This window comes from Sphingobacterium sp. UBA2610, assembly GCF_002339225.1.
In the GTDB taxonomy this organism is placed as follows: Bacteria; Bacteroidota; Bacteroidia; order Sphingobacteriales; family Sphingobacteriaceae; genus Sphingobacterium; species Sphingobacterium multivorum.
Map to the genome: position 1 here is coordinate 160,771 of NZ_DDKA01000034.1, position 57,671 is coordinate 218,441.

Here is a 57,671-nt window from a genome sequence, read left to right on the forward strand (position 1 = left end):
ACAGGTGAAAAGATGGATGCATTGGATGTATTCCACCCTGATCGTATGGCCTCTCGTATTTTGGGTATGGGTGACGTGGTATCCTTAGTGGAACGTGCACAGCAACAGTTTGACGAGAAGCAAGCCGCAGAGCTCCAAAAGAAAATCCGTAAGAATAAATTCGATTTCAACGATTTTAAATCCCAGATTCAACAAATCAAGAAAATGGGTAATATGAAAGACCTCATGGGAATGATCCCTGGCGTTGGGAAAGCAATGAAAGATATTGAAGTCGATGACAATGCTTTCAAACCCATTGAAGCGATTATCGATTCCATGACACCTTTTGAACGCGAAAACCCAGATGTCATTGATCAAAAACGTCGTTTACGTATTGCGAAGGGATCAGGTACTGATATTAATGAAGTGAATAAGTTATTGAAACAATTTGGTGATATGCGTAAAGTCATGAAGCAGATGTCTAATCCGGCGATGGCGGCTAAATTGATGCGTAATATGCCCAAAATGCCAGGAAAAATGTAATTTTTGGAGAATAGTTACATCATAAGAAGGGCATCGTTTTATACGATGCCCTCTTTTTTTTCTGAAAATGTCTGATCTTATTGGCCAGAAAGAACCTTCAGTCCGCTTTCATTGCTGTTGGTGTCTGCAAAGTCATGAAGGTTTTGAACATGGCATTGCTCTTTCGATTAATTTTCGGTTGCTGCTAAGTGCTGCACCAGATGAATTAGGGACTGCTTGCAGACCGGATACGGGGCATTAATGCCTTAAAATTCGAACTGTTTTTAAAGAAATAATTCGTAATTTCAAGTTCCTCACCCGAGTAAACGAAATATTTGTTAAATTTGTAATTATTATGGATGACCCCGCGCAATTATCGGAATACGGCAAAATCCTTATCATTCTGCTGATAGGGGCGCTGTTAGTCTGTGCGACCATTTTTCTAGCACGTTTAATCTCTCCGAAAAAGAATAATCCCATCAAATCTGGTACTTACGAATGTGGAGAGGATCCCATTGGTTCTTCTTGGGTTCAGTTTAATCCACGGTTCTATGTTATTGCCCTTGTATTTTTACTTTTTGATGTAGAACTTATTTTTATTTTTCCATGGGCCACTGTATTTGGACAGTCCGAATATATTGCGGCAGATGGAAGATGGGGGTGGTTTACCATGATTGAAATGGCTATGTTCATTGGCATTTTAATTTTAGGATTGGTTTTTGTTTGGAAAAAGGGCGATTTGGAATGGGTTAAACCGAATGTGTCCTTACCTAAAGTTCCTGTAGCTATCCCGGATAGTGCCTATGCAAGCCTGAATAGTAGGACGTATCAGGTGCGTGATTATGCAGGTCTTGGAGATGAAACTGTCGCGCACAAAACGACGACAGATGAACAGGTGTCGACGCCGAAACCAGCCTTTAAACCTCGATTTAAAAAACCTGAGTAAGCATGAGTTTAGATAGTCAATTGCAGAATAATGGTGTTATTGTTGCCAAATTAGATGATTTGCTGAATTGGGCAAGGTTGTCTTCAATGTGGCCCATGAGCTTTGGTATTGCTTGCTGTGCCATTGAAATGATGGGGGCAATGGCTTCAACGTATGATTTAGACCGGATGGGCGTATTCCCAAGGCCTTCTCCACGGCAATCCGACGTGATCATTATTGCTGGAACGGTTACTTTTAAGATGGCCGATCGTATCAAGAAACTATATGAACAGATGCCCGATCCTAAATATGTTATCTCGATGGGCTCTTGCTCCAACTGTGGCGGTCCATATTGGCAGCATGGTTATCATGTGGTCAAAGGGGTAGATCGAGTGATCCCTGTGGATGTTTATGTCCAGGGCTGTCCGCCACGTCCCGAGGCATTAATTGGTGCTTTTATTGAGTTGCAAAAAAAGATAGACAAAGAAAGCTTGTTGGGTGAGCAATTGTTCAGCGGAAAAGCTTAAAAGATAAATTTTATAAGATTTTAAATCAATTATGGCAAAAGATTTTTATGGTGAATTGCAATTGGGTATTCTTGGCGGTGGTCAACTGGGAAGAATGCTCATCCAGGAAGCCATTAATTACAATGTAAATGTTCATGTATTGGACCCGGATAAGAATGCTCCTTGTCGCAAGTTGTGCAATAAATTTGAATGTGGTTCATTGGGCGATTTTGAAACGGTCTATAATTTCGGTAAGGATTTGGACATGATCACGATCGAGATTGAGAAGGTGAATGTAGATGCTTTAGAGAAACTGGAAGGCGAGGGCGTTATCGTGTACCCACAATCACGTATCATTCGTCTGATTCAAGATAAAGGTCTGCAAAAGCAATTTTTTAAACAAAATGATATCCCCACTTCGGCATTTCAATTGATATCCAATAAAGATAATTTAGTGAATGCCTCGTTAAACTTACCCTATATCCAGAAATTGCGTAAGGATGGATACGATGGGAAAGGGGTAAAGAAGATTGTTAACCAACAAGATATACAAGATGCTTTCGAAGAACCCAGCTTAATTGAAGAATGGGTAGATTTTGAAAAAGAAATTGCGGTCATTGTTGCCCGGAATGATAAAGGTGAGGTGTCTACATTTCCAATGGTAGAGATGGAATTTAATCCTCAGGCTAACTTGGTGGAATTTTTGATTGCGCCGTCTTTGTATGGTGTAGAGATCCAACAACGCGCAGAGGCTATAGCAAAAAAGATTGCCGATGATCTACAGATCGTGGGTATATTGGCTGTAGAGATGTTCCTAACGAAAAATGGTGATATTCTGGTCAATGAATTGGCTCCGCGTCCGCATAATAGTGGTCACCAGACCATAGAGGGTAATTATGTGTCGCAATTTGCACAGCATTTAAGAGCTATCTTCAATCTACCGTTAGGTGATACCAGATGCAGAACGAACGCCGTTATGATTAACCTGTTAGGTGAACCTGGCTATGAAGGATTGGCCAAATACGAGGGTGTAGAAGAGGTGTTGGCAATGGAAGGCGTATATATCCATTTATATGGAAAGAAATATACGAAGCCATTCCGTAAGATGGGCCATGTTTGTATTATCAATGATGACCGGGAGAAAGCGATCTTCAATGCAAGAAAAGTACAAGAAATATTAAAAATTAAAGCTTAAACAATACTATGTCAGTCAATAATAAGGCCCAGGTAGGCATTATCATGGGAAGCAAATCAGATCTTCCTGTTATGCAGGATGCGATAGATGTGCTCAAAACCCTTGGGGTGGAATTTGAGGTAACGATCGTCTCAGCACATCGTACACCACAACGTATGTTTGATTATGCCAAAAATGCAGCATTTCGTGGTTTGAAAGTTATTATTGCTGGAGCGGGTGGTGCGGCGCATTTGCCCGGAATGGTCGCTTCAATTACACATTTACCTGTAATAGGCGTACCTGTAAAATCATCAAATTCCATTGATGGATGGGACTCGGTACTTTCTATCCTTCAGATGCCCAATGGTATTCCTGTAGCAACTGTCGCTTTAAATGCGGCGAAGAATGCAGGTATATTGGCAGCTCAGATTCTGGGTACACATGATGAAACAATCAGCAAGAATATCATCGAATTTAAAGAAGAGTTGGCGAGAAAAGTAATCGAGACCGCAGTAGAAGTCGAAGATACCGAATTCTAAGCTGACAATCTTACAAAATAAAAAAGGGGAGCATTGCTCCCTTTTTTTATTTTGTAAGATTTGCCTGAACATAATCGTAACTTTTTTTGAGACTTTCGATCTTATCTGGCATATAGATATTGTCTTGCTCGACAAATGCATATTTAAGTCCGGCTTTATTCTTTTCTTTGACGATTTCAGGGAAGTTGATGCTTCCGGTCCCCACTTCGGTATACTTGATGTCATTGAAGATTTGCTCAATCGGCAATTTTCCATCTTTGGGCCATTCAATGGGATTGGATTTTGTTTTATCCATATCTTTGACATGCCATAGTTTAAAACGGTTGGGGAATTTTTCAAACAAGGCTATCGGGTTTTTACCCGCTTTTTCTGCCCAGAAAAGGTCTAATTCAAAATCGACCAAATCAGGTTCAGTGAATGCTAACATCACCTCTTCACCGGTCGTATTATTGCCCAGATCCCTAAATTCCCAGAAATGGTTGTGGTAGGCAACTTTTAGACCCAATTTTTTAGCCTGTTCACCAGCTTTATTCAATTGCTCGGCAGCATAGAGATAATCATCTTTTTTCAATGCATTCAGATCAAACATCGGTGTCACAGGAGCAATTACATATTCTTGGCCAAGTTCTTTTGCTGCATCAAAATAAGCCGCAAGATCTTCTTTGTCGGTATGCGCTTTACTGAGGTATTTGGACATATCGTAATGGCCTGAATGTGTTTTTAGACCGTTATCATCCAATATTTTCTTCAACTCTTTGTAAGGCAATTTCCAGAACTGCTTGGCTGTGGCGTCTATCCCATAGAGCTCAACATGTTTATACCCAATTTTGGCAATTTGTTCCAAAGATCCTTTCGGATCTTTATCCATTAAATCGCGAATGGAATACAGCTGTACGCCTATATTCTGTAATGGATTGTCGCTGATTGCACCGGCTTTATTTTGACAAGATATAAAGTTGGGCACCAGATAAGCTGCCGAAAGACCTATTCCAGCTTGCTTTAAAAATTGACGACGAGAATTGTTCATCATATAATTGATTACTTGTTAGTGTACAATGTACAATTATTTGTTCAGAAATCAATGGTACAACAGGGAATATTTTTGAAGTGTATGCTGAATCTTAACCCATAAAATTTTTGGAAGGTCAATGTCTTGTAGGTTGGGAAGAGTTCTTTTTAGGGGAGGAGTGCGGAGTTCTTCACACCAATAAAAAAGGTCTGAATATTTTTCAGACCTTTTTTCTATTCAAGTAGGAAAACTTAAACAGTCATGATATCTTTTTCTTTCAGTTCAGCCAATTTATCAACTTTTACAATGAATGCATCTGTTAATTTTTGAACTTCACCTTCAGCAGTTTTGATTTCATCTTCAGAAGCGCCGTCATTTTTTAATTTTTTGATGGATTCGTTGACATCTTTACGGATATTACGTACACCAATACGGCCTCTTTCAGTTTCTTCTTTTACTTTCTTAACCAAATCACGTCTTCTTTCTTCTGTTAAAGGAGGAATATTCAGACGAATAACGATACCGTCATTCTGTGGGTTGATTCCTAGGTTAGCGTCAGTGATAGCTTTTTCAATTGCGTTGATGAGCGATTTTTCCCAAGGTTGGATAACAATAGTCCGTGCATCAGTTGTATTGATGTTGGCCACTTGTGAAAGTGGAGTGGCGCTACCATAATAGTCTACTGAAATTCCATCTAACATCGATGGAGAAGCTTTACCCGCACGAATTTTAGTTAATTCGGATTCGGTGTGAGCAACTGCTTTGGACATCTTGTCTTTACAATCGTCCAATTCAATTGAAATTAGTTCGTTCATATAAGATTACGTTTTTTACAGATTTAAATTATTTAACCACAGTTCCGACATGTTCACCATTAGCAAGTTTCAATAAGTTGCCTGGTTTGTTCATATCAAATACGATGATCGGTAATTTGTTTTCTTGACAAAGGGTAAAGGCTGTCATATCCATAACATTTAATCCTTTCTCATAAACCTCTGTGAATGATATTTCTTCAAATTTTGTTGCAGTAGGATCTTTTTCAGGATCTGCGGTGTAAATACCATCCACACGGGTTCCTTTCAATACGGCATCCGCATTGATTTCGATTGCACGCAAAGATGCAGCGGTATCCGTTGTGAAATAAGGGTTTCCTGTACCAGCTCCGAAAATAACAATACGGCCTTTTTCCAAATGGCGTACAGCTCTTCTGCGAATAAATGGTTCGCAGATTTGCTCCATTTTGATCGCAGTAAGCAAACGTGTCTTTTTCCCAACTTTCTCAAGCGCATCTTGAAGTGCCATGCTGTTGATGACTGTGGCAAGCATGCCCATATAGTCTGCTTGAACACGGTCCATGCCTGATTTTTCGGCGCTTAGACCACGATATATATTACCGCCACCGATAACAATTGCAATTTCTAAACCTTGATCGTGAAGTTCTTTGATATCATTAGCGTATTGTGATACACGGTTAATATCGATACCGTAGCTTTGGTCACCCATTAAGGATTCACCGCTAAGTTTTAATAAGATACGTTTGTATTTCATAATTGTTTTTTTGGAAATTTTCCAAAGGTCAAAGATAAAATATTTTTTTTATCCCTTAAGCCTAAAATAATATTTATTGTGCTTTTATTGTTTGATTAATGACTTCTCCGTAATACTGTTCATATAAAGGCATAATATTGGACAATTGGAATTTTTTCGCATGATTTAATGCCGCTTCCTTAAATTTTTCTAAGCGCTCTCCATCTTCCAAGATATAAATCGCATTCTTTGCCATATCTTCAACATCACCAACAGCACTGAGAAATCCAGTGACGCCGTTTTCATTCAGCTCAGGTAACCCTCCAGTATTGGAAGAGATAACTGGAACTTGACAAGCCATGGCTTCTAAGGCCGCAAGACCGAAACTTTCCGAACTTGAAGGCATCAGAAATAGATCTGATACAGACAATATTTCTTCCACTGCATCCTGTTTCCCCAAGAAACGGACGTCCTTGCATACATCAAGTTCTCTGGATAGCTCTTCTGCATTTCGACGCTCAGGGCCGTCACCTACCATCAATAATTTGGAAGGGATAACATCATGTACTTTCTTAAAAATACGGATGACATCTTCTGTATTTTTGACTTTTCTAAAGTTGGACGTATGGACCAATATACGCTCATTGCCGGGGGCAATGGCTTTTTTGAAATGTGACCGATCTTTATTGCTAAATCTGTCGAGGTCAATAAAGTTGGGAATCACTTTGATATCGCGCGTAATATCAAAATATTGAAGCGTCTGATCTTTCAGATTCTGTGATACAGCGGTTACGCCATCGGACTGATTGATGGAGAATGTTACGACCGGACTAAAACTCTTGTCTTTGCCAACCAATGTAATATCCGTCCCGTGTAAAGTCGTCACGACAGGAATATTAATGCCGTAGGTAGTGAGTAAGATCTGTTTGGCCATAAATGCCGCTGATGCATGTGGAATGGCATAGTGGACGTGGATCAAATCCAACTTTTCGAAGCGAACAACATCAACCAGTTTACTGGCTAACGCAGATTCATAGGGTAGAAAATCAAAAAGAGGATACTGCGAAACAGCTACCTCATGATAGTATAGGTTTTCAGAAAAGAAATCCAGACGTGCAGGTTGTCGATAGGTTATAAAATGAATCTCATGTCCATTTGCGGCCAAGGCCTTTCCTAGTTCGGTTGCAACTACACCACTTCCACCAAAGGTGGGATAACAAACAATTCCTATTTTCATCTGCGTAATTATGTCTGAGCGCATATTTTAACGGCATCCCGTTATAAACGCTGTTTATTTTTTGTTAAAAGGCTCCCGGGAACCTCGTGTTAGTACTTTGATTGTCGTTGTTCAAGACTCGCAATGTCCATTACATACAAACGCTATTCATTCATGTGGCACCGACGAAGTTCTTTAGCTTGACAATTGCCCTCTTATTTTACTTTATGATAATAAGGTAAATTGAAGATGCTTATTCCTGAATTTTGTGTTGCAAATTTCGTCTATTTATGCGTAAAATAACAAAAACCAATTGCCATAGTTTTGTGAATTTTTTGATTGGTTAAAAAGCACTATCTTTAAATAGATATTAAATCGGTATATGGATAACTTTATAAGTGATATTTCAGGACAGCAATTTCCTTCGGAACAACGTATTTTGGGGGCTTCAATCCGACAACCCATTTTTAAGCTGATAAAAAAGGAATATCCAGGTTTTAGTAAGGACAAGTATATCGCCGCAAGTGAGTTGACACGATTTAAAGAAACTTATATCGCCGAATTTCTGAAAGATGAGTCTGGACAGTTAAGTCAATTGGATCAGCAGGTCATCAACAGTTTTAAGGAAAATAAAGTGATCAGCGCAAGTTTGGATGGAGATAATATGGAGCCAGTCAGCGTAGGAGACCGGGTTGCCGATAAAGTGGCTGAGTTTGGCGGAAGCTGGACCTTTATTATTTCCTTTGTCTTATTTTTGATTGTCTGGATTGCGGCCAATATCTTTTGGTTAAATAATAAAGGCTTTGATCCTTATCCCTTTATTTTACTGAACCTGATTTTGTCCTGCGTAGCTGCTTTGCAAACTCCAGTTATTATGATGAGTCAAAACAGACAGGAAGATAAGGATCGTGAACGTGCAAGAAATGACTATATGGTCAACTTAAAGGCTGAACTCGAAATCAGGGAATTGCATGAGAAAATAGATCATCTCATTATCCGCAAAGAACAAGAACTTGTCGAAGTACAACGGGATCAAGTGGAAAAATTGAGCTTTCTATTAAAAAAGATGGAAAAAATAGAAGAAGCATTTAAAAATAAATGAATTTAGAAGGAGTAATAGGAGAACTTACGTTTAAGTTTTCCAGATCGGGTGGAGCAGGTGGACAACATGTAAACAAGGTGTCATCGAAAGTATTGTTGCAGTGGGATGTTGCGCTATCCACAGCTGCTTCTGTTGAAGAAAAAGCAATGATTTTCAACGCGTTGGCAAACCGTATCAATAAAGAAGGAATACTGCAATTGGAGTGCGATATCGATCGGTCGCAGATCCGTAATAAAGAAATCGCAATCGATCGCTTTAAGCGTATAGTGGAAGGCGCACTTGTGCCAGCAAAACCCCGTAAAAAAACCAAAACTCCGTATTCGAGTGTGCTGAAAAGACTGGATCGAAAGAAACAGCAGTCTCAATTGAAAGCCTCAAGGAAAAAGAATTTCGACGAATAAAGATGACAATATCACGTATTGTTGTAAATTAATTGTTTAATTATCAGTATTTTGTATTTTAAACTAATTTATTAGTTGTAAAACTATGATTTTAGTTATAACTTGTGTATTGATTTATTATTTTGGTATTTATTTTATTCCTGAGGAGTTATGGAGGATTTTAAAGAGTTAACGAAAGCTGAGGAGCAGATTATGCAAGAGCTCTGGGAGATGGGCCGTGGCTTTGTCAAAGAAATTATTGATCGACTTCCGGAGCCGAAACCGGCCTATAACACGGTCTCGACCATCGTTCGTATTCTCGAAACAAAGGGCTTTGTAAGGCATGAATCTTTTGGTAAAAGTCATCAATATTTACCAAAGATTTCAAAACAGGAATATAAGAAAGGTATCACAGGAAAGTTATTAACGAATTATTTTGATAATTCGCCCAAGCGTATGCTCTCTTATTTTTTGGAAGAGAATAGGCTGGACATCAAAGAACTTGATGACATCTTATCGATCATCGAACGTAATAAATAACAACCAATACCCTTTTATAAACTTTTTGATTATGATTTACTTATTGATTGTCAATATTTCATTGATTATCAGTTTTGTGCTCTACAAACTGATTTTTAGAAAACTTACTTTTTTTCAATGGAACCGGATCTATCTGATTGGAATGGTTGTATTTTCCTTATTAGCTCCTGTGGGTATTTTTATTGAATTACCCAAGACGGAAATGATTTCCAATCATATTCCACAGGTCGACTTAGGAACATATATGGATGTCGAAATCGGGAGCCCGATCGAAAAAAAACCTCTTTTTTTGTTGGATATTCTTGCCAAGATCTATTGGATAGGAGCGGGAATCGCCTTTTTTTTCTTGGCGATACGGATCAAGCAACTTGTTCGGGTATTGCGTTCTTCTCCTGAGTACCTGAGTTTTTCTTTTTTTAATCGGGTTGTGATTGGAAAATCGATTAAAAACAAGAAGAATATTGCATGGCATGAGCAGGTTCATGCTGAGCAGGGACATTCCTATGATTTACTGTTGATTGAGCTACTTAAAATTTTCAATTGGTTCAATCCTGTTGTGTATTTCTTTCAAAAGGAAATAAGGTTTCAACACGAGTATATTGTAGATGAAATTTGCTCGACCGATAAAGTGGCTTATGCAGAAATGCTGGTTGCTCATGCATTACGTACAGATCAATTGGCTTTTTCACATGAGTTTTCCAATCATTCTTTTTTAAAGCAGCGCATCACGATGTTATTTAAAGATAAATCTGTACAAAGACAACGCTTGTTATATGTGATTGTGCTGCCCATGTTATTGGTGGTAGCGGGGTCTACGTTGGTCTTTAATACGAGTAGGGCCAAGGCTATGGTAGCGGATGTAGAAGAAAGCGTTAATGGCTTAACTGTGACTGATGAGCAGACATTGCCGAGCCAGTCTGAGGAGCTGAAAAATGGACAGGTAAATGAAGACAGTAAGGTCTACAAAGATCCTGAGATCATGGCTATTCCAGTTGGAGGAATGAAAAAGTATGTCATGGGATTGAGCAGTAGAATCCACGTGAGTGATGAAGCAATCAAAAATAATATGATCGGGGTAATTGTCATCTCAGCCATCGTGGAGAAAAATGGTGAGTTGAGCCATATAAAGGCTAAGAATGATTTGGGCTATGGCTTGGCATCCGCTGTGGAAAATGCTGTAAAAGCAAGTGGGAAATGGAAACCTGCAATCGTCAATGGGAAAGTCGTTCGATCGCTGCTTTCCTTACCCGTTACCGTTGGCGGAAAAACGACGTACTATTGGGAGGAAACTGACACATTGGGCAGAAAGGTCCGGATGTCATCTCATTCATTCCCGGGCGCTGAATCTGGTGAAGAGACGGAAAAACAACTCAAGGAAGTAAAATCGATAAGGACGGAAGATGAGAGCGACCGCTGGAATCTTTCATTGGATTTTCAGTCCGATTTAGTAACTTTTGATAAAGTTGAGGTGCAACCAACACCTATTGGGGGAATGCGATCTTTTATGATCTGGGTAGGCGATAATTTTGTTTTTCCGGAAGCAGCAATTAAACGGGAGGTTAATGGCATTGTTGAAGTGGCTTTTATTGTCGAAAAGGATGGCAGTTTATCCCATGTTGATGTAAAAAAAGATCTTGGTTATGGAACCAAAGAGGCGGCATTGGAGCTCCTAAAAGGTGCGAAAAAATGGAAACCGGGATTAGTTAACGGTAAACCGGTACGCGTGGCTTACACATTGCCGATTCGTTTAAATTTAAAGAAGTAAAGATTAGATCATAAATATGCAGAGCAGATTCATTCAAATTTTCTATTTTATTGTGGTTTTGGCCATGCTTTCTTCCTGTAAGTCCTATAAAGTGGTTCCCAACGGTTTTGCTGTACAAGGTGATGAGTATTTTGTTAATATTAACAAAGAGCTTACGGTATTCCTCGGGGATGATATTATGGAGGATAAAAATTGGCAAGGTAAGACTAATCCGATTAATGCAAAGCAGGTTGACAATCGATTTCGTCGTGTATTACGCCATTTACGCTATTCAGATACCGCGTATCAGGTTTTGTTTTCTGGACATCTGGAAGGAAAATATCAGTATGACATGCTTGCTGTAGTCAACAACTCGCCAAATGTAAAAGGGAAAAAAAATCACCTACTTGATTTAAGTTCTTTTCAACGGGAGCAAAATAAGGAGGGACGATATTTTTATACAACTACAACTTTTAAGGGGCAAAAGCTGCTTCATTTTGTAATTCCGTTTAATGGGCGCCTTTGGCAAGAGAAAATGGTGTCGCTGATCTTTCTTTTCCCGGAGGATTTTACCGATATCGCGTGGGCGAAGGATGTAGTGATGTCTAATGTTGCTATGTATCGCGATCGTTATAAATTTACCCCGAGCCGCACAGAGATTTTATGTCCTGATGATGGTAGTAGCCGTTCGCATTTAGATTATAAAATTCCGGAAGAAAAGGTGAATAAAACAGGTTACATGTTAATGAAAGCTTATGGTGAAGTTGACGGAGAACGAAAACTGGTTGTTTACCGCGTGATGAAGCCTGGTGATTTTTATGGTTCCTTTGTGACTTGTAAAGGGGATTATGAAATTCTATATACCACATTGCAAGACAAGATTGTTTGGCAGACCAAGGTGAATACAGAGCGGGATGTCAAATTCTAACGAAATAAATTGAAAGCCTTGGATCAATAATCCAGGGCTTTCAATTTATTCTTTAAATGTGAAATTTCATTTTGGAGCTGTTCAACTTTCTCCAATAGGTGACTGGCAACCTGAATTCCGGCAGGATTTACTTCAAGATCATAGTAGAGATTTGAAAAGCGTTCCAATTTTTGGAGCTCTTCTTCATCAATATATGGTTCTTCTTGTTGAATGACAATATGTATGAGTCCGTATTCCTCCATGGTTTGCAGGAATGTTGTTTCAACCTTTCTGGACTGGCAGAAGTCGATGACTTTAATGAGTGTCGTTTCCATAAGATTAGTGTTTTAAATCCTTCAATTGTTGGAACAAGGCCTTTTCTTCGGCAGACAGATTATTGGGCATTTGAATATTCAATGTGACATACAGATCGCCAAATTCACCTTCTTTGCGATACAAGGGGAATCCTTTTCCTTTAAGTCGCATTTTTGCACCATTTTGACTTTCGGCTTTAATCTTCAGTTTAACTTTGCCGCCGAATGTATCTAAAGTTGCTTCACCGCCTAAAATAGCTGTATAGAGGTCTATATCAAGTGTTGTGTATAAGTCATTCCCCTGACGTTTAAAACGGGCATCAGGCGTGATGTTGATAGTGATATAGAGATCTCCTTTTGGGCCACCGTTGATGCCCTCTCCGCCATAACCTTTCAGTTTGATCTTTTGACCATCCTCCACGCCAGCATGAATCGTGATGCGGATACTTTTTCCATTGATATTGAAGGTCTGTTGATGTGTCGTGTAAGCTTCTTGTAAGGTTAAGCTGAGCTCCGCATTAAGGTCCTGGCCGCGGAATGTACTTTGGCGGCCTCCTCCGCGTCTGCTACCAAACATCTGTTCGAAGAAATCAGAGAATTGCCCATCATCAAAGTTTCCAGTGTACTCATGGGAACCGCCACCACCAAATGGATTTCCTCCAGCGCCGAATGGATTTCCTCCGTTAGATTGTGACTGACGGTATTGTTGTTGCGCTTTTTCATACTCCTCTCCATGTTGCCAATGTTCACCGTATTGGTCATATTTTTTGCGCTTTTCGGGATCGGATAATACTTCATTTGCCTCATTAATCTCCTGAAATCGTTGTTTGGCCTCATTGTCATTGGGGTTGACATCAGGGTGGTATTTACGGGCTAGTTTTCGATATGCTTTTTTGATGTCATCAGCTGAAGCTGTTTTATCAATGCCAAGCACTTTATAGTAATCTACAAAAGCCATAAATTATACTTGTTTTGTATTAAAGATAACAATAATTGTGAATAAAAGGTTTATGCTAAAGGTCATTTTAGTACATAAAAAAGCAAGTAAACAATCATTTACTTGCTTTTTGTATTGTACAAAATAATCCTTGATAAAGCCGATAATTTGACCTTACTCTTTATTACTGTCGATGACCAGGCGATTTTCCCTATTGGCTATTTGCCATGCCGTGTAAAATGCGAGCTTTTCGCGTTTTACCATTAATGGAAAGTCGATCTTGTCATAGGTATCTGCAGGCGTGTGGTAGTCCGGATGCAGGCCCGAAAAATAAAAGACAGAAGGAATACCTTTCTTGGCAAAGTTATAATGATCGGATCTATAGTACAAACGCATAGGATCCTTTGGATTGTCATACATATAGTCAATCTCCAGTTTCGTATGTTTTTCATTCTCATTTTTATTGATCTCATATAACTCGGAGCTCAATTTATCTGAACCGATAGCGTGGATATAATCATGATTGCCTTTGAGATGCTTGTCGTCGACACGGCCGATCATATCGATATTGATGCAAGCAACGGTGTTTTTCAATGGAAATATGGGGTTTTCTGTATAGAACTTGGAACCTAGTAAACCTTTTTCTTCTGCAGCATAGGTGATGAACAAAATACTGCGACGTGGGCCATTTCCTGTTGATTTAGCTTTCGAAAAAGCGCGTGCCAATTCAAGGACGGCTGTTGTGCCCGAGGCATTGTCATCGGCCCCAAAGAAGATATTGCCTTTGGAATCCATTCCATCATGGTCGTAGTGGCCTCCGATCACAACGATTTCGTCTTTTTTATCTGTTCCTCCCAGATAGCCAAGAATGTTTGGATCAGCTAAAGCAGCCGCATTGGTGCCAAACTCAGCTTTAAAATTTGTTGAAATAACAAAGGAATTAGGTTTTCCCGTACGATTAATCTTTGCAACAACAGTAGCAAGGTTAGTTCTCGCCAGGTTTAGTATATAATTTGCGGCATGGTCTGTAATGTTGACTACAGGGATCATTGGCGACTTTTCCGGCGCAGGTTGGTCCACCGCCAAATTGTAACGACCCTCAATAGCACGGTCTCCCGCATCCTCCAAAAGTTGGGACAGCTGACTATTGATCGCTAATACCATTTTGGGATTGTGTTTAAGGATCTCTTTGACTTTTTTATTTCGGGTTGTTGCCCAGTCCGAAGCAGTCTTTTTGCTGCTAATCCATGAATTTCCTTTCTCATCTGTTGGCTCATTCTCATTGATCAACATAACGATCTTATTGTGGAGATCCAAGCCCGAGATATCCGAATACTTGGGGTCATCTATGCCATAACCAATAAACACGATTTCATTGCTTTCGAAGAATTTGTTCTCGTTGTTGCCAATGACGAAAATGTCCTTACCATGCTGGAAGGGCCTGTCGTTAATACTAAATTGCTTTACTTTAAAGCTGTTGCGAATTAGTTGCAGGGGTTGGAAATAGGATCCGTTGACAGGTGCACTAAGTCCATATTTTTTAAATTCATTGGCAATATATTCTGCTGCCAGACGTCCGCCTTTTTGGCCGGTTCCTCGGCCTTCAAAATCGACAGAAGCTAAAGTGCGCAGATGCTTCTGTGTAGATTCTACCGTGATTTCATCGGCATATTTACTGTTTACGTCCTGTGCATTTGCACAGCTCATCAGAGCGCATGCTATCCAAAGCAGGTTGTATATTTTCTTCATTGTTTATTTTTTACTAGTGTGACTTTCAGTACCTTATTTTGTAATTTAATTAACCAGATCAGCTGCGTATCATCTCCTTAATTGATATAACAGGTGTCGTTATCTGCACAATATATAAAAAAAAGCGGATGAAAAGTGTAATTTGCTTTTCATCCGCTTCTTAAAATATGTTAATTTACCTAACAGCTACAAGCTATTTTGTTTACGCGGTTAGCGTGACGCCCACCTTCGAATTCCGTGTTTATAAATGTGTTGACGATCTTTTTAGCGAGGTCAAGGTCGATAAAACGTGCTGGGATACATACCACGTTCGCATCATTATGCTGACGGGCTAAAGCCGAAATTTCCTCCAACCAACAGATAGCAGCACGAATATTTTGGTGTTTATTAGCTGTGATAGCAACACCATTTGCACTTCCACAAATCAAGACTCCGGCATCAGCTTCTTTATTTTCTACTGCTGATGCAACTGGGTGTGCGAAATCTGGATAATCAACTGAATCTGGAGAGTTTGTTCCAAAGTCTGTTACCTCATAACCCAGTTCATTTAGAAAACTTACCAAAGCTGTTTTGTATTCAAAGCCGGCATGGTCACTTCCAATCGCAATTTTCTTTACGCTGCTCATTTTATTGTTATTTTATTTTTCTTGTGCTAATTTTTTTCTTTTGACATCGGCCGAAACCATGATACTTATCTCATATAATAAGAACATTGGTGCTGCAACGGTCAGCATGGTGATGATATCTGCGGAAGGTGTAATGATAGCTGCTATCACTAAAATAATTACAGTTGCATAACGACGGCTGGCCCGCATAAATTCAGGGGTCATAATGCCTATTTTCGAGAGAATAAATACCAGTATCGGGAGTAGGAAAACAATTCCACAGCCCAATGTTAACGTTGCTATCGTAGAAAGGTAGTTATCAATGGTAATCTGGTTGACGATCTCATCACTTAGGGATACGTTGGCTAGAAAGTTGATGGATAAGGGTACAACAATGTAGTATCCGAAGAGTGCTCCTAAAATAAACAATAAAGAAGAGTAAAAAACAAACCCGCGTGCAGACCGTCTTTCCACATCGGTCAGTGCTGGTTTTACAAATAACCAGATTTCAAAAAGAAGGTAAGGAAAGCCCATCATCAAAGCCATCAATAAACAGGAGTTTATCTGAAGCATAAATTGACCTGCTAGTTCGGTATTGATGATATTAAAAGGAATTTTCTTGACACAGAAGTCCGCTAAATTGAAAGCATCTGCGGCTTTACACATCATGCGATAGGTCCAAAAATTTAGATTCTTTGGCCCCATGATGATATCGTTGAATACGAAATCGTAGAATGTAAAGGCAATACCTGCAAAGATACAGATCGCAATTGCTGAACGGACCAAATGCCATCTCAAAACCTCAAGGTGGTCAAAAAAAGACATTTCTGCTTCTATATTCTTCCCTTTATCTTTAATAGCTTGTATTAGATCTTTCGAATTAGGTGTACTCATAAAAATTGTTTGGAAACAAAAATACCATTCTTATTGTAAAGAATGGTATTTTTTATGTATGTAAAGATAATTTTATTTAATCTTCTGCTGGATATTCCGTTAGGTCGAAAGTTTCCATAAACTTTGTCGTGAAATTGCCGGCTCTAAAGTTAGGGTCGCGCATCAATCTCAAATGTAAAGGAATGGTTGTTTTGATCCCTTCAATCACGAATTCGCTTAACGCACGTTCCATGGTACAAATTGCTTCCTCGCGTGTTTGTGCAACAGTGATCAATTTAGCAATCATAGAATCATAGTTCGGCGGAATTGAATAACCAGAGTAAACGTGTGTATCTACACGTACACCATGTCCACCTGGCGAGTGGAAGTTGGTGATTTTACCTGGTGAAGGGCGGAAATTGTTAAAAGGGTCCTCCGCATTGATACGACATTCAATTGCATGCATTCCTGGTTCATAGTTTTTACCAGAGATCGGAATTCCTGCGGCCACTTTTATCTGTTCTTTGATCAAGTCAAAGTTGATTACCTCTTCCGTTACAGGGTGTTCTACTTGGATACGAGTGTTCATTTCCATAAAGTAGAAGTTGCGGTGTTTGTCAACCAAGAATTCGATTGTACCAGCACCTTCATAGTTTACAGCTTTAGCACCTTTAACAGCAGCCTCTCCCATTTCAGCTCTCAATTCGGGAGTCATAAATGGTGATGGAGATTCTTCGATCAATTTTTGGTGACGACGTTGTATCGAACAGTCACGTTCAGATAGGTGACATACTGTACCGAACTGATCGCCCACAATTTGGAATTCGATGTGACGCGGTTCTTCTACATATTTTTCAAGGTAGATGCCATCGTTACCGAAAGCCGCAGCAGATTCAACACGTGCAGAATCCCAAGCTGGTTCGAACTCTTCATCTTTCCAAATGATACGCATACCACGACCACCACCACCGGCAGTTGCTTTGATGATTACTGGGTAGCCGATTTCATTCGCTAATGTAATACCTTCTTTTACGTTTGAGATCAAACCATCCGATCCTGGAACTGTAGGAACACCAGCTTTTTTCATGGTATCCTTAGCACGGGATTTATCACCCATTTTTTCGATCTGTTCTGCAGTAGCACCAATGAATTTGATACCATATTCTGCACAGATTGCTGAAAAGCGTGCGTTTTCCGATAAGAAACCGTATCCTGGATGAATCGCATCTGCATTTGTCAATTCAGCTGCAGAAATAATATTTGGAATGTTTAAGTAAGAGTCTCTACTCGGTGGAGGACCAATACAAACTGCTTCATCCGCAAATCTTACGTGTAAGCTGTCTCTATCAGCGGTCGAATATACTGCAACACTTTTAATACCCATTTCACGACAGGTACGGATAATGCGCAGGGCAATCTCGCCTCTATTTGCAATTAATATTTTTTTGAACATTGTCTTGAATTATGAAGTTTGCAAAAAATGTAGCCCTTTGGAGGCTACATGTATTCATTTACGTAATTGTAAATTACTTAGGCTCAACTAAGAATAATGGTTGGTCGAACTCAACAGGTTGAGCGTCTTCTACCAAAATCTTAACGATTTTACCTGAAACTTCAGATTCAATTTCGTTGAATAATTTCATTGCTTCAATGATGCATAATACAGAACCGGTATTGATATCATCACCAATATTAACGAAAGATGGTTTACCAGGTCCAGCCGAACGGTAAAATGTACCGATCATAGGTGATTTGACTGTAATCAAGTTTGCTTCAGCACTTGCAGCAGGTGCTGCAGGGTTAGCTACCGGAGCTGGCGCCGCTGCTTGTGCAACTTGAGGAGCAGCAATTGGAGCAACAGCAGGAACAGTAGCTGTTACGTACGTAGGCTCTTGATTTGTCTTTATTGTAATTTTAAAATCTTGCTCTTCAATTGAGACTTCATTCACACCTGATTTTGAAACGAATTTAATCAAGTCCTGAATTTGTTTGATATCCATACCCATAGTATTCTAGGTTTTGTTTGTTTCTAAAAAATTCTAACTGTCAAAAGTAATAAATTATACCATAAAATGGACAATTAATACGCCCATTTTAAATAGATGGATCCCCAAGTGAAACCACCGCCAAAAGCTGCAAGGATAAGATTATCTCCTTTTTTCAATTGAGATTCCCATTCCCATAGGCATAAAGGAATAGTACCACTGGTGGTATTTCCATATTTTTGAATGTTCACCATCACTTTTTCTTCCGGAAGACCCACACGTTCTGCAGTTGCATCAATAATACGTTTGTTGGCCTGATGAGGTACCAACCAAGCAATATCTTCTGACTTTAAGTTATTTTTGATCATAACTTCATGTGCTACATCAGCCATATTGGTTACTGCAAATTTAAATACCGTACGACCTTCTTGGTAAGCATAATGTAATCCTGCATCTACAGTTGCATGCGACGCCGGATTCAGTGAACCTCCACCTTTGATATTCAAAAACTGTCCTCCGGAACCATCGGTTTTTAAAATAGCATCCTGTATACCCATGCCTTCTTCATTTGGCTCCAACAATACACAACCACAGCCATCACCAAATAGGATACAGGTATTACGGTCTTGATAATTTATTACCGAAGACATTTTATCTGCACCGATAACAAGGACTTTTTTATGTGTACCAGCAGTGATAAATTGTGTTCCTGTATTCAGACCGAACAAGAAACCTGAACAAGCAGCCTGAAGATCAAACCCCCATGCATTTGTAGCTCCGATTTTATCGGCCAGAATATTTGCAGTCGCAGGGAACAGCATATCTGGTGTGCTTGTACAAAAGATAATAAGGTCAATATCTGTAGCAGCTATACCTCTTTTTTTCAATAAACCTTGCACTGCAGGTACAGCAAGATCTGAAGTAGCAAGACCTTCACCTTTTAAGATGCGACGCTCTTTGATTCCCGTTCTGGAAACAATCCATTCGTCGTTGGTGTCGACCATTGTTTCCAATTCTTTGTTAGTAAGGATATAATCCGGAACGTAACCATTTACAGCCGTGATTGCGGCGTGAATCTTTGACATAAATACTCTAATTGAAAATAGATCTGATGCTGTCAATGAACTTAGACTCGATCATATCTCTTGAAAATAAAACCATATTTTTAATGGCCTCAGGTGTCGAAATACCATGGCCAATAATGACAGGAGCATTAACTCCCAAGATCGGGCTACCGCCGTACTGCTCGTAGTTGAATCGGTCGAAGAAATCATCTTTAAAACCTTTTTTCAACGTCACTACATAAAATGATTCTGCGAGTTTCAAGACGACGTTGCCTGTAAATCCATCACAGACGTAAACGTCGGCATGGTCACTGAACAGATCACGGCCTTCTGCATTTCCGATAAAGTTAATCTTGTCGTTGGCTTTAAGTAGGGGGTAGGTAGAGGTTGTTAGGATGTTTCCTTTTTCTTCTTCTTCTCCGATATTCAATAATCCCACTTTAGGGGTGGATACATTAAACACATGTTCGGCAAAGACACTTCCCAAGATTGCAAATTGGTTCAACATCTCTGGTTTACAGTCCGCATTAGCGCCGACGTCCAATAAGATTCCGAAGCCTGATTTTAATTTGGGAACAATGGATGCTATTGCAGGGCGTAATACGCCTGGGATAGCTTTAACGCTAAACATTGAGCCCACAAGCATGGCGCCAGTATTACCAGCAGAAGCGAATGAGTCAATTTCTTTGTTTTTTAAATATTCAAATCCCTTCGCAATACTTGAGTTGGGTTTTTGAGTTATTGCTTTGGTTGGATGTTCACCCATTGCAATGACTTCTGGAGCCTCCACATATTCAAAGTCAGATGAATTTCCTCCGGCTTGATTGATTAATTGTTTAGTCTCTTCAGTTTTACCAAAAAGGACTATTTTTTGGTCTCCAGTAAGCTGTTTTTGTGCTTCAATAGCACCTGTTATCGTTGCTTTAGGAGCATAATCTCCTCCTAAAATATCTAAACCAATCTTCATCCGTTATTATTTAGTAAATCAATAATACGCAAAAAACATCCCAAAGTAAAGCAAATTTCTAAAATAGTGCTTGTCTGGGATGTTTTGGTGTTATGAAAGGTTTACCTTAGACAACAGCTGTATTTTCAATGATCAATTTACCGTTGTAGTACAAGTTTCCGTCTACAGTATATGCACGGTGAGGTAAATGAACTGCGCCAGTTTCTTTACATACTGTCAAGCTTGGAGCTTCAGCTTTATAATGTGTTCTTCTTTTGTCTCTTCTTGATTTAGAAGTTTTACGTTTTGGATGTGCCATCTCGTATTCTTGTTTTAGTTATTTTTAATATTTCTCAATGCTTCCCAACGTGGGTCGATAATTTCTTCTTCTTTTTGTTCCTCTGAATCAGGCTCGCTTGTAAATAACGCGAGCATCTCAGGATCACATTGTATGCCTTGTCCCTGCTCTTCACATTTGACGATATAGGGAACAGCTAAATTAATGTATTCGTATAATAACTCAGCTATATCCAACTCATGGTCGCTTTTGGATAAGATCAACACCTCTTCGGTATTATCTGTCCAATCTTCATCCGTGAATTTGACTAATATTCGTTCTTGAATTGAAATCGGTGACATAAACTCTTTTAAGCAGGTATCACAAGTCAATTGAATTTCGCCTTGGATATCAAAATGCAAAATCAAAAGATTTTCTTGTTTTTGCAATTCAACTTCTGCTTTCAGATTGCCATCTTTTACAATCGAATGTTCGTAGCAGTCAAAGAACTTTTTATTAATGTCAAACTCAAAATTGTGCTTTCCAGCGTTGAGCCCCGAAAAGGGAATTCTATATTGTTTTAGATGTTTCACAATCTTGCATTTGAGCCTGCAAAGGTATGTATAAAATCATTAGGATAGAAATATTTTTTCAAATATTCCGAAGCAAAGCTTCATATACACCAGTAACAGGACTTATTCATAATAATTTTTGCCTAACTCTATCTTTTCGCGCCCATTTGCCATACGCCATTTGTTAGTATCGCGTAGCGAATAAGCACAGCCGCAATATTCCTGCATATAGAATTTCTCCTTTTTGGAGACTTCAAGCATACGGGCAGAACCACCTTTCTTACGCCAGTTGAAAGTCCAATACTCCATCCCTTCATGGCGGGAGGCAGCACGTAAACCACAATCATTGATCTGCTCCATGTTTTTCCAACGGGAGATACCCAGCGAACTTGAAATCACATCAAAGCCATTGGCAGCCGCATACTCAGCCGTTTTTTCAAAACGCATATCAAAACACATCGTGCAACGGATGCCTCTTTCAGGCTCTTGCTCCATCCCTTTGGCCAAATCAAACCAATGATCAACATCGTAGTCCGCATCAATAAAAGGGATATTATGTTTTTCCGCAAATCGGATGTTCTCGTCTTTGCGTAAATCATATTCTTTGCGGGGATGAATGTTGGGATTGTAAAAATAGATTGTAAAATCGATATCCGAAGCAATGAGTGCTTCCATCACTTCTCCAGAACACGGAGCACAGCAGGAGTGTAAAAGTAATTTTTTGCCCTCTCCCGGTAATGTCAACGTCTCCCTTACAAATTCCTTATTTTCCATAATCGTATGTGCTAACAAAAACAAAGGCAATTTTAATCAAAAAGTAGCGGATTGACAAATATTTCCGTTTTACTTATACGGGTTTGCCCCTAAAAGAATCATATAAATTCATTGATATTCTGCATATATTAGTAGATTTGTATGTTTAACGCAATACGCTATTTTTAATAAAAAATATATGAAATTTTCGTTTCAATCCTGTATTATCCTATTCGTTGCCAGTGTAATAGGTTTTACTTCTTGCAAGAAACTGGATGATGAGCCTGTACGAACGGGGGCTACTTTGATCTCTAGATTATATGTTTCTTTCTCGGATTACGACCAGAACAATTCTGCGCTTAAAAACATGATGATTATCGATCCGGCTGATACGACCAATTTAGATAATATCTATCAATATCTTTCTCCGGCAAAAGGGGGCGGACCAATTCTTTTTGATGCTGCTGCCCGGGCTATCTTTCAGGCGAGTGTTACGGCACAGGATACCTTTCTTCAGGTGATTCCATTTGCCAATGAGATCTATGGAATTCCCGGTAATGCAGGTGCTATTGGATACCGCGGTTTTACGAATGTTAGGGGATTGGCCTATTATACGTATGCCCAACAAAATGGTACATCTGGATCTGTAACAACACCATTTCTTTTGGCGGTTACAAATCGCGGAGTAGGTAATTCCATGTTATATGCGATAAGTACACCAAGTGGAAAAGTGGGATCAAAAGGTGGAGCACCAATCATTGACAAACAGATTAACCTTGGGAACCTGGTTCCGAGTTCACTGACTTTATTGAATAGCAATACAAGTGATAGTAATGAGAAATTGGTGCTGATTGGTTTTAATAATGAAGGAACAGAAAATAGAAGTGGTTTTGCTGTATATTCTCAACTCAAACAAGAACTCATCGACCGTCCTCGCGATACCATTGTAGCTTCCACTAGATTTACGCCAGTGATGAAAGTATATATCAATGGTAAAACGGGATTAGGCTCGGTATCCTATGCACCCAAAAAGGGTTTGTTGGCGGTAACTTCCGGTAGTGAAGTGCTATTTTTCAAAGATCCAAAAACCTTATTTAGTGGAGGCACGGACAAAACTGTGGCGCCTGATTACGTCATCGGTGGGGCTAATACAGGCTTAGTAAAACCTTGGGGGATAGCCATTGATGATCGTACAGAACAAGGGAAATTCTTTTATGTTTCTGATCTAACGAATCGTACAATTTCGCGTTTTCCATTGCTAGGTGAAGGCAATATAAAACCCGATATTGCAGCGAAAACCTATGGCTCTTTGACGCCGAATTATATCTTTTTAGATGCTCGTGAAGCTAATATTTTCTAACGTGCAGTTTAAGCAAGCAACTGGAAAAGCGCTTTGATTTCCTGTTGCTTGTTTGAACTTTCATGTTCCTCGTAGGCAGACATCAAGTTTCGCAAAGCTCGTTTAAGGATGGTCACATTATCGCAGGGATAGGTGAATTCTCTATCCGGATTGAGGTTCAGTTGCTTCAAAAATGAATTTACATCGCTTTTTTGCATAACCTGCCCACGATTAAAGGCATTGATGTAAAACAGCACATTTTCATTCCCTTCTTCATCCGAATCCATATACGCCAATACAAAATGCTTGGGTAAATTAATACCGTAGATCGGAATGTCCAATTTTTGTGCAATGATACTGTAAATGCAGGATAGGGTTAAGGGATTCCCCTGTTTGGTATCGAGTACTTGACCAATATAGGAATTCTGTGGATGATGATAATCCTTTGTATTTCCTGTTAGGCCGAAGGAGCCAAAAAGAACATGATTCATCAGGTTCACTTTTTCCAGCGGGCTCATGTCGTAATGCAAACCGCGCCATACCTCAGTTTTGAGGTCTTCTATCGCTAAAACAATCTTATGATCCTCATAAGAAGGATATTGATAATTATTGAGGATAATTAATCCTTCCAGTAGATTGAATGAGTTACTCAGGTTCCAAATCTGTAATTCGTTTTTGGTCTGATCAAATTGAATTTCATGGATAATATTCTCTAATCGACCCTGTATGTGAGGATCGAAGCTGGACTCCCAAAATTTTTCCAAATAGGGTACAATCTCAGGACCTTGGCTTTTTAACTGGTGCTCCACTTCCTGAATAATCTGTTGGTCGGTGTCGTCCAACAGGGATATTAGCGATTTTAACTCTCTCTCATTCATCATAACGAAGTTAACTAATTGATTCGAGATATGAGCTAAAAAAATCCCTACCGTCATTGATGTACTGCGTAGGGATTATCCAGGTTAAATTGGCATACAATTATTTGAGCTGACCATCCAGCATATTGACAACTCTTTTACCATATTCGGCATTCTTTTCAGAATGGGTTACTTGTATAATTGTAACGCCATCATCGTTGAGCTGTTTGAATAAATCCATGATTTCTTCGCCTTGTTTGGAATTTAAGTTACCCGTAGGCTCATCGGCCAGCAATAACTTCGGTGATCCCGCCAATGCACGCGCTATACCGACAATCTGTTGCTGACCACCGGATAGCTGGGCCGGGAAGAGATCCTTCTTCCCGACAATGCCAAAGCGATCAAGCATATCGGCAACAATAGCTTTTCTTTCTTTGCTTGAAATGTCTTTATAGATCAAGGGTGTTTCGATATTTTCATACACGGTCAATTCATCCAGGAGATGATAAGCTTGAAATACATAGCCTATGTGGGATTGATATAGTTGCGTTCTTTTCTTTGCTTTCATTTCCAATACATTCTCGCCCATAAAGATATATTCACCCTCATCAGGTTCATCAAGCATACCGATAATATTTAATAAAGTTGATTTTCCAGACCCTGATGGCCCCATGATGGAGATAAAATCACCTTCAGCAATATCGAGACTTACATCTTTAAGGACGAATGAGCGTGTACCACCTACGTTATACCACTTGAATAAATTTTTTAATTGTATCATTTTTTAGTATTGAGATCTTAGATATTCTTGTTTTATATTTTTATTAGTCATCATAATTACTGTTCGACTGGGGAATAGGGCCCTTTACCGCTCAAATTATCTTTTATTCATCGCGCAGGCTATCTATTGGATTTGTTTTTGCGACTTTTATAGATTGGAAGCTGATGGAAACCAATATGAGGATAAATATGCAAAATATTGGGATCAAAAACGACCACCAGGACAGCTGAATATGATAGGCGAAATTGGAAAGCCATTTATTCATGAGTAGATAGGCTATTGGAAGGGCTATGCCGATCCCGACTAAAAAGAGCTTGAAAAATGGTTTGTTCAATTGAATAAAGAGCAATTGTACCGAGGCCCCCAGTACTTTGCGGATGCTCATTTCCTTTTTTCGTAATGCCGCCTGATACGCCGCCATACTAAATAGCCCTAAGGCCGCGATGATAACCGAAAGGCTGGTGAAACTATTAAAAGCAGTCTGCAATTCGTGCTGTTTTTTGTGCTGTAAAGCATATTGCTCATCCATAAAAGAATAATCAAGAGGCAGATCTTTTGCGGATGGATTTTTCTCCCATTCTGCTTTGACTGTATTGATGGCCTGATCAACCATTCCCGGTTTTGTTTTGACCATGAGGGTTGTCTGAAAGCGCATAGTACCACATTCGTTTTTAAATGAATATAGGCTCGGCTGAACTACATTTTCAAAGCCATAAGCTTTACTGTCTTTGACTAAGCCAACAATTTCAAAGGTGACATCACAGCCTTTGATTTTAGCACCTATCGGGTTTTCGAGTCCTAAATTTTTGGCTGCAGATTCGTTGATAATAGCATAGTTGGCCAAGGAATCGTGAAGCAGTTGATCTATTGAAACAGTGGTGTTTCCTTGTATACTGGAGATATTTAGCGTCTTGAAGTATCCAGGATCAATACCGACATGTGCAAACGAAACGTTTTTTTGAGCATAGGAAAAATCCATTTTGGGAGGTTGTTCGCCTTCCCCTGGAATATTTGTCGCTGATGCAACAGAGGCAATACTTGGATCATTTTCTAACCGACGTTTTAGTTGTTGATAGGAACCATCAATTTTGGAATCATAATACATGCCTATTCCTTTGAAATTAACAACCTGTGCAGGCTCAAATCCTTTATCCGCCTGCTGCATATAATTTAGCTGTGCCCTAATAACCAGCATGCCCGATATAAATAGGATGGCCATACTGATCTGAAAAGTTAGTAGTGCGTTTCGAAATGTGCCCTTTTTGAGAATGGAAGTCAGTCCACCTTTTAGGAGATTAACAGATTTGAAGCCAGAGAGTATGATCGCTGGGTATATTGCCGATAGAATTGTTGTCAATAGTACGGCAATAGCAAGTTGGGCGATTGTCTCCGAACTCAAAATATAACCCTTAAGATCATCATTAAACCATTTTTGGAGAATATTTCCTGTGAGGGCCAAAGTAACGAAACTTAGAATTGCAGCACTGAAAGTCAGAATAAATACTTCCAGTACCAATTGCCTAACGATAGCCCAACGTGAGCTTCCCAATATTTTTTTGAGCGCGAGTTCCTTAATGCGTTGATCCGCTTGTGCCATAATCATATTGGCAAAATTGGCAGAGGCGAGTAAGAGGATCAAAACGGAGAGAATACCAATAATCCACGTGATGATATAAGCCGTGTTACTTCCTGTTTTTGGCCGAAGGTGAAGGTTGGACAGTGGGTCTAGGTAGATCCTCCCTTTGGCATAACTGGAGGAGCGGATTTTATCTTTCGGTGCAATTTCTTTCTGGTAAAGCGCGTTGATGCGATTGGTCAACTTCGTGATATCCGTACCGGGACGTACTTGAATATAAGTTTGATACAAAAAAGGATTATTATTGGCGAAAAGGTCCTGCGGTTCACGGATAAACAGGAGATCGTAATCAATCATGGATAGACCTTGCTCTTTGATTGTACCGTAGATTGTTTCCTGCACACCTAGAGCAAGGCTTATAGCTGGAATCGACTGGGGGCTGTCAAAATTTAAGTCTTCTTTTTTGAATAGTTGTTCGGCAATATGGCTTTTGACCATGGTCGCATCCTTTTGATCCTTGTTTTTGTAGAGCGGTCCGGTCGCATTTTCGATTTGAAAGATTCGTGCGGCTGAGGAGTCAATCAGTGCAGCATTTTTAATAAGGACTGTTTTTTCACCAAAAAGGGGATAACTTCCATAATTGTAAACTATTTTTCGACCTGCATAGACGATATCAGGTAAATTCTGTTTTAGCAATGGAGCCAGAGAAGGTGAAGTTTCGTCCGTAAATGCACCTTCTGCTTCAAGGCCAATTTGGTAGATATCCTTGTAATGTGGATTCCATTTATCGTAGCTGGTCTCTCGATTGATGTATTGATAGGAAAGGATAAAACCGGTAAAACCCAAGGTCAATCCAATTATATTTAGAAGAGTAAATCCTTTGTTTTTTAAGAGTTTACGCCAAGCTAGTTTGAAATCATTTTTTGTCATCTTACGCTGGATATGTATGCTTAAACCAAGTAGAATTATTTCACTCAATTAAAATTACAATCCCCTTGCCAGTGTCGTAATAGTTTTATTATAAATAACTTATCGTGTTTTTGTTTTGTTTTTGAATGTTCGATTTCGAACAGTTTACGTCCAGAATCGAACATTCATTCCCCTAAGCTATTGGTTCAATGACCACCACGCAACAGGCAGGCAATTACCAAGGCAACAAACACCAATTTTTAAGATCTTCTGACTTTATTCATCCCTTAAACTATCGACCGGATTGGCACGGACGACTTTCCAAGTTTGATAACTAATCGTCCCAAAAGCAACTAAGATTGCACTTATTCCTGCCAGAACAAAGTAGAACCAATTGATTTCTATGCGATAATTGAATCCGCCAGCCATTGATTCATTGCCCACCATGCAACAGGTGTAGCAATGACTAAGGCTACAAAGACCAATTTTATGAAATCTCCGGAGAGTAATTTGAGTAATCGGATGGAACTGGCACCGAGAACCTTACGGACACCAATTTCTTTTGTACGTTGCTGGGTCACATATGTTGCTAGTCCAAAAAGTCCCAGGGCGGCAACAAAAATGGCTACAAAGGCAAAGCAGCTGAAGATATTTTTAGTCCGTTGGACATCCTGATAGAGGTCAGCGAAGCCGGCATCAAGGAAATTATAGTCGATTTTTTGATTCGGCGAAAACTTATTCCAAACGGTATTAATGTCGGCTAATGTTTTGGACATGTCCGTCGATTTGGTCTTGATAGAAAGCATGGAAGGACTATTGGCAAGGGTCATGCAAACGGGGTAGTAGCCCTCATCTTTCATTGATTCAAAGATAAAATTATCGACGACACCGATAATGGTCCATGTCCTGCCGTTAGTAATTTGTGTACCAATGGGATTTCCTTTGATGCCTAAATCAGCAAGCATTCTTTTGTTAACAATAGCACCTGTACTATCCGATGCGATATGTGGATCGAAGTTTCGGCCGGCTATTAGCTTCAGACCAAAAGTGGAAAGGTAACTTTCGTCGATATTCCAGAATTGCCCACCTTCACCTAATTCAAGATCTTCCTTGCCTTTGGCCCAAAAAAGATTTCCATTTCTTTTTGCACCATCCAATTGAACCGGTAAATAGTCGCCAATAGAGACATCACGAACTGTTGGAATGGCTTTTAATTCATTTTTTAATTCTTTCGCCTGGGAGGCAATTCCCGTTACACCACGAAGTACAATGACCTGATCCTTATCAAAGCCAATGTCTTTATTAAGCATAAAACTGATTTGCTGATTTGCAATGAGTGCGCTGATGATCAATATAATAGATGTTGCAAACTGGAAAATAACCAGTCCATTGCGCAATAATGAAGATTTAGGATTCGTAACCGATTTGCTTTTTAATGCGTTGATCGGCTGAAATCCTGATAAATAGAACGCTGGGTATAAGCCAGCGAGGATACCGATGAACAACATGCTCAAAATCAGCGAAGGCACAAAGTACCACACTGTCCACGGTATAAACAGCGCTTTGTTGGCTAGATTGTTAAATAGTGGTAATAACAGGAAGGCTAATAATAACCCTATAAGAAGTGAAATAAGACTGTAACATATCGCTTCGGTCATAAATTGGATAATCAGTGTCTTTCGATTGGATCCAATGGTTTTGCGAATTCCGATTTCTTTTGCCCGCGTTGCTGCATTCGCTGTGGATAGGTTGATGAAGTTAATACAAGCGATCAATAAAATAAAAAATGCGATGCCAGCAAATATCCAGACCATCTTAATATCACCTTGATATTGCGTAGCCATGCCATATTCCGACACATTCTTAGAACGCAGGTGCATATCGAGGGCGTTTTGAAGTAAGACGGTTGACTGCATCATTTCGGGCGATATTTTCATTCCATTTTTTTTATTAATCAGAATATAATGGTCCTGAATATAGTTTTTTGAAATGCTACCCTGTGCGTTGGCAATATCTGCATTCTCCTTCAGTTTTACATAGGTAATGTAATTTGTTGCGCCCCAATTGTTTTGTTCACCCGGGTAAAATGGTTCGCCTGCAAGGGATATAAAATAATCATAACCATAGAGGCTGGAATTGTTCGGAACATCATCGATGACAGCCGTTATGTTATATAAAATACTTTTATTATTGTTGAGATAGATCGTCTGCCCTACAGCATTTCCTTTGAAATATTTCTCAGCCCTACTTTTGGTAATGACTATCGCATTGGGTTTGTCCAGCGCATGTGATAGCTGTCCTTGTACGACCGGAAGTGGAAATATTTCCAAAATGGACTGATCGACATAAACAAATCCTTTATCAAGGTAATTCTCTGCGCGGCCATTTACCGTAAATAGATTGCTTCCGGCACCAAATAATGTATTGGGTAAAATGCGGCCGGCTAATTCTACACTTAGGATTTCCTCTTGCAAGGTTTTAGCTGCTGGGGCAGGAAAGGCAAAGGTTTGCCTCACTTTATCACCATCGGGTGCCGAAACGATAAGACGGAAAACACGGTCCATGTCGGGATACATTTTGTCATAACTGGTTTCATGGCGAATGTACAGTACAATAAGAATGCAAATGGCAATACTAAAAGCGAACCCGCCGATCTTGATGATCGAGTAAAGTTTGTTGTTGGCCATATTTCGCCAAGCGATCTTTAAATTATTTCCTATCATAATAAAGTTCTTTTACAGTTTTTGTATTTATTCATCACGCAGGCTATCCACCGGATTGGCGCGAATGGCTTTCCAAGTCTGATAGCTGATTGTGCCTAAAGCAATTAAAATGGCACTCATACCTGCAAGAATGAAGTATAGCCAATTTATTTCGATTCGATAGTTAAAATCAGTAAGCCATTGGTTCATTGCCCACCTCGCAACAGGTGTGGCAATGACCAAGGCTACAAACACCAATTTTATAAAATCTCCAGACAATAATCGGAGTAATCTGATCGCACTGGCTCCAAGTACCTTACGTACGCCAATTTCTTTGGTTCGTTGTTGTGTCACATAAGTTGCAAGGCCGAAAAGCCCGAGTGCAGCGACAAAAATGGCAACAAGAGCGAAACAAGTAAATATATTCTTGGTCCGTTCCACATCTTGATAAAGGGCCTCGAAACCTTCGTCCAAAAAGCTGTAGTTAATTTGTTGATTTGGTGCAAATTTGTCCCATACTGCTGTGATATCAGCGATTGTCTTTTTGAGATGTTGCGATTTTACCTTAATAGAGAGTAGGGAAGGATTGCCTTGTAATGTCATACAAAGTCCTGCATACCCCTTCTCCTTCAACGACTCAAAAATAAAATCATCTACTACGCCAATGATCGTCCAGGTATTGCCATTGGTGATTTTTGCACCAATGGGATTCTTTAATTGAAGTTCGTCGGCCAACTTTTGATTGATAATAGCCGAACTGCTATCGGTGGCTCTCGTGGGATCAAAATTTCGTCCTTTATTTAAATGAAGACCGAATGTGCTCAGATAATCCTGATCGATTTCCCAAAATTGGCCCTGTGTAGCCATATCGAGATCTCTTCTACCATCAATCCAGAACGGATTGCCATTTCGTTTGGCACCATCGATGGGTACAGGGAGAAAATCACTCAGGGAAACTGAAGCAACATCTGGGAGGCTTTTTAGCTCATTTTTTAAACTTGGAAGCTGTTTCGATAATGTTCCAATTCCGCGAAGCACAACAACTTGGTCCTTGTCAAATCCCAGATCTTTGTCTAATATGTAGTTTATCTGTTTATTGGTCACCAATGCGCCAACGATAAGGATTATTGAGGTTGCGAATTGAAAGACAACCAAACTATTCCTAAAAAGCGAAGATTTGGCACCAATGACGTTGTTTTTCAGTGCAGTGATTGGTTTAAATTTGGATAGGTACAATGCTGGGTAGATTCCGGCAAGGACGCCGATCACCAATATAGCCGCCAAAAGAGAAGGAAAGAAGTATGCCGCTATCCAGGGAATGGTCAAGCATTTGTTGGCTAGTTGGTTGAATACGGGTAGTAGTAGCCAGCTTAGAAAGAGCCCGATAATCAGTGACAGTACACTATAACAGATTGCTTCAACAAGAAATTGTCCAATAAGCAGCTTCCTGGAGGAGCCAATAGTCTTACGGATACCAATTTCTTTTGCTCTTGTTGCTGCATTTGCTGTCGATAAGTTGATGAAGTTAATACAGGCAATGAACAAAATAAATAAGGCTATAGTTGCGAAGGTCCAAACCATGCGAATATCCCCTCTGTTCAATGTACTCACTTTATCGTCGCTTACATCCGCAGATTTTAGATGCATATCGAGGGCATTCTGTAGGGTTATTTTTGCCTGCTTGAAAAGCGGATTAAGTTTACGTCCAGATTTTAGATATTCAGGGAGATAATGTATTTCTAAGTAATTCTTTGAAATTTCTTTTTCTGCCAGTGCAACATTTACGTTGGGTTTTAATTTGACATAGACGGTATAATTGTTATTGAGCCAAGCAGTCTGTTCACCTTGATAAAAAGGCTCTCCAGCGAGCGACATAAAAAAACTATAACCGGCAAGGGTCGAATTGTTGGGCATATCTTCAATTACCCCAGTGATGGTATAGGCTTTCGACTTATTGTTGTTGAGATAGATCGTTTGTCCAATTGGATTATTTTTAAAATATTTTTCGGCTTTGCTTCTGGTAATAACCAATGTGTTGGGCTTGTCAAGTGCGTGGGACAGCTGGCCCGAAACCATGGGCATAGGAAACATGTCGAGAATGGACTGATCGACATAGACAAATCCATCATCATAATGGCTATCAGGGCTGTTATTTAATGACAATTGGTTACTGCCCGCACCGAATAAAGGGTTTGGTAGAATGCGTCCCGTTTGCTCAACGGACGGGATTTCTGCTTTCAGGGTCGGCGCCACAGGGGCAGAAAGTGAAACCCAGCGCTCGATTTTATGCTCAATAGGTAACTGAACGACCAAACGGTAAACTCTATCCATCGCCGGATAAAACTTATTATAGCTCGTCTCATGTTTTATATATAAAACAATAAGAATACAGATGGCAATACTAAAGGCAAAGCCGCCAATCTTGATGAATGAATATAGCTTGTTTTTTGCCATATTCCGCCAAGCTATTTTGAGATTATTTCCTATCATAGCAGAATTTTTTAACGCCTGAATGATTGGTATTTATAATCAAAACAGGCGTTTAAGCTGAAATCAATTGCGTTGCCATTTTGCTAATGTGTTGATAATTAGTTTCTTGTTTTAAAATTGAAAAGTTCGTCTGTACGATATCGAACAGTTTGGCGTTCAGTATCGCACAGACGAGCTAAGCACTGGCGAAAAATGGAGAATTGCTTACTCTTCAATCTCTTTCAACTGGAGATGATCACATAATTCGAACATCATTTTAGCTGGATCTGTATCAATAGCCAATGCAATCAGGTACATTTCATCCAAACGTAATTTGGCCGTTTCGGTCATCGTTAACTCATTGATTCTTGCCTTACTTAAACCCGTTTTTCGCGCAATTCGCGATTTATTAACGGATTTCTTCTCTAAAAATTCACCTAGTTTTGTCATAGTTATGATTTAGTATGCTCTATTTTTGTATAGATAAATATACAAAATGTTATTTTTATTTATACAAATGTTTTAAATTTTTAAATTATTTCTATTTCTTTGTATGGAATAACTATATGAGCTATAATGAGAAATAATTTTAAAGTGTTCAAACGGGTGTATAAGCATCGTTGTCAACCGTTGGAAATGCAGTTCTTATATCGGATGATATTACAGCGTATTTCAAATGGTCTCTCACCCGAAGAAGTATCTTTTTTAATGGGAAAAGCACTGGATTTTATAAGCAAAGTTGAGTCTTTCAAAATTAAAACGATTCTTGCTATTGATTACTATATTTTTTGTCGTGTGTTAGAAGTGGGGAGTATACATGCCATGTTGCCTTTAGGGATGAATTTATCCAAGCAAAAGTATGCTTATGAGTTGCACGTTAATACATTGGCTGAGGAGGTTATTTACCATTTATATAGATTATCCATTGAAGAAGGGGTACAGGAGATCGAATTTAAGATAATGGACATCCGCCATAATTTTGATCCAAATGAACCTTCTACGTTGAATGAGCTTCGGAAGGTCAAGAGAATCATCGAAGCGCAGGTTGGCACGGGATATTTTAATAAAAATAGGAGTCCTTATGAGATACATAAATTGGTTTGTATGATACTCGATACATATGTAAAACCTAAAAACTTGATGAAGATACTTGAAGATTTGCTCAATCGGTCTGATGAGCTTAAACTTATTCGGAAAGAATCAAAATATGGATTTGTTTATCTATCGAAAAGCTATGAAGGTTAAAGGAATAAGGAGTTACCCATCCAGTAGCTGTTCGCAACGAACACCAACTGGATGGGTACAACGCTCATTTTTCTATTCATCTCTTAATTTTTCAACGGGATTAAACCGAGTTGATCGAAATACAATAATGCCAACCAATAAACTCAGCAATCCAATCAATGTACCCAATGGTAACAAGTAAGTAAATGCATTGATTTCTACGCGGATGATGTAATTTTGTAGCCAGTATTGCATCAATAGATAACTCAGTGGAACTGTCGTAAACGCAGCAAATAGGAAGATTCCGTAGTACTCTTTTGAAAAGAGCAACATCAAATGTGCTAGTGAAGCCCCTAGTACTTTACGAATGCCGACTTCTTTATTGCGCAGATGGATGGAAAGCGATATTAATCCGGTAAGTCCCAATACAACAATCAGCAGCGAAACAAACGTAGCAATCTGGGAAGCGCGATGCAGCTGCAGCTCATTTTCATATAGATTTTTGATGCGTTCATCCATAAATTTATATTCGAATGGTGCATCAGGTAGCAACGTTTTCCATTTTTTTTCGAGCTGTTGTACTGCATTGGAAAGAGGTCCCTGCTTCAATCGAATGCTAAGGTATCGATATTGAAGACTCTCATGTACATCCATCCAGATAATAGGCGGAGATGCCTGATGCAGTGAGTTGGCTACAAAATCTTCAGCAACGCCCACAATAGTGATTTTGTAATTAGGATCATTTATTGCTATTTGCTGACCAATTGCTTGCTCGGCATTTTTAAAGCCAAAATCATCCATAGCCTTCTTGTTGATGACAACTGGTCTATTATCCGCATTCGTTGCATAATGTTTAGGAAGAAAAGTTCCTGCAATTAGCGGTATCTCGTAGGTTTCCAAAAAGTGACTATCACTTGTAATCCGTTGTACCTGGATTTCTCTGTCGTCTGTCGTCCCGAATGCAGGCTGCATATTGGACCCCAGCAATCCAGGAGTTTCATAAGATAAGCTTACTGATTTTACTTCTGGCTGTTGGCTGAGTTCCTGTTGTAAAGTCTCCATTTTGCGAACACCATCTTCGGACCAATCTCTAGGTACCTGAACGGTTAATAAGTAGTCTTTGTTGTAACCTAGATTGCTATGGAGAAATAGGTCCACTTGTTTGGAAATAATCAATGTGCAGACAAGCAGGAGCAAGGCTACCCCAAATTGAAAAAACAAAAGAATTTTTCGCACCAGTTGTTTGCCCCCCAGCGTCGAAAACTGGCTTTTGACTGCCGGAAGTATCGCGACATTGGAAAGTTTAATGGCTGGATAGAGCCCCGCTAGTAGACCAATGAACAACGTCATTATAATCAGTAAACCAAAAAAGTAAATAGGCAATTCCACCAACGAGGGTAGCTTACGCATCAAGACATGTTCGAAGATTGGACTCGTGATGATGTAAATTGGAAGACTGATCAATGCTGCTATGGCCACAATCAGGATATATTCGGTCATCAGTTGTCTAATAAGTTGCATGCGAGATGATCCCATCATCTTGCGAACACCGATTTCCTTTAATCGCGTAATGTGCTGAGCGATACTAAAATTGATGAAATTGATGATGGCCATGATCAAGATGAAAATGGCAGTCCAAACCAACGTCTGTATCATTTTGCGGACGGCCCCTTGGTTGTCATCCAAATAATAGGTTTTCAATGGTTTTAAATTAGGGCTGTATTGATTGGAAAACTCTTTATCGGTATTCTTTCTTACCAGCGTTTCGATGGCGGCATCTACGCGCTCCACACTTACACCTGGTTTCAATTCGATATAACCGGCAATATAAGGGTTATCCCAATTGTCTATCGATCGGCCAAAGAATTGCTCGTTGATGATCGGTAAAAATATGTCTGCATGCATATTCTTTGTGAGATCCATAATGGCGTTTTGGACATCAGATTTAATGATTGCTGTAATTTCAAAATCATGTTTTTCACCCTTGAAATTTTTTATTTGTAGCGATTTGCCAAGTACATCCTCATTTCCGAAATATTTTATGGCTGCTTTGTCACTGATGACTACTGAAAAGGGATTATTCAAAGCGGTATTGGCATTGCCTGCTAAAATCTGGAATCCGAACATCGTCAATAGACTGGGATCTCCAAGAGACATGCCTTCTTCATGGATTGTTGCTCCGTTCGCTACGATACCGGTCAACCCATCAATCCGATAATAATTGGAGACCAGGTTGGGATACTCCTCATGTAAAGCTTTGGGGAGTGCCCCTAATGTAGTTAAGTCAATACCAAATCCTTCTTTCTTATACTTGCTTTGCAACAAAAATTGCCGATCAATATTTTTGATATTGCTATTCACTTGATGTACATCCCATACATAAGCACCTACAAGTAATAGAAAAGTAATACCGCAGGTCAATCCAATTAGATTGATCAGATTTTGTACTTTTTTCTTTCCGATATTTCGCCAAGCAATCTTGAAGTTTGTAAAGTTCATTGTCTTAAAATATGAATTTATTTTGGTCGTGGAGCTGCTGATAGCTTGTGCTCTACTTAAAAAATTAAAAATACAAATGTTTGGCCAAGTAATTATCCTGTTGATCATTAACGGATTGCATTCCTGATTCTTTTACTCGCTGTTCGATATCGGACAGTGCTTTGTCCATAGCTGAACAGACGAGTCTATTTCATTCATCACGTAGACTGTCGACAGGTTTTGTTAGGGCTGCGCGTATCGCTTGTGAACTTACTGTAATTAAAGCAATAAAAACGGCTAGCGCGCCTGCTAGTACAAACATCCACCATTGCATCTCAATACGGTATGCAAAATTTTCTAACCATTTGTGCATCATCCACCAAGCTAGGGGAGAAGAAATGACAATGGCAATGAGAACGAGTTTGACGAATTCAGTGGAAAGCATGCGTGTGATGTCGGGAACTGTAGCTCCAACAACTTTCCGGATCCCTATTTCCTTTTTGCGTTGATTGGCGGTAAAAATAGCCAAGCCAAATAAACCGAGGCAAGCCACAAAAATAGTCAGCCCCGCAAAGATACTCAGTAACTTACCCGTTTTCACTTCTGCTTGATAGGTTTGTGCGTATCGCTCATCCAGAAAGGAATAGCTGAATGGAATGTCTGTCGGAAAGGAACGATAGAGAGACGCTAATTTTTGAATGAGCTTCTCCATATCGGTTGTTTGTGTTTTAAGAATCAAACTCCCGGCTTGATCGCTAAGAACCATCACAAGCGGAGAGATCTGCTCATGCAAAGAACGAAAGTGGAAATCCTTAACGACACCAATAACACGATAGCTTTTGTTGTCTTTATTGGTTAATATTTTACCAAGGCTATGATTGTTCCAACCCAGATCTTTTGCTGCGGTTTCATTGATGATAACAGAAAGGCTATCATTACCAAATGTTTTTGCGAAATTCCGTCCTTCTTTAAGTTGCATACCCATAACAGGAATATATTCTTCATCAACATCGTAACGAATTGTTTTGACCCATTGATCAGTATTGCCATCTGGATAAATGAAAAAATTGTTGTTGTTGCTTTCTCCAGCAGGAAGATAGGACGAATGAGAGACATGCTTGATCCTGCTGTCTTGCATCAATAAATTATAATATGTCTTTTCGTTTTTTCCCAAAGGCCAGCTCGGTATAATAAGGACATTATCCTTATTATATCCAAGTTTAATATGACGCATATAATCCAGCTGCTGAACAACAACCACGGTTCCAAAGATAAGCCCGACAGAAATGATGAATTGAAATACAACAAGTCCGCTACGTAAATTAAAGCCTTTAGTCGAGCGGCTTATTTTCCCTTTTAATACCCGTAGCGGATTAAATGAGGATAGATATAACGCGGGATAGCTACTGGAAAATAGACCGACAATTAGACCAAAACCTAGTAAGATGGGGATGATTTTAGATATTTCAAGTTTTTGAATATCAATCTCTTTTCCGGAAATCTGATTAAATAGGGGGAGGGCAAGTAAAACAATTCCCAGAGCTATTCCTAAGGAAATATAAGTCAGGAGGACACCCTCTAGCATAAATTGTCGCATCAGGTTTTGCTTGTCAGCACCCAGTACTTTTCGTACGCCAACTTCCTTACATCGCTTAAAACCACTGGCTGTAGATAAATTCATAAAATTAATGGTGGCTATCAATAGCATAAAAAGTGCAATAGCGCTGAAGATGTAAACGTACCGTATATCCCCAGGGACACTGAGGTCATAGTTGAAATTCGAATGTAGATGGATATCTGTGAGCGGTTGTAGGTAAAGACCGATCTTATTTCCCGTTTTTTTGAATTCTTGGTAACTCATGCCAAAACCGGCCATAAATTATGTGGCAACATGTTTGTCGAATAGGGTGGCTAAGTTTTTTTCGAGCTTTTCACGTGATGCATTTTTTGAAAGAAGCGCATACGTATAGTATTCGGAGGTCATCCATGAATCTGAACGTGAATCTTCCAGTGCATCCAAAGAGGTAAATACATCAAAATGAAAATGGGAGTTTTGAGGAACATCTTTAATTACGCCAGTGATTTTGAGAATATTTGTATTGTCTTTGATGATGAGGTCTCGACCGACAACATCGTTTGTGCCGAAGTATTTTAAGGCGGTGGATTAGGATATCACTGCAGAATTAGGGGAAGAAATAGCTGTAGACAAATTCCCTTTAATAAAAGGGAGTGTGAAAATTTTGAAGAAAGAAGCATCCACGAAAGCCATTTTTTCTTCGTGGAAAACTTTATTATTGACGACAAATAGAGGCGATCCACCTATTCTTAGTCGTGCAGTTTCTTCAACTTCGGGCAGCTCTGACTTCATCGTCGAAGCTACAGGTGGCATTACATGTGCCTCATTGATCGTTCCGCCCTTAACCGTTCCTCTGAAAACAACACGTACAATACGGTCTGCATGCTCGTTGTAACGATCAAAACTAAATTCATCGGTCACATATAAGCTGATCAGAAGGCAGGTTGCAATGCCCATGGCCAACCCAACGATGTTGATAAACGAGGTAGAGAAATTGCGGGTTAAATTTCTCCATGCTATTTTTAAATTATTCTTGATCATATTGAGGCCCCCTCTATTACTATAAATGAATATTTACTCGTTTCGTAAGCTATCTACTGGATTGTTTAGTGCGGCACATATTGTTTGGAAATTGACAGTAATGATGCTGATCAAAAAGATGGCAAGCGCGGCAAGGATAAAGAACCACCATTGCACGCCCACATTGTACGCATAATCTTCAAGCCATTTTTTTGAAAAATACCCCGCTATTGGACTGGCAATAAAAATAGCCAAGGTGGATAAGATGAGATAATCTTTTGAAAAGAGACGTGATATGTCAAGCACTGTAGCGCCTAGTACTTTGCGTATGCCAATTTCTTTAGTACGCTGTTCGAGATTTTGCATAATCAATCCTGTAATTCCTAAGGCGGAGATCAACAATGTCAATGCACTGAATAGGATAAATAATTGCACTTGCTTGTTCTCTTTTTCATATTGTTTTGCAATCAACTCATCTATCCAATGGAAGGAAACGTGTTTATCAGGATAGGTATTTTGTATAATTTGAGATACCGATCGAAAGATTTGTTGTTCTTGTCCTTTCCCTACTTTTATCAGAATATTGCCGCTTCCGTTAAAATCTTTTGCCAAAATTACTGTTGGTACTATTTTGCTACGAAAAGACTCACTATGGAAATCTTTAATGATTCCGACGGGCATAATTTGAAGGTCTTTATACAGGATACCGAGTTTGTTTATCCCAAGCTTTTTTGCCGTACTTTCGGTCACAAGGGCATTATTGATACCTTCATCTTCTCCCAGATCCATTTCAACATGCGTATAATCTTCAGGAGTCAATAATCGACCTTTAACCAGCTGGATTCCCAAAGTCTTGGGCAAATCGACATCGCCACCGATGAAACTGACTTGGATATTTTTCCCTGGATCGTCCTTGTCAACGATTGTCTTGGCAAGGTAGCCTGACCCGATTGTCGGCGTCCAGGCAGCGACGCTGACCGATTCAACCCCAGTAAGTTGACCAATTCGATCTTTTATATTTGTATTTTGTGTACCCTTATTGAAATAGTCGATGTTTAGCACATTTTTGACTTCCATTCCCAAGGGAGCTGCTTGCATATAACTGAGTTGGGACTTGATTGTTATAAGGCCAATGATGACGATAATGGCAATGCTAAACTGTGTAGTGATAAGCATTTTTTTGATAAAGACTTCCGCATGGGGAATTTTTGATAGCTTATTTTTTAAGGCATCTGAACTCTTAATACCAGAGATCAGCCATGCAGGATAAAAACCAATTAGCAGGCCGAGGGCGATTGATGTCGTCATAAAGGCCAATAGCAACGGGAGCTGTATGGATTTAATATAAGCGAGATCATAGCCTATAAAGTGTTCCAGTTGGGACAATCCAAGTCTAAAAAGTACCAAACTACATAACGCAGAAATAAAAAACAGTAGGATTGTTTCTAACAGCATTCGTCTGATCATCTGGGCTCGGCTGGCCCCCAATACTTTATGTATATGAAGTGCTCTTAATTTTTTAACTGTTCTTACAGCGTAAATATTAATAAAATTGATAAAGGAAATAATAAAGACCAAAACGGCAACACCCACAAATATGTTTGTTGTTTTTTGGTTGCCGCTGATATCTGCACTGCCTAATGGCTCCATATATATATCCTGAATAGGCTGCAGGCGAAATGAAGTCACATGTTTTGTGTTAGGACTGAGGTATCCTTTATACCAATGATTTAGTTTCTGCTCGAGATCTATTCTTGGTGTCCCGGGTTTTAGTTGTACAAATTGTTCGGTGTAGTAGCCTGAGCCATCTTTGCTTAATTCCATCGATATTTTGGGGACTAAAGCAATGGCGGAAGCTCTGAGCGTTGAATTATAAGGAAGAATATCCATAACACCCGTGATGATATAATCGGATGGCTTATCGGTATAGGGGTCGGCACTTTGGATGACTTTGCCGATGACATTTTCGTTCTTAAAGTACTTTTCTTTGAATTCTTTGCCGATGAGCAAGTTTGTTTTTCCTTGGACCAGCTGTTTGGGATTGCCTTCGAGAACCTTGATGCTCAACATATCCAAGATATTTATTTCCGACTCCAAAACCTGTATGCCTATGGGCTGTGCTGAGCTTGCATGCGGTTTTAAATAATATTTTCTGGATTCTATCCGAGCCTCATGTTGAATCTCCGGAAATACTTGTTTGAGTTCCGTACTTAAATTAACGAATGTCCTGGACATTTGGCGTTCAAGGCCAGCCGTTGAATCTATCGTGACAATCCGAAAGAGATGATCCGCATTTTTCCAGCTTTTGTCGTACGAATTTTCCTCAATGACAAGAGCGAATACAAGAAGACACAAGGAGAACCCAATACTTAGACCCAAGATATTGATCCAGGTATATTGTCGTTTGACAATGATGCTGCGAAGAGCAAGTTTGAATGAATTCATAGTCTTCTATCTGGTTTTAAGCTATCGAAAAAAATGTTGTTTGACTTTAAGCTACTCATCACGTAAGCTATCGACAGGATTACCCAGTGCAGCCTTAATTGCTTGATAGCTTATCGTGGCCATACTGATCAGAATAGCCAATAGTCCAGCAATGACAAAGTAATACCACTGTATCTCAATTCGATAGCTGTAATCTTGTAACCATTTATCCATGGCCCACCAAGCAATAGGTGTGGCGATAAAAATTGCGACCACAACAAGCTTAATAAAATCGATTGAAAGTAAAGAAGTTACTTGGGTGACACTTGCTCCAAGAACTTTGCGGACAGCAATTTCTTTCATGCGCGTTTCGGCCATATAGGCGATTAATGCCAATAAACCAAGACAGGATATAAAGATCGTCAATCCTGCAAAGATCATGGCTAGCGTACCTATAGCTTTTGTCTCTTTAAATTTTTCTTCGTAGGTCTTGTCAATGAATTGATATTCAAAAGGATAGTCTGGGTTGAACTTTTTAAAGATGGACTCAATCGTTTTTAAGTTGTCTCCGATGTCATTGTTTGGATTTAAACGATAATGGATCGTTGTAAACCAGGCTTGCGGTCCTAATATCACCATGGGTTTATTGTCTCCAAATGGCGATCCCATAATGAAATCTTTGACCACCCCAACTACGGTCCATTTTGTTCCATCACCATCCACAATGCTATTGACCGGGTTTTTGAGGTGCAAACTTTTTACCGCGGATTCATTTAAAATCAAAGCAGTACTGTCTGTCGCAAACTTGTAAATATCGATATCCCGCCCCTGTATAAGAGTTAGGCCTAGATTTTTTACGGCATCTGCATCGGTACTAAAACGGTTATAGGAAATGCGTTTGTCCTGTTCCGTTGGTGTCCCAGACGTAAATCCCCAGCCATTGCTATAGAAATCGGTTACTGGCGACATATTTTTTGATACAGAAACAACTGCGTTGCTGGCTAGTAATTCGTCGCGTAAAATTTTATAATTCTTTTCTAAGTCACCTTTGATACTGCTATAAAGCAACCCATTTTCATTATAACCACGGTCGCGCTGTTTAGTGTACTGGATTTGTTTGGCGACAATGACCGTTGCGATAATCAATATAATCGCGAGACTGAATTGAATGACCACTAAGATGGAGCGAATACTAAGACCCCTCGTTTTAGAAACGAATTTCCCCTTCAACGTTTTGATAGGTTGAAAGGAAGAAAGGAAAAAGGCGGGATAGGTGCCGGCTAATATACCTGTAAATAAAGCAAAGCCAATTAAAAATAGCCAGGTTGGTAAGTTTAATAACGATAGGCTAAGCTGTTTTCCGACAAGCTCGTTAAAGAATGGCAGGACAATAAAAACAAGTATCGTCGCGAGTACCATGCCGATTAGGCTGATCAATATGCTTTCAACGAGGAACTGCGCCATTAGGCTTGTCTTATTTGCGCCAATTACTTTGCGGACACCGACTTCTTTCGCACGGCGTTCGGAACGTGCCGTACTCAAATTCATAAAATTGATGCTTGCCACCAATAAAATAAATACACCAATCCAAGCAAATAGCTTGACGATATCGATACGTCCGGACGTATAATTTCCTCCTTTTCCGCTATTGTAAAGAAACGAATCGGGATAGGGAAAAGCAAAGATCTCACCCGTATTTCTAGCCGATTGGTAACCGGCAGCCTTATTACTTGCATTGATATGATCTCTCAGATAGGTTCTGATTTTGCTGTTAAACGCGGTAAGTGAGACACCTTTTTTTAGGAGCACATAGTTGGTTAATGAATTATTGCTCCAGTTATCATCCACGTAACCAATTATTTTTGCATATTCAAATGGTAGGAGAATATCAAATTTGAAACTTGAATTACTCGGAAGGTCTTTAAGTACCGCCTGTACGGAAACCTGATTAACAGAGTCTATCCGAACTGATTTTCCAATAGGATCTTCGCTGCCAAATAAAGCCTTGGCATAGCTTTCTGTGAGAACAAGGCCTTTAGGGTTATCAAATCTAATATTCTGTTCTCCTTTCACAAAAGGCAAAGAAAACATCTTGAAAAAACCAGGATCGATGAAAACAGTATTTGCGATCAGTTTTTTATCCTTGAATGTCGTTAGAAATTGGCCGCTCTCATTATATCTGGTAAAAGTTTCTATATCTGGAAAATCGGCGGACAAGGAGGGACCTAATATTTTAGGAGTGAAGGCCCAAGCTGATTTATCGCCCTGAAATTCGTCTCGATTACTCAATACATGCAGGCGATCACCCTTTTCATGAAAGCGGTCCATGGTTAACATGTTTTGCAACCAAAGTGCTATAAGTAATGCTCCGGCCATGCCGATCGCCAATCCGATGATGTTAATCAAAGAGAAGGATTTGTTTTTCATCAGGTTGCGCCATGCTATTTTGATATAATTTTTAAGCATATTTGTCGTATTGGTTATTGCTAAATAGAAAAAACTTGAATTTTAAAGGTCCAGCTTGTTATTTATCAGGTGTCTTTATTTTTAATAGCTACTAAAACAATTACTCATCTCTTAAACTATCAACCGGGTTTAGAATCGCAGCTTTTATGGTTTGAAAACTAATGGTGATAAATGATACCAATAATGCGCTTATCGCCGCCACAATAAATACCCACCAGTCTAGCGTGATGTGGTAAGCAAAATTCTCTACCCAGCGGTGCATGGCATACCAGGCTAAGGGTACACTGATCAATACAGCACACAGGACGAGGGCCATAAAGTCAACACTCAATATGTTGACAATCTTGATCGTTGAAGCACCTAATACTTTACGGATACCGATCTCTTTAAAGCGTTGTTGTACAGCATAAGCTGATAGGGCAAAAAGGCCCATACAAGCGATAGCAATTGTAATGATGGAAAATAACTGCATTACCCGTGTTGTTTGCTGATCTTTGAGATATAATTTGTTATAGTCGTCATTGAGAAAATGATATTCAAAGCTGTTTTTTGAATCAATATCTTTGATGACAGCTCTTATCTGCGCAAGAGCATCTTTTATCGGCGACGTCGGATTGAGTCGAATGAAAATATTACCGAAATAATCATATTCAGGAAAAAGCACAATTGGTTTGACTTCGTTATGTAATGACGCAAAGTTAAAACTCGCAACGACTTGTTTGATGCTGCCCTTACGCCCATTCAAGTTGATTTTCTTTCCAATAGCCTGTTCAGGAGTAAAACCCATGGCGGATGCAGCAAGTGTATTCACTATAAAACCATATTCTGGTGAAATAGTGTCTTTTGCGCGCAAAATGTCCGCGTCTGACAACGGTGCACCGGCAACAGATGGAATATGGAAAACGGATACGAAATCTTTTTCAATCGGAATTGCAGTGACATTCATATCAAAATCATTGGGTTGGCCTTCTACTTCACTGATGCTGTAGCCACCTTGGATATTGACGGGGTTGTCATACGAAGCGGTAACCCCCTGGACACTGTTGAGCTGCATTAACTTTTCTTTTAATAGCTGCCTTTCTTTATCTTGCCATCCTCGGCCATCGATGACAAGCATATCAGAGCGATCTAACCCGGTATTCTTAGACTGGATAAAATCCATCTGTCTACTCGCAAATAAGGTACAGATAATAAAAAATATAGAGATACTGAATTGAAAAGTAACGAGCACCTTGCTTAAAGATAGGCCACGTAGTTTTTCAGTTAATTTTCGCTTGAAAATAGAAATAGGCTTTGAACTGGCAATTGAATAGGCTGGCCAGCCACCTGACAAAAGCGTCAGCAAGGCTATGAAAACAAGTAAAATTGTATAAAACCGAGGGTCTGTCCATACGGTTAATTTCATTTCGGCCCCCATAAATGAACTGAACACGGGCAACAAGAGTACCGTAGTCAGAAGGCTAAATACAACAGCTAGAAAAACCATCAGGCTACATTCAAAAAAGAACTGGAAGAATATCGTTTTCTTTGCTGCACCCAAAACTTTCTTGACACCGATTTCTTTCTTGCGTTCAAGCGCATGTGCTAAGACCAAATTTGTAAAATTGATGCAGGTTAAAATAATAAGTGCAGCACCTAATGCCAATAAAATATAGATATAAGTGATGTTTCCCGTACCTGCTGCTTTGGAGTGAAGATGGATATCGGTCAGCTTTTCCAGGACGAATCGAAATTGATAGCCTTGTTTTGTTGCTTCGGCGAATTTTGATTTTGTCATTTGGTCCAATTTCTGTTGGATCGAACCGACCTGATCTTTGTTTTTTAGGAGCGCTATGGTTATATCATTTGCAGATGACCAAGCCATTTCTTTGTAGCGTTCTAATCCTTTGTTGGAAAGGAGCGCAGAGAAGTTCAACTGTGTATTTGTGGGCAAGTCTGCGATGATACCTGTGATTTTCCAGTTGACTTTGTCAATGGATAGTGTCTGACCGATGGCCGACTGATTGGGGAAATATTTCGCTGCGAGTTTTTTTGTTAAGACAATCTGATTTGGTTCTGCTAAGGCTGATCGTGAATCACCTTCGAGAAAGGTATAACCTAAAGTTTTAAAAACATTCTGGTCAGCATACAGTAGGCCTTTTTCAGTTATTAGTGCCTCTTTGGATTCTATTTTGCCGCCTTTGGAATAGCCGTATAATCTGGTTGCCTGTTCTACATCCGGAAATTCAGCCTGCAACGTAGGAGCTAAGCCTGTCGGTGTTACGGCAGAATTTACTTCTTCCGTGCTATTGGGTGCTTTATAGGTGAGGCTAATATAAGTCAGGCGGTCCGCATTGGGAAGGAAACGCTCATAACTGGATTCATGATAGATGTACGCTGCCAACAATAGGAAACATGTTATTCCGATGCTGAGGCCAAACATATTTAAAAGAGAAAATCCTTTGTTTTTTCTGATATTCCGCCAAGCAATTTTAAAATAGTTCTTTAACATGGTTATGAGCATTTATACTGTTAATTAGGCTATATTCTTGTCACTTAGCTCGCTTTAGTAGAAGGCTCCGTTATTCGAAAAATAGCAAAGCCAAGTAGTTCAATTCGTTTGCCATAAATATAATGTATTGATTTTTAGGCTTTTGTTGTGTTTTTATAGCGGTTTTAAATGTTCGGAAACGGACAGTATAGTGTCCGTCCCCGAACAAATTGGTATTATTCGCTTCTTAAGGTTTTTACAGGATTTGCTAATGTTGCTTTAATCGCTTGGTAACTAACGGTTAATAAGGTGATGATTAGGGCGGTTAAGCCTGTGATAGCAAAGACCGTCCATGTAATTGATATGCGGTAGACATAATCTTCGAGCCATGATTCCATTAGCAGATAGGCTAAAGGGGCTGCGAGTAAAAAGCCAATGCCTGTGAGCCAAATGTATTCTGTGGAAAGTAGTCGCCACAAGCCAAGTTCTGATGCGCCCAATACTTTACGAATGCCAATTTCTTTTTCTCGTTGCTCCGTAAGAAAGGAAACCAGCGCGTAGAGACCAAGACATGAAATGAGTATGGCCAACCCTGTAAATAAACTGGTTAAGCTCTTGATCATTTCCATCTGTTGAAACTCTTTGGCATATTCCTGATCCGTAAAGGTATAATCAAAAATAAGATCAGGATCTATGCGGTTGAATGCTGTGGCAATAGCTTTTAGGTTTTGTTTGACATCTTGATTTTCATCCAGTTGAAGCGTGATTTTATTCTTTGGTAAAAATTTTAGAAAATAAGCCGTCGGTGTAATGGATTTGAACGGCGATTCGGACAGCGTGTTCTGGATAATACCCACGATATGGTAATTAATACCGGCACGTGAAAGTTGTTTGCTGTTTAGGTCGGTAACTCCCATAAATTTGGCCGCAGCTTCGTTCAGAATAACAGCTGTTGAATCTGTTTTGAAATCTTTTGAAAAATTGCGTCCTTTTATAAAGTTCCATTGTACAGTATTAGCAAAGTTTTCATCCACGGTGAAGATCCCCATGATCGCACCGTCCCTGGTATCATTGCCCTGCCAATTAAAGCCACCACCCGTTAAGGATAGGTGGTTGACAAAGTTGGAAGAAAGGGAAGCATCTTTAACTAAACGCTGACCGATCAACTCTTTTCTAAGGACATCAAAGTTTTTGACGATAGTTGAATTGGATGAAGTAATGTTTATCAAATTTGAACCTTTATAACCTATTGGGCGGTCCTTGGTATAATGCAGTTGTTGAATCACCAGATAAGTGGATATCATCAGGAAAATAGAAATCGCAAATTGCACGATGACCATTGCCTTTCTACTTCTTGATCCGCCTTTTCGGTTGTTGATCTTACCTTTAAGTGCAAGAATAGGATTAAAGGCCGATAGAAATAATGCCGGATACATACCCGCTAAAAGCCCTATAACGCCTATTCCTAATAAAGAATAGCCATAAAAACGAATATCCGCAAAAGGTATATGCAATGAAGTGTGTGTAATCGTTTTGACCCAAGGCAAAAGCAATGTAGCGAATAGAACAGCGATCAAAAATGCGCAGGCTACCGCTAGGATTGACTCAACAAGAAAGCCTGCAATAAGCTGCCGGCGGTTGACACCAACCGATTTTAAAACCCCGATTTCTTTTCCTCTTTTCAGGCTTCTCGCCGTACTCAAGTTAATAAAATTAATACTGGCCAATAAAATAATGAATACGCTTATCCAAACAAACATCCATACATATTGAATCTGCCCGCCGACGTTCTTTCCATTTTTAAATGAATCGTATAAATGCCATTTGGACATCGCATGTAACAGGATTTCAGGTTTTATATCCGTCAGTTTTTTGTTGATGATATTTGTTAGTTTATTTTCCAAAGCGGGAACAAAGGCAGCATTTTCGATCTTAGCGAAAGTGCTGAAATAACAGCTGGACCAGCTTTCTTCAATACCTTGGTCTTTAGCAAGATAATCGACAAACGGCAATACATAATCTAAGCCATAAAAAGTGTTGTTTTCAGGAATATCTTTATAAACGCCCTGAACAGTATATTGTTCTTTACCATTCAATTGGAGCGTTTTCCCGATAACACTTGTCTGATTGAACAGTCGTTTTGCTAAGGATTCGGAAATTATGATGGTCGATGGATTGCCCGGTGTGGTACTATTTCCTTCTAAAGATTCGAGGGAAAATAATTCGGCGAATTTTCCCATGGCATAGAATCCCGGTGCATTAAGCTTTTTATCACCTACTTTAAGATTGTTGCTTTCCATATTGGTGACCAAAGTGGCATCTGCCATCTCATTTTTGAAATCAGACGCGATTGTTTTGACCAAGGGAATAGGGGTGGAGCGATCAGTAGATTTCTCATCATTGAAGGTTCCAGTCATCATGACCTGATAAATATGTTGATAATTGCTGTAATGCTTATCAAAAGAAAATTGTTTCAGTACCCATAATGTACTTATCAGGGCAACAGTAAACCCCAGTGCTAACCCCAAAATATTTATTGTTGTGTTTAAGGGACTGCGCTTCAAATTTCTCAGCGCTGCTTTTAGGAATAATCGAATCATTTTATGCTGTTGTTTTTGGTTCTCAAATATAAACTATTCATCGTGCAAACTTTTCACAGGATTGGCGTATGCCGCTTTAATGGATTGGAAACTCACCGTAAATAATGCAATAGCAATGGTTATCCCCGCCGCATATAGAAATATGGTGAATGGGAGCGTCGTTCTAAAGGCAAAACCATCGAGCCAATTTATACTGAAATATACAGCAATTGGTATTGCGATGACATTGGCCAAAATGACTAAGAGTAGAAATTCCTTGTTTAATAATTGCATAATGCTAAATACCGTTGCGCCAAGGACCTTTCTGATACCAATTTCTTTGGTCCTAACTTGTGCAGTATAGGTACATAGTCCTAAGAGTCCTAAGCAGGAGATGACGATGGCGATCAGGGCAAAAAAATTGAATAAAGAGCCTTGTTTCTGCTCATTCGTATATTGCTTTTGATAGCTTTCGTCCAGGAAGCTGTAGTTCATAGGCATATCATCATAATAACTTTTCCAGATGTGTTGCAAGGAGTTTAATGCGGATTTTGTACCAGAAGTTGTTGTTTTGATGTATAGCTGCCAGCAATCTTTTGGGCTATATTGAAAGACCATCGGCTCGATCTTTTGTCTAGCGCTCGCATAATTAAAATCTTTTACAACCCCAATAATAGTTCCCGGAACTGTTCGAATGCGTAAACGTGTGCCAATAGGATCTTTTAAACCCATTTCCCGTACTGCCGTTTCATTACGAATGAAATGTGTTGAATCTGCTATGGAGCCTGTGAAATTACGACCTTGTGTTAGTTTTATCTTAAAAAAGTTGAGTGCAGATTGATCAGAATAGGTCATATTGAACCAGAGATTGGATTTGCTGGGCTTTCCTTCCCAATCGTTGTCTCCAGTTGAAGCTCCACCATAAACCATATCCCGGCCAAGACGGATAACATCATCAATATCCTTGTTTTTTAGAAGTTCGGTTTTGACAGCATCAAAATGTTTGGACATTTTTGGTGCCATAGCAACGGAAATAATATGATCCTTTTCGTAGCCTAAATTTTGATGTTTTATAAAATCCAATTGGCGACCGATAACAATTGTTAAAGTGATAAGGATGATGGAAACAGTGAACTGCAGGACAACCAGTATTTTTCGTGCACTGGAATTTTTTATGGTAAACCGGCCTTTAAGTACTTTAATCGGATCAAATCTCGATAAAAGCAGGGCAGGATATACACTTGTAAGTACAAGTGTTCCTAAAAGCATGAGCAGTAGGCTTATCCATAACGTAGGATTAAAGAGCTGTAGGGAAATCTGCTTCCCCGAGAAATTATTAAACAAAGGGAGGCCAATAAATACTAGCGCAAGTGCCAATGTTGATGCAATGACAAATAGTATGGTTGTTTCCAATATAAATTGGAAAAAAAGTTCCTTTTTACCAGCGCCGATAACTTTACGTATCCCCACTTCTTTTGCGCGCGACAACGACCGTGCAGTAGAAAGATTGATATAGTTAATACTTGCGATAACAAGAATCATAATCGCTACGCCTATAAAAACTCGAACATTGTCAATTCCTGCATCACTACCATCCATTTGGTAGAGATGCACCTTTGCGAGTGCTTGTGTAACGTAGGGGACAGGGGCATCCTCAGGTTTATTCCTTTCGTGTATCGCCTGTAGCTTTTTTGAAACTGTGGCAAGATTTGCATCAGGCCTCAGTTGGAGATAAGTTTCGAATGAAAAATTGGACCAATCTTCATCCATGGAAGATAAAAAGGTCTTATTATCATAGGTCGTTTTGTTTTTAATGTAAGCCTGTTCGTTAAATCTCGAAATGGGGAGCAGAACCTGAAATTGAAAAGTAGAGTTTTCTGGATAATCAGCAATGACACCTGATACAACACAAAGGTCCTCGATACCCAATGTCACAGTTTTTCCAATTGGATTTTCATCACCGAAGTACCGACGTGCCGTACGTTGCGTAAGTACAATGGAATTGTTGTCGGGGAAGGGTTGTTTTGAATTGCCCTGTAGTAGTGGAAAATCGAAAACCGTAAAATAACTGGGGTCTACAAATGCAAAGTTCTTTTCATTAAATCTCTTCTCTTTATATTTAAGTGCAGCATCTCCAATTTTGAAAATACGGACTGCATCCTGGACTTCAGGAATTTCCTTTTTTGCGAAACTTCCTAGGGGAGCAATGATGGATCCAAAGATTCGTTTTGATATCCCAGTTCCTCCTTCTATTCCAATTTTGTAGATGGAATGCTGATTTTTATGGAACCGGTCAAAGGACAACTCGTCTTGTATCCACAGCAATAAGAATATCCCCACAACCATTCCTGCTGTTAATCCTAAAATATTAATGGCGCTGTAGAATTTATTAGAAAAAATACTTCGCCACGCGGTTTTGATGAAGTTCTTTATCATTGTTATGGGGTTTTAAGTTCTTAATATATGTTATGCACAGGAGTACGCTTATTGCTTTTACCCGCTGATTTATTCATCCCTTAGACTATTGATCGGATTTGCTTTTGCTGCAAAGACACTTTTGGTTGATAATACAAGACTTGCAAATGCAATCAAGCCCAGTGCAGACAGTCCAAAAATCCAGGGACTTATCGTGGTTCGATAAACAAATTCATTGAGCCAGCTCTGCATAAAATAATAAGCAATTGGAAAGGCTACTAGACAGGCTATTGCAACCAATGATAGCAAATTCCGAAGCAGTAGAAAGGTTATCTGGAAAACAGATGCCCCCAATACTTTACGGATTCCAATTTCCTTTGTGCGTTGATTTGCCGTAAATATGGCTAATCCAAATAAACCTAGGCCAGCAATCAGGATTGAAAGCCCTACTGCCCATGATAGAAGCTTAGAAAGCTGTTTTTCTTGGGTGTAGAAATTTTGGACGACATCATCCAAAAATTTCAGATCCAGTTCGTCGTCTGGAAAGACCGATTTATAATTAGCCGTTATTTTATCAATGGTATTTTTCCAGTTTTCGGGATGCGATTGGTCCAATGCAATATGGAGTACGTATCCTTCCTTACTGCCTGTATACAAGACTGGTTTAACCGCCTGTCGGGCAGAGGCTAGATCAAAATCCTCCATTACACCAACGATGATATTCTGCCCATTTTCGAAAGTTTTACCAATGGCATCCTGGGGATCTTTGATATGCAGTAGCTCAAGTCCTTTTCTATTGATCAGCATTTCACTGGTTGAATCCAGTAAACGTATATTCCTTCCTGCCAGAAGTGGAATTTGATAGACTTCCAAATAATTTTCATCACCTGAGCGGCTATCGAATGTTAGCGATTCCTTTGTTGGCGACTGATCATAAGTGATTCCTGTGGTCATCCAGCCGTTCATCGCGGGTGCAATGTTCCCAAAACTAATCGCTTTGATATCCGGCAATTTTTTGAGCTCATTTTTAAGCACGAGACCTTTTGTAGAATTTTGGAAAGCTCCAGGAATATTGATGTTGACGATCGCGTCTTTCTGAAAACCCATGTCTCGATGGGAGACGTAATTGATCTGCCGCACGACAACGAGTACACAAATCAGAAAAGCCTGAGCTAAGACAAATTGGAAAATAGTCAGTGCTTTGCGGACCCATACGCTTCGGGAAAGATTGGTGTTTTTTCCAAGCTGGTTTTTGAGTGCCAATACAGGAGCGTATCCTGTCAATACCCAAGCTGGATAAAACCCCGCAAGAATGGTGACCACGATAAGCTGCCCGAATAAGAATAAAAGAATAACGGTTTTGTCTAAACGGTCTAAACTTAAGTTTTTGGGAATAAATCCTTCAAAAACATGTAAGAACAAAGGAAGCAATAAAACCGCGAGTATTGTCGCCGATAAGGTAATCAGAAATGTCTCTAGTAAGAATTGTTTAATTAATGTTGCCTTAGAGCTACCCAATGTCTTGCGAATACCCACTTCTTTAGCTCTTTCGATGGATTGTGCTGTGGATAAATTGATAAAATTTACCGCCCCTAGGGCTAACAGGAAGAATGCCAGTAAAATGAGGTTGCGAAGTGCTTCTGGATGAGTCGCTTCATAATTAAATCGCGTGTCGAAATGAACATCAGATAAGGCTTGTAATTCAAGTTTATCGTTGATTTTTTCACCTTCTTTGTATTTGTATTTTTTAAGGAGATTAGCAATATTCCGTTCCAGAAGACGCGGATTGCTGTGTGCTTTTGTCTTGATGAGTACCTGATGTGAATCAGAGATGCTGTTCCAAGCTTCCCAACTATACATCTTCTTTAGGTTGTTGTCTTGGACGATGGTCGCATCAGCGATGAAACTATCAAAATTAAAATCCGAATTATGTTGTGGATTTTCGATTACACCAGCGACCTGAAGTGGGATACTATCTGCATAGATGATGGTTTTGCCAATTACATTTGCAGGCAGTTCTTTTCCATAAAACTTTTCTAGTGTTTTCTGTGTAAGGATAATATTTCCGGATGAATTCAAAGCCTTAGGACTTCCAGCCAACCATTTCGAAGGGAAAATATCGAAGTATTGACTGTTGGTAAAAGCCATCTTTTGCTCTTTTGGAAAAGTTTGGAATTTATCCGTCGCGGTTGAAACTTTTAGTTTGGGAATATGGCTTCGATAAATGGGGGCTACTGCTTCTAAGTTCGGTAATTCCGATTCCATGGTACGAACCAATGGTACGTAAACACCGGCATTTTTAAATTCACCATTATTGACAACACGATAGACCTGTCCTTGATTTGGAACGTGTTTATCAAAACTGTAGTCGTATTGGATCATTAAGAAAATAACCAGCGTCGCCGTAATGCCAATCGCGAGACTAGTGATATTGATAAACGTGATCAACTTATGTTTTTTTAAAAAACGATAGGCTGTTTTAAGTGAATTTCTAATCATTGTTATTTCGTTTTTTGTTAACCCCAATTTGATATTCTAGTGTTGCTATTCGTCCCGTAAGCTATTTACGGGGTTTTGGATAGCAGCCTTGATCGATTGAAAACTAATGGTCAGTACCGCCGCAGATAGTGCTAGCCCAGCGCCTAATAGAAAAGGTGTTGCCGTAAGATCGATGCGGTAGTAAAAATCTTCCAGCCACTTGCTACAGGTCCACCAGGTCAAGGGTGCGGCAATAAGAATGCTGATTAAAATAAGCTGTACAAAGTTTTTAGCCAATAAATGAAAGATACTTGGAATACTTGCACCCAAAACTTTACGGATACCGATCTCTTTGCTGCGTTGGAAAGCCGCAAGGGTAATCAGCCCAAAGAGGCCCAAACAACCGATCAAAACAGCAACAATTGTACTCACGTTAATTAATTTGGCCAGATTTTGCTCTTTTTGATAGAGTGACGCAATCGTTTCATCGTAGAACTTTATTTCTATGGGGAGTTCCGGAAAAAACTGCGTATATACTTTGTTGATCGCTTCAATACTGGTTTTCCATTCTTTGCTGTTTCCCGATAGTTTTATATTGAAGGTATAGGCACCACGGCTAAAACTGCGCAAAGCCAAAGGTGTGATCTCTTTATAGAATTCCTGGGCATGAAAATCTTTAATAACGCCAACGATCGGGAAGGTACTGTCTTCTTGACCAATTGACTTCCCAATAGCATCTTGAGGCGAATTGAAACCGAACGCCTTGACAGCAGATTCATTAATAATATAAGCATTGACAGTCTCGGATTGTGGTAGATTGGTGCCCGCAATTAACTTCATATCATAGACAGCGATATAATTCGCATCCGCATTTTTAAAGAAAATATCGGATGAAATTTTCTCTTTTAACGTAGGGTCTTGTCGATGAAACCAAGATGATGAATAATTATTTGATAAGGGCTTGCTGCCGATTGACGCTGCCGAAACACCTTTTATTTTTTGGATCTCATGTAGGAGTGTTTGTTTCTTACTTTGATCCAGTTTTTCCTCATAAAATTTGTTGATGAGCTTGGAAGGTAGATCGAAGGTAACAACAGCATCTTTGTCGAATCCCATATCTTTGTTGAGGGTATAGGAGAGTTGTTGGCCGATAATGAGTGCTGAAACCGTAAAAAATTGAGCAATAAAGAATTGGAATACAATCAATGTTTTCCGAAGGTTGATTTGTGTTTTTCCGATTTGGAACTGCTTGCCGGCACGAAATAAGTTGACAGGCTGTACCTTTTTAATTAACCAAGAAGGATATGCCGAGGAAATTAAAGTCGTTACGGTCAGTAAAATTGCGATAAACAGCATGGATGTCGTCGAACTTGTAAAATCCTTTACTTTTTCCGGAATCATTTCCTGAAAATAGAAAAAGGCCAGTTTCGTCAGAAAGACCGAACAAACAAGTGCAATAGCAATGGTTAAAAGCGATTCAAAAATAATTTGGCTAACCAATTTTCCCTGACTACTTCCCAATGTTTTACGGACACCAATATCTTTACTCCGCGCTGGTATTTGTGCCGTACTAAGATTGATATAGTTGATACAGGCCAAAAGCATCAGAAAAGCAGCTACGGCAATTAACCCATAAATAACGGTTTTGCTTGTTCTTTCGGCGTACCATTCTTTTATGTGTACTGCAAAATGGGAATCTTTTAGTGGCATGACTACGACCTTACGGTTGTAGTCAAACTTCGGTTTTTTTTCCTGGCTGAATTCCTGCCATTTTTTTTGTCCGATCTTATTGATAGCTGCCTGGATTGGAAGGTCTTTTACACCATCTTTTAATCGGATATAAAGTCTGTCAGTACCATTGGTATTCGTCCAGACATTCAGTGGGTAGACTTCTTCTTTAAGCAAGACGAATTCTGTGCCATTGAACTCCGTGTTGAAGCCAAGGTCATCAACAATGCCAGTTACTGTTTTGGGTATACTGTCGTTATAAAAGATGGTTTTACCGATTAAGCCCTGGACAGCCTGGTTTGGGAAATAAATGGCTGCCCTTTTTTTTGTCAATACGATGTCGTTGGCAGTTGAAAATGCTTTCTCTGGTGAACCTGCTAACCATTTGTAGCCAACGAGCTTGAAGTAGTCGCTGGTAGTCTCCGTCACATTGCCTTCAGCCTCATCAAAGTCCTCGACAAGTTTTTGATTTTTTTGTCCCTTGTTGATTGTGACAGATTCCATTTGATAATTTCTGAATGCTGGAGCGACCAGTTCCACGCCCGGAATTTCTTTTCGGATGGCCTGATAAAACGGCTTGGCCAATCCCCCATTGTAATTATCCTTGCCATCATTTTTAAACTGAGAAATGATCCTATAGGTTCGTTCAAGCTGAGGAACTCCAGATTCAAAACTATACTCATAATTGACAATCTTAAATATGACCCAACATGACGTAATACCGATGGCTAGTCCAATAATATTTAATAGGGAGAATAGTTTATTCTTCCAAAGTTGTCGAATTGCCGATTTTAATAGGAGGTTGTTCATAGCTGGAATATCGTGATGGGATTAAATTATATTGTTATTCGTCTCTTAAACTATCTACAGGATTTGCCTTGGCAGCCTTGAGTGTTTGAAAACTCACCGTTACTAATGCGATAGTGATTGTAGCAAAACCAGCAAAGACAAACATCCACCATTGTGGTTCAATATGGTATGCAAAGTTGTCAAGCCATTTTTTCATCGCCATCCAAGATAGCGGTGTCGCGATGAGGAGCGCTACAGCCAATAACTTGATGAAGTCGGAAGAGAGCAGGAGGATTAAATTATAGATGGATGCACCGAGAACTTTCCGTACACCGATTTCTTTGGTACGCTGTTGGGCTGTATACGTAACAAGTCCCAATAAACCTAAACAGGCAATAAAAAGTGCCAGTCCGGAGAAGGCTGTAAAAAGTCTTCTAAAATTAAAATCCGCTTCATATTGTCGATTGAAATTGTCGTCGAGAAAGCTATATAAAAATGGACGGTTTGGTACAAGTTCATTCCACAGCTTGCCGATTCTGGCAACGGTCTCAGGCTGGTTTACATGTTGGATATTCAAGGTTAAATACCGGCTGCTGCTTGGTTCAAGTCGCAAAGCTAAAGGCTCAATCTTACGGTGTAAAGAAAGGTAATTGAAATCTTTCACTACACCGATAACCGTTCCTTCTCTTCCCCATTGACGAAATTGTTTGCCAATAATATCTTGTGGATTTGAATAGCCCCATTGTTTTGCAGCAGATTCATTGATAACAAGTGAATGGGCCGTATCCGCTGGGAAATCTCTGGAATAGGCACGTCCTGCGGCCATTTGCAGACCAATATTAGGAATAAAGTCAACATCGACTTCATATAAGAAAGGAGCGAATTGACTCATCGTTCCGTTTGCTGACATGATTTCTGTTCCTGCATTTGGAAAAAATGTTCCCGGTACCGTACGTGATGCAGTGACAGACAAAACATCTTTATCTTTTGCTAGTGTAGATTTTATCGCTTCCAGGTTATTGTTTACCTTATCATCGAAATTATAATCTATCACAAGCCGTTGATCTTTTTGAAATCCAAGATCTCGGTGCTGTAATTGATCTAGTTGAGAAAAGACGACGACTGTACCTGCAATGAGCGCAATAGAAAGGCAAAATTGGAAAACAACTAATACGCGACGTAATAATGTACCACCTTTGCTGTTGCTATAACTTCCTTTAAGTACTGCAATCGGTTTGAAATTTGC

The 57,671-nt window shown here is 39.5% G+C and carries 45 protein-coding genes (2 of these 45 only partly in view); 12 read left to right on the plus strand and 33 right to left on the minus strand.

The features are described 5' to 3' along the window. The 5 genes from ffh to purE form a co-directional block, all read left to right on the plus strand. A protein-coding gene (ffh, locus tag B4Z47_RS23730) for a signal recognition particle protein (protein WP_046674043.1) crosses the window boundary here: on the plus strand, positions 1-522 show its 3' portion. 819 nt of this gene lie to the left of the window's left edge; only the last 522 of its 1,341 coding nucleotides appear in the window; the start codon falls outside the window, past its left edge; the stop codon is at positions 520-522. A 334-nt stretch (positions 523-856) separates the two neighbouring features. Continuing rightward, positions 857-1,447, plus strand: coding sequence for an NADH-quinone oxidoreductase subunit A (locus B4Z47_RS23735; RefSeq protein ID WP_201639725.1), 591 nt, complete (start codon positions 857-859; stop codon positions 1,445-1,447). A gap of 2 nt (positions 1,448-1,449) precedes the next feature. Next, complete coding sequence (locus B4Z47_RS23740) at positions 1,450-1,953, plus strand: NADH-quinone oxidoreductase subunit B (protein ID WP_046674041.1); 504 nt, start codon at positions 1,450-1,452, stop codon at positions 1,951-1,953. A gap of 31 nt (positions 1,954-1,984) precedes the next feature. Next, entirely contained in the window at positions 1,985-3,127 is a 1,143-nt protein-coding gene (locus B4Z47_RS23745; RefSeq protein ID WP_201639724.1) for a 5-(carboxyamino)imidazole ribonucleotide synthase, read from the plus strand. 8 nt (positions 3,128-3,135) lie between these two features. Beyond that, on the plus strand, positions 3,136-3,645 hold the full coding sequence (gene purE / locus B4Z47_RS23750; protein WP_046674039.1) for a 5-(carboxyamino)imidazole ribonucleotide mutase: 510 nt from the start codon (positions 3,136-3,138) through the stop codon (positions 3,643-3,645). Between the two features lie 46 nt (positions 3,646-3,691). On the opposite strand, the gene B4Z47_RS23755 is transcribed toward purE, so the two are convergent. From B4Z47_RS23755 to bshA, 4 genes are all read right to left on the minus strand, one after another. Continuing rightward, positions 3,692-4,675, minus strand: coding sequence for a sugar phosphate isomerase/epimerase family protein (locus B4Z47_RS23755; RefSeq protein ID WP_236586123.1), 984 nt, complete (start codon positions 4,673-4,675; stop codon positions 3,692-3,694). A gap of 230 nt (positions 4,676-4,905) precedes the next feature. Further along, entirely contained in the window at positions 4,906-5,469 is a 564-nt protein-coding gene (frr, locus tag B4Z47_RS23760; protein ID WP_070566206.1) for a ribosome recycling factor, read from the minus strand. Positions 5,470-5,497: 28 nt separating this feature from the next. Next, positions 5,498-6,202 (minus strand): UMP kinase, encoded by a 705-nt coding sequence (pyrH, locus tag B4Z47_RS23765; protein WP_046672284.1) that lies wholly within the window; start codon positions 6,200-6,202, stop codon positions 5,498-5,500. Between the two features lie 73 nt (positions 6,203-6,275). After that, positions 6,276-7,418, minus strand: coding sequence for an N-acetyl-alpha-D-glucosaminyl L-malate synthase BshA (gene bshA / locus B4Z47_RS23770; protein WP_046672291.1), 1,143 nt, complete (start codon positions 7,416-7,418; stop codon positions 6,276-6,278). Between the two features lie 361 nt (positions 7,419-7,779). Between bshA and B4Z47_RS23775 the strand changes: the two genes are divergently transcribed. From B4Z47_RS23775 to B4Z47_RS23795, 5 genes are all read left to right on the plus strand, one after another. Beyond that, positions 7,780-8,499, plus strand: a complete 720-nt coding sequence (locus B4Z47_RS23775) for a DUF1003 domain-containing protein (RefSeq protein ID WP_286728070.1) — start codon at positions 7,780-7,782, stop codon at positions 8,497-8,499. Then, the gene (gene arfB, locus B4Z47_RS23780; RefSeq protein ID WP_070566211.1) at positions 8,496-8,900 is read left to right on the plus strand and encodes an alternative ribosome rescue aminoacyl-tRNA hydrolase ArfB; all 405 of its coding nucleotides are present in this window, start codon (positions 8,496-8,498) and stop codon (positions 8,898-8,900) included. The genes B4Z47_RS23775 and arfB overlap by 4 nt, the downstream gene beginning before the upstream one ends. Positions 8,901-9,050: 150 nt before the next feature. Further along, the gene (locus B4Z47_RS23785; RefSeq protein WP_115047324.1) at positions 9,051-9,419 is read left to right on the plus strand and encodes a BlaI/MecI/CopY family transcriptional regulator; all 369 of its coding nucleotides are present in this window, start codon (positions 9,051-9,053) and stop codon (positions 9,417-9,419) included. Between the two features lie 31 nt (positions 9,420-9,450). Then, a complete protein-coding gene (locus B4Z47_RS23790; RefSeq protein ID WP_201639723.1) occupies positions 9,451-11,184 on the plus strand; it encodes an energy transducer TonB in 1,734 nt (577 codons plus the stop codon). A 16-nt stretch (positions 11,185-11,200) separates the two neighbouring features. After that, positions 11,201-12,091, plus strand: coding sequence for a hypothetical protein (locus B4Z47_RS23795; RefSeq protein WP_070566215.1), 891 nt, complete (start codon positions 11,201-11,203; stop codon positions 12,089-12,091). A 23-nt stretch (positions 12,092-12,114) separates the two neighbouring features. Here the strand turns inward: B4Z47_RS23795 and B4Z47_RS23800 are convergent, their stop codons facing one another. From B4Z47_RS23800 to B4Z47_RS23855, 12 genes are all read right to left on the minus strand, one after another. Further along, positions 12,115-12,405, minus strand: a complete 291-nt coding sequence (locus B4Z47_RS23800) for a chaperone modulator CbpM (protein ID WP_286728073.1) — start codon at positions 12,403-12,405, stop codon at positions 12,115-12,117. Positions 12,406-12,409: 4 nt separating this feature from the next. Next, positions 12,410-13,342, minus strand: a complete 933-nt coding sequence (locus B4Z47_RS23805) for a DnaJ C-terminal domain-containing protein (protein WP_070566219.1) — start codon at positions 13,340-13,342, stop codon at positions 12,410-12,412. Between the two features lie 153 nt (positions 13,343-13,495). Continuing rightward, positions 13,496-15,070, minus strand: coding sequence for a M28 family peptidase (locus B4Z47_RS23810; protein ID WP_286728074.1), 1,575 nt, complete (start codon positions 15,068-15,070; stop codon positions 13,496-13,498). Between the two features lie 179 nt (positions 15,071-15,249). Beyond that, a complete protein-coding gene (gene rpiB, locus B4Z47_RS23815; protein ID WP_046672275.1) occupies positions 15,250-15,696 on the minus strand; it encodes a ribose 5-phosphate isomerase B in 447 nt (148 codons plus the stop codon). Positions 15,697-15,708: 12 nt separating this feature from the next. Continuing rightward, positions 15,709-16,569 (minus strand): twin-arginine translocase subunit TatC, encoded by an 861-nt coding sequence (tatC, locus tag B4Z47_RS23820; protein WP_070566223.1) that lies wholly within the window; start codon positions 16,567-16,569, stop codon positions 15,709-15,711. A 76-nt stretch (positions 16,570-16,645) separates the two neighbouring features. Further along, complete coding sequence (accC, locus tag B4Z47_RS23825; protein WP_046672273.1) at positions 16,646-18,001, minus strand: acetyl-CoA carboxylase biotin carboxylase subunit; 1,356 nt, start codon at positions 17,999-18,001, stop codon at positions 16,646-16,648. 73 nt (positions 18,002-18,074) lie between these two features. After that, complete coding sequence (gene accB / locus B4Z47_RS23830) at positions 18,075-18,554, minus strand: acetyl-CoA carboxylase biotin carboxyl carrier protein (protein WP_286728076.1); 480 nt, start codon at positions 18,552-18,554, stop codon at positions 18,075-18,077. 74 nt (positions 18,555-18,628) lie between these two features. Then, positions 18,629-19,618 carry a beta-ketoacyl-ACP synthase III gene (locus tag B4Z47_RS23835; RefSeq protein ID WP_286728077.1) on the minus strand — a complete coding sequence of 330 codons (990 nt, stop codon included), beginning with the start codon at positions 19,616-19,618 and terminating at the stop codon, positions 18,629-18,631. A gap of 7 nt (positions 19,619-19,625) precedes the next feature. Beyond that, positions 19,626-20,564: a phosphate acyltransferase PlsX gene (plsX, locus tag B4Z47_RS23840; RefSeq protein ID WP_070566225.1), complete on the minus strand. Its 939-nt coding sequence runs from the start codon at positions 20,562-20,564 to the stop codon at positions 19,626-19,628. Between the two features lie 106 nt (positions 20,565-20,670). Next, complete coding sequence (gene rpmF, locus B4Z47_RS23845) at positions 20,671-20,862, minus strand: 50S ribosomal protein L32 (RefSeq protein WP_046672269.1); 192 nt, start codon at positions 20,860-20,862, stop codon at positions 20,671-20,673. Positions 20,863-20,876: 14 nt separating this feature from the next. Continuing rightward, positions 20,877-21,413, minus strand: a complete 537-nt coding sequence (locus B4Z47_RS23850; RefSeq protein ID WP_046672268.1) for a YceD family protein — start codon at positions 21,411-21,413, stop codon at positions 20,877-20,879. A gap of 102 nt (positions 21,414-21,515) precedes the next feature. Then, complete coding sequence (locus B4Z47_RS23855; RefSeq protein WP_070566227.1) at positions 21,516-22,166, minus strand: epoxyqueuosine reductase QueH; 651 nt, start codon at positions 22,164-22,166, stop codon at positions 21,516-21,518. A gap of 178 nt (positions 22,167-22,344) precedes the next feature. Here B4Z47_RS23855 and B4Z47_RS23860 point away from each other — a divergent pair, with 178 nt between their 5' ends. Then, positions 22,345-23,505, plus strand: a complete 1,161-nt coding sequence (locus B4Z47_RS23860; RefSeq protein ID WP_070566229.1) for a hypothetical protein — start codon at positions 22,345-22,347, stop codon at positions 23,503-23,505. Between the two features lie 8 nt (positions 23,506-23,513). On the opposite strand, the gene B4Z47_RS23865 is transcribed toward B4Z47_RS23860, so the two are convergent. The 6 genes from B4Z47_RS23865 to B4Z47_RS23890 all read right to left on the minus strand — a co-directional run bounded on the left by B4Z47_RS23865 (position 23,514) and on the right by B4Z47_RS23890 (position 33,228). Continuing rightward, positions 23,514-24,365 carry a transglutaminase-like domain-containing protein gene (locus B4Z47_RS23865; protein WP_312194325.1) on the minus strand — a complete coding sequence of 284 codons (852 nt, stop codon included), beginning with the start codon at positions 24,363-24,365 and terminating at the stop codon, positions 23,514-23,516. A gap of 97 nt (positions 24,366-24,462) precedes the next feature. Continuing rightward, the gene (locus B4Z47_RS23870) at positions 24,463-25,122 is read right to left on the minus strand and encodes an ABC transporter ATP-binding protein (RefSeq protein WP_046672265.1); all 660 of its coding nucleotides are present in this window, start codon (positions 25,120-25,122) and stop codon (positions 24,463-24,465) included. 103 nt (positions 25,123-25,225) lie between these two features. After that, entirely contained in the window at positions 25,226-27,628 is a 2,403-nt protein-coding gene (locus B4Z47_RS23875; protein ID WP_070566231.1) for an ABC transporter permease, read from the minus strand. A gap of 380 nt (positions 27,629-28,008) precedes the next feature. Further along, complete coding sequence (locus B4Z47_RS23880; protein ID WP_286728079.1) at positions 28,009-30,330, minus strand: ABC transporter permease; 2,322 nt, start codon at positions 30,328-30,330, stop codon at positions 28,009-28,011. Positions 30,331-30,357: 27 nt separating this feature from the next. After that, on the minus strand, positions 30,358-32,799 hold the full coding sequence (locus tag B4Z47_RS23885; protein WP_201639720.1) for an ABC transporter permease: 2,442 nt from the start codon (positions 32,797-32,799) through the stop codon (positions 30,358-30,360). Between the two features lie 204 nt (positions 32,800-33,003). Then, on the minus strand, positions 33,004-33,228 hold the full coding sequence (locus B4Z47_RS23890; protein ID WP_070566237.1) for a helix-turn-helix domain-containing protein: 225 nt from the start codon (positions 33,226-33,228) through the stop codon (positions 33,004-33,006). Between the two features lie 126 nt (positions 33,229-33,354). Between B4Z47_RS23890 and B4Z47_RS23895 the strand changes: the two genes are divergently transcribed. Beyond that, the gene (locus tag B4Z47_RS23895; RefSeq protein WP_070566239.1) at positions 33,355-34,023 is read left to right on the plus strand and encodes a hypothetical protein; all 669 of its coding nucleotides are present in this window, start codon (positions 33,355-33,357) and stop codon (positions 34,021-34,023) included. Positions 34,024-34,095: 72 nt separating this feature from the next. Here the strand turns inward: B4Z47_RS23895 and B4Z47_RS23900 are convergent, their stop codons facing one another. The 11 genes from B4Z47_RS23900 to B4Z47_RS23950 form a co-directional block, all read right to left on the minus strand. Next, on the minus strand, positions 34,096-36,501 hold the full coding sequence (locus B4Z47_RS23900) for an ABC transporter permease (protein ID WP_070566241.1): 2,406 nt from the start codon (positions 36,499-36,501) through the stop codon (positions 34,096-34,098). A 190-nt stretch (positions 36,502-36,691) separates the two neighbouring features. After that, a complete protein-coding gene (locus B4Z47_RS23905; RefSeq protein ID WP_201639719.1) occupies positions 36,692-38,341 on the minus strand; it encodes an ABC transporter permease in 1,650 nt (549 codons plus the stop codon). Between the two features lie 303 nt (positions 38,342-38,644). Continuing rightward, entirely contained in the window at positions 38,645-39,097 is a 453-nt protein-coding gene (locus B4Z47_RS23910) for an ABC transporter permease (protein ID WP_201639718.1), read from the minus strand. Between the two features lie 33 nt (positions 39,098-39,130). Then, positions 39,131-41,521, minus strand: a complete 2,391-nt coding sequence (locus B4Z47_RS23915; RefSeq protein ID WP_286728081.1) for an ABC transporter permease — start codon at positions 41,519-41,521, stop codon at positions 39,131-39,133. A gap of 51 nt (positions 41,522-41,572) precedes the next feature. Further along, positions 41,573-43,966, minus strand: a complete 2,394-nt coding sequence (locus tag B4Z47_RS23920; RefSeq protein ID WP_201639716.1) for an ABC transporter permease — start codon at positions 43,964-43,966, stop codon at positions 41,573-41,575. 100 nt (positions 43,967-44,066) lie between these two features. Further along, positions 44,067-46,457, minus strand: a complete 2,391-nt coding sequence (locus B4Z47_RS23925; RefSeq protein WP_286728083.1) for an ABC transporter permease — start codon at positions 46,455-46,457, stop codon at positions 44,067-44,069. Positions 46,458-46,672: 215 nt separating this feature from the next. Beyond that, positions 46,673-49,036: an FtsX-like permease family protein gene (locus B4Z47_RS23930; protein ID WP_070566253.1), complete on the minus strand. Its 2,364-nt coding sequence runs from the start codon at positions 49,034-49,036 to the stop codon at positions 46,673-46,675. A 33-nt stretch (positions 49,037-49,069) separates the two neighbouring features. Then, on the minus strand, positions 49,070-51,451 hold the full coding sequence (locus B4Z47_RS23935) for an ABC transporter permease (protein ID WP_286728085.1): 2,382 nt from the start codon (positions 51,449-51,451) through the stop codon (positions 49,070-49,072). A 69-nt stretch (positions 51,452-51,520) separates the two neighbouring features. After that, positions 51,521-53,929, minus strand: coding sequence for an ABC transporter permease (locus tag B4Z47_RS23940; RefSeq protein WP_286728087.1), 2,409 nt, complete (start codon positions 53,927-53,929; stop codon positions 51,521-51,523). A 45-nt stretch (positions 53,930-53,974) separates the two neighbouring features. Next, positions 53,975-56,446, minus strand: coding sequence for an ABC transporter permease (locus tag B4Z47_RS23945; RefSeq protein ID WP_286728089.1), 2,472 nt, complete (start codon positions 56,444-56,446; stop codon positions 53,975-53,977). Between the two features lie 34 nt (positions 56,447-56,480). Then, positions 56,481-57,671 carry the final stretch of an ABC transporter permease gene (locus B4Z47_RS23950; protein WP_070566262.1) on the minus strand. It continues 1,230 nt past the right edge of the window, so the window shows 1,191 of its 2,421 coding nt (coding positions 1,231-2,421); its start codon lies off the right edge, out of view; its stop codon occupies positions 56,481-56,483.

What these genes read in the sequence shown, in the direction of transcription:
- B4Z47_RS23735 (WP_201639725.1), top strand. Translation starts at nt 857, where the DNA reads ATGGATGACCCCGCGCAATTATCGGAATACGGCAAAATCCTTATCATT.
- B4Z47_RS23740 (WP_046674041.1), top strand. Translation starts at nt 1,450, where the DNA reads ATGAGTTTAGATAGTCAATTGCAGAATAATGGTGTTATTGTTGCCAAA.
- B4Z47_RS23745 (WP_201639724.1), top strand. Translation starts at nt 1,985, where the DNA reads ATGGCAAAAGATTTTTATGGTGAATTGCAATTGGGTATTCTTGGCGGT.
- purE (WP_046674039.1), top strand. Translation starts at nt 3,136, where the DNA reads ATGTCAGTCAATAATAAGGCCCAGGTAGGCATTATCATGGGAAGCAAA.
- B4Z47_RS23755 (WP_236586123.1), bottom strand. Translation starts at nt 4,675, where the DNA reads ATGATGAACAATTCTCGTCGTCAATTTTTAAAGCAAGCTGGAATAGGT.
- frr (WP_070566206.1), bottom strand. Translation starts at nt 5,469, where the DNA reads ATGAACGAACTAATTTCAATTGAATTGGACGATTGTAAAGACAAGATG.
- pyrH (WP_046672284.1), bottom strand. Translation starts at nt 6,202, where the DNA reads ATGAAATACAAACGTATCTTATTAAAACTTAGCGGTGAATCCTTAATG.
- bshA (WP_046672291.1), bottom strand. Translation starts at nt 7,418, where the DNA reads ATGAAAATAGGAATTGTTTGTTATCCCACCTTTGGTGGAAGTGGTGTA.
- B4Z47_RS23775 (WP_286728070.1), top strand. Translation starts at nt 7,780, where the DNA reads ATGGATAACTTTATAAGTGATATTTCAGGACAGCAATTTCCTTCGGAA.
- arfB (WP_070566211.1), top strand. Translation starts at nt 8,496, where the DNA reads ATGAATTTAGAAGGAGTAATAGGAGAACTTACGTTTAAGTTTTCCAGA.
- B4Z47_RS23785 (WP_115047324.1), top strand. Translation starts at nt 9,051, where the DNA reads ATGGAGGATTTTAAAGAGTTAACGAAAGCTGAGGAGCAGATTATGCAA.
- B4Z47_RS23790 (WP_201639723.1), top strand. Translation starts at nt 9,451, where the DNA reads ATGATTTACTTATTGATTGTCAATATTTCATTGATTATCAGTTTTGTG.
- B4Z47_RS23795 (WP_070566215.1), top strand. Translation starts at nt 11,201, where the DNA reads ATGCAGAGCAGATTCATTCAAATTTTCTATTTTATTGTGGTTTTGGCC.
- B4Z47_RS23800 (WP_286728073.1), bottom strand. Translation starts at nt 12,405, where the DNA reads ATGGAAACGACACTCATTAAAGTCATCGACTTCTGCCAGTCCAGAAAG.
- B4Z47_RS23805 (WP_070566219.1), bottom strand. Translation starts at nt 13,342, where the DNA reads ATGGCTTTTGTAGATTACTATAAAGTGCTTGGCATTGATAAAACAGCT.
- B4Z47_RS23810 (WP_286728074.1), bottom strand. Translation starts at nt 15,070, where the DNA reads ATGAAGAAAATATACAACCTGCTTTGGATAGCATGCGCTCTGATGAGC.
- rpiB (WP_046672275.1), bottom strand. Translation starts at nt 15,696, where the DNA reads ATGAGCAGCGTAAAGAAAATTGCGATTGGAAGTGACCATGCCGGCTTT.
- tatC (WP_070566223.1), bottom strand. Translation starts at nt 16,569, where the DNA reads ATGAGTACACCTAATTCGAAAGATCTAATACAAGCTATTAAAGATAAA.
- accC (WP_046672273.1), bottom strand. Translation starts at nt 18,001, where the DNA reads ATGTTCAAAAAAATATTAATTGCAAATAGAGGCGAGATTGCCCTGCGC.
- accB (WP_286728076.1), bottom strand. Translation starts at nt 18,554, where the DNA reads ATGGGTATGGATATCAAACAAATTCAGGACTTGATTAAATTCGTTTCA.
- B4Z47_RS23835 (WP_286728077.1), bottom strand. Translation starts at nt 19,618, where the DNA reads ATGTCAAAGATTCACGCCGCAATCACGGCTGTAAATGGTTACGTTCCG.
- plsX (WP_070566225.1), bottom strand. Translation starts at nt 20,564, where the DNA reads ATGAAGATTGGTTTAGATATTTTAGGAGGAGATTATGCTCCTAAAGCA.
- rpmF (WP_046672269.1), bottom strand. Translation starts at nt 20,862, where the DNA reads ATGGCACATCCAAAACGTAAAACTTCTAAATCAAGAAGAGACAAAAGA.
- B4Z47_RS23855 (WP_070566227.1), bottom strand. Translation starts at nt 22,166, where the DNA reads ATGGAAAATAAGGAATTTGTAAGGGAGACGTTGACATTACCGGGAGAG.
- B4Z47_RS23860 (WP_070566229.1), top strand. Translation starts at nt 22,345, where the DNA reads ATGAAATTTTCGTTTCAATCCTGTATTATCCTATTCGTTGCCAGTGTA.
- B4Z47_RS23865 (WP_312194325.1), bottom strand. Translation starts at nt 24,365, where the DNA reads ATGATGAATGAGAGAGAGTTAAAATCGCTAATATCCCTGTTGGACGAC.
- B4Z47_RS23870 (WP_046672265.1), bottom strand. Translation starts at nt 25,122, where the DNA reads ATGATACAATTAAAAAATTTATTCAAGTGGTATAACGTAGGTGGTACA.
- B4Z47_RS23875 (WP_070566231.1), bottom strand. Translation starts at nt 27,628, where the DNA reads ATGACAAAAAATGATTTCAAACTAGCTTGGCGTAAACTCTTAAAAAAC.
- B4Z47_RS23880 (WP_286728079.1), bottom strand. Translation starts at nt 30,330, where the DNA reads ATGATAGGAAATAATTTAAAGATCGCTTGGCGAAATATGGCCAACAAC.
- B4Z47_RS23885 (WP_201639720.1), bottom strand. Translation starts at nt 32,799, where the DNA reads ATGATAGGAAATAATCTCAAAATAGCTTGGCGGAATATGGCAAAAAAC.
- B4Z47_RS23890 (WP_070566237.1), bottom strand. Translation starts at nt 33,228, where the DNA reads ATGACAAAACTAGGTGAATTTTTAGAGAAGAAATCCGTTAATAAATCG.
- B4Z47_RS23895 (WP_070566239.1), top strand. Translation starts at nt 33,355, where the DNA reads ATGAGAAATAATTTTAAAGTGTTCAAACGGGTGTATAAGCATCGTTGT.
- B4Z47_RS23900 (WP_070566241.1), bottom strand. Translation starts at nt 36,501, where the DNA reads ATGAACTTTACAAACTTCAAGATTGCTTGGCGAAATATCGGAAAGAAA.
- B4Z47_RS23905 (WP_201639719.1), bottom strand. Translation starts at nt 38,341, where the DNA reads ATGAGTTACCAAGAATTCAAAAAAACGGGAAATAAGATCGGTCTTTAC.
- B4Z47_RS23910 (WP_201639718.1), bottom strand. Translation starts at nt 39,097, where the DNA reads ATGATCAAGAATAATTTAAAAATAGCATGGAGAAATTTAACCCGCAAT.
- B4Z47_RS23915 (WP_286728081.1), bottom strand. Translation starts at nt 41,521, where the DNA reads ATGAATTCATTCAAACTTGCTCTTCGCAGCATCATTGTCAAACGACAA.
- B4Z47_RS23920 (WP_201639716.1), bottom strand. Translation starts at nt 43,966, where the DNA reads ATGCTTAAAAATTATATCAAAATAGCATGGCGCAACCTGATGAAAAAC.
- B4Z47_RS23925 (WP_286728083.1), bottom strand. Translation starts at nt 46,457, where the DNA reads ATGTTAAAGAACTATTTTAAAATTGCTTGGCGGAATATCAGAAAAAAC.
- B4Z47_RS23930 (WP_070566253.1), bottom strand. Translation starts at nt 49,036, where the DNA reads ATGATTCGATTATTCCTAAAAGCAGCGCTGAGAAATTTGAAGCGCAGT.
- B4Z47_RS23935 (WP_286728085.1), bottom strand. Translation starts at nt 51,451, where the DNA reads ATGATAAAGAACTTCATCAAAACCGCGTGGCGAAGTATTTTTTCTAAT.
- B4Z47_RS23940 (WP_286728087.1), bottom strand. Translation starts at nt 53,929, where the DNA reads ATGATTAGAAATTCACTTAAAACAGCCTATCGTTTTTTAAAAAAACAT.
- B4Z47_RS23945 (WP_286728089.1), bottom strand. Translation starts at nt 56,446, where the DNA reads ATGAACAACCTCCTATTAAAATCGGCAATTCGACAACTTTGGAAGAAT.